This is a genomic window from Pseudoxanthobacter sp. M-2 (genome assembly GCF_046156265.1).
Lineage (GTDB): Bacteria > Pseudomonadota > Alphaproteobacteria > Rhizobiales > Segnochrobactraceae > CAMDHY01.
Genome location: NZ_JAWDIR010000008.1, coordinates 1 through 57,002, shown reverse-complemented (window position 1 = coordinate 57,002; position 57,002 = coordinate 1). Strand labels below are relative to the sequence as shown.

50 protein-coding genes (1 of these 50 running past the window's edge) are annotated in these 57,002 nt (G+C 69.6%); 20 read left to right on the top strand and 30 right to left on the bottom strand.

Annotated elements, in window-relative coordinates; translation table 11 throughout:
• Positions 1-750: the 3' portion of an ABC transporter permease gene (locus tag RUR49_RS04650; protein WP_409145135.1), read on the top strand. 48 nt of this gene lie to the left of the window's left edge; the window shows 750 of its 798 coding nt (coding positions 49-798); its start codon lies off the left edge, out of view; it ends in the stop codon at positions 748-750.
• Positions 751-783: 33 nt separating this feature from the next.
• Here the strand turns inward: RUR49_RS04650 and RUR49_RS04645 are convergent, their stop codons facing one another.
• Genes RUR49_RS04645 through RUR49_RS04630 form a run of 4 tightly spaced genes read right to left on the bottom strand, consistent with a single transcriptional unit; the run spans position 784 to position 4,288 of the window.
• On the bottom strand, positions 784-1,758 hold the full coding sequence (locus tag RUR49_RS04645; RefSeq protein ID WP_409145134.1) for a biotin-dependent carboxyltransferase family protein: 975 nt from the start codon (positions 1,756-1,758) through the stop codon (positions 784-786).
• Positions 1,758-2,624, bottom strand: coding sequence for a 5-oxoprolinase subunit B family protein (locus RUR49_RS04640; RefSeq protein ID WP_409145132.1), 867 nt, complete (start codon positions 2,622-2,624; stop codon positions 1,758-1,760). The genes RUR49_RS04645 and RUR49_RS04640 overlap by 1 nt, the downstream gene beginning before the upstream one ends.
• A gap of 15 nt (positions 2,625-2,639) precedes the next feature.
• The gene (locus RUR49_RS04635; RefSeq protein WP_409145130.1) at positions 2,640-4,025 is read right to left on the bottom strand and encodes an acetyl-CoA carboxylase biotin carboxylase subunit; all 1,386 of its coding nucleotides are present in this window, start codon (positions 4,023-4,025) and stop codon (positions 2,640-2,642) included.
• 20 nt (positions 4,026-4,045) lie between these two features.
• Positions 4,046-4,288 (bottom strand): acetyl-CoA carboxylase, encoded by a 243-nt coding sequence (locus RUR49_RS04630; protein ID WP_409145128.1) that lies wholly within the window; start codon positions 4,286-4,288, stop codon positions 4,046-4,048.
• 375 nt (positions 4,289-4,663) lie between these two features.
• On the opposite strand from RUR49_RS04630, the gene RUR49_RS04625 reads away from it, so the two are divergent.
• Positions 4,664-5,398, top strand: a complete 735-nt coding sequence (locus RUR49_RS04625) for a LamB/YcsF family protein (protein ID WP_409145127.1) — start codon at positions 4,664-4,666, stop codon at positions 5,396-5,398.
• Between the two features lie 92 nt (positions 5,399-5,490).
• On the opposite strand, the gene RUR49_RS04620 is transcribed toward RUR49_RS04625, so the two are convergent.
• The 7 genes from RUR49_RS04620 to RUR49_RS04590 all read right to left on the bottom strand — a co-directional run bounded on the left by RUR49_RS04620 (position 5,491) and on the right by RUR49_RS04590 (position 13,661).
• Positions 5,491-6,603, bottom strand: a complete 1,113-nt coding sequence (locus tag RUR49_RS04620) for an acetoin dehydrogenase dihydrolipoyllysine-residue acetyltransferase subunit (RefSeq protein WP_409145126.1) — start codon at positions 6,601-6,603, stop codon at positions 5,491-5,493.
• 233 nt (positions 6,604-6,836) lie between these two features.
• Entirely contained in the window at positions 6,837-7,865 is a 1,029-nt protein-coding gene (locus tag RUR49_RS04615) for an alpha-ketoacid dehydrogenase subunit beta (RefSeq protein WP_409145125.1), read from the bottom strand.
• Between the two features lie 12 nt (positions 7,866-7,877).
• On the bottom strand, positions 7,878-8,855 hold the full coding sequence (locus RUR49_RS04610) for a thiamine pyrophosphate-dependent dehydrogenase E1 component subunit alpha (RefSeq protein ID WP_409145123.1): 978 nt from the start codon (positions 8,853-8,855) through the stop codon (positions 7,878-7,880).
• Between the two features lie 191 nt (positions 8,856-9,046).
• Positions 9,047-10,141 carry an ABC transporter ATP-binding protein gene (locus RUR49_RS04605; protein WP_409145121.1) on the bottom strand — a complete coding sequence of 365 codons (1,095 nt, stop codon included), beginning with the start codon at positions 10,139-10,141 and terminating at the stop codon, positions 9,047-9,049.
• A gap of 51 nt (positions 10,142-10,192) precedes the next feature.
• Positions 10,193-11,071, bottom strand: coding sequence for a carbohydrate ABC transporter permease (locus RUR49_RS04600; protein ID WP_409145120.1), 879 nt, complete (start codon positions 11,069-11,071; stop codon positions 10,193-10,195).
• 9 nt (positions 11,072-11,080) lie between these two features.
• The gene (locus tag RUR49_RS04595; protein WP_409145119.1) at positions 11,081-12,019 is read right to left on the bottom strand and encodes a carbohydrate ABC transporter permease; all 939 of its coding nucleotides are present in this window, start codon (positions 12,017-12,019) and stop codon (positions 11,081-11,083) included.
• A 112-nt stretch (positions 12,020-12,131) separates the two neighbouring features.
• Positions 12,132-13,661 carry an extracellular solute-binding protein gene (locus RUR49_RS04590; protein ID WP_409145117.1) on the bottom strand — a complete coding sequence of 510 codons (1,530 nt, stop codon included), beginning with the start codon at positions 13,659-13,661 and terminating at the stop codon, positions 12,132-12,134.
• Between the two features lie 500 nt (positions 13,662-14,161).
• Between RUR49_RS04590 and RUR49_RS04585 the strand changes: the two genes are divergently transcribed.
• Positions 14,162-16,216 carry a sigma-54-dependent Fis family transcriptional regulator gene (locus RUR49_RS04585; protein ID WP_409145116.1) on the top strand — a complete coding sequence of 685 codons (2,055 nt, stop codon included), beginning with the start codon at positions 14,162-14,164 and terminating at the stop codon, positions 16,214-16,216.
• A gap of 13 nt (positions 16,217-16,229) precedes the next feature.
• On the opposite strand, the gene RUR49_RS04580 is transcribed toward RUR49_RS04585, so the two are convergent.
• Positions 16,230-16,754: a hypothetical protein gene (locus tag RUR49_RS04580; protein WP_409145114.1), complete on the bottom strand. Its 525-nt coding sequence runs from the start codon at positions 16,752-16,754 to the stop codon at positions 16,230-16,232.
• Positions 16,755-16,911: 157 nt separating this feature from the next.
• Here RUR49_RS04580 and RUR49_RS04575 point away from each other — a divergent pair, with 157 nt between their 5' ends.
• Positions 16,912-17,655 (top strand): SDR family oxidoreductase, encoded by a 744-nt coding sequence (locus RUR49_RS04575; RefSeq protein ID WP_409145112.1) that lies wholly within the window; start codon positions 16,912-16,914, stop codon positions 17,653-17,655.
• 9 nt (positions 17,656-17,664) lie between these two features.
• On the opposite strand, the gene RUR49_RS04570 is transcribed toward RUR49_RS04575, so the two are convergent.
• The 9 genes from RUR49_RS04570 to RUR49_RS04530 form a co-directional block, all read right to left on the bottom strand.
• On the bottom strand, positions 17,665-18,123 hold the full coding sequence (locus RUR49_RS04570; RefSeq protein WP_409145111.1) for a YbaK/EbsC family protein: 459 nt from the start codon (positions 18,121-18,123) through the stop codon (positions 17,665-17,667).
• Between the two features lie 98 nt (positions 18,124-18,221).
• Entirely contained in the window at positions 18,222-19,310 is a 1,089-nt protein-coding gene (locus RUR49_RS04565; protein ID WP_409145110.1) for an HPP family protein, read from the bottom strand.
• A 167-nt stretch (positions 19,311-19,477) separates the two neighbouring features.
• Positions 19,478-20,443 (bottom strand): TRAP transporter substrate-binding protein DctP, encoded by a 966-nt coding sequence (dctP, locus tag RUR49_RS04560; RefSeq protein ID WP_409145109.1) that lies wholly within the window; start codon positions 20,441-20,443, stop codon positions 19,478-19,480.
• 134 nt (positions 20,444-20,577) lie between these two features.
• On the bottom strand, positions 20,578-21,684 hold the full coding sequence (dctP, locus tag RUR49_RS04555; RefSeq protein WP_409145108.1) for a TRAP transporter substrate-binding protein DctP: 1,107 nt from the start codon (positions 21,682-21,684) through the stop codon (positions 20,578-20,580).
• Positions 21,685-22,063: 379 nt separating this feature from the next.
• A complete protein-coding gene (locus RUR49_RS04550; protein ID WP_409145107.1) occupies positions 22,064-22,846 on the bottom strand; it encodes an SDR family oxidoreductase in 783 nt (260 codons plus the stop codon).
• The gene (locus RUR49_RS04545; RefSeq protein ID WP_409145106.1) at positions 22,843-23,829 is read right to left on the bottom strand and encodes a sugar-binding transcriptional regulator; all 987 of its coding nucleotides are present in this window, start codon (positions 23,827-23,829) and stop codon (positions 22,843-22,845) included. Before RUR49_RS04545 ends, RUR49_RS04550 begins: the two co-directional genes overlap by 4 nt.
• Before the next feature lie 47 nt (positions 23,830-23,876).
• Complete coding sequence (locus RUR49_RS04540) at positions 23,877-25,343, bottom strand: FGGY family carbohydrate kinase (protein ID WP_409145141.1); 1,467 nt, start codon at positions 25,341-25,343, stop codon at positions 23,877-23,879.
• Between the two features lie 9 nt (positions 25,344-25,352).
• Complete coding sequence (locus tag RUR49_RS04535) at positions 25,353-26,342, bottom strand: transketolase family protein (protein ID WP_409145105.1); 990 nt, start codon at positions 26,340-26,342, stop codon at positions 25,353-25,355.
• The gene (locus RUR49_RS04530; RefSeq protein ID WP_409145104.1) at positions 26,339-27,169 is read right to left on the bottom strand and encodes a transketolase; all 831 of its coding nucleotides are present in this window, start codon (positions 27,167-27,169) and stop codon (positions 26,339-26,341) included. The genes RUR49_RS04535 and RUR49_RS04530 overlap by 4 nt, the downstream gene beginning before the upstream one ends.
• 226 nt (positions 27,170-27,395) lie before the next feature.
• Here RUR49_RS04530 and RUR49_RS04525 point away from each other — a divergent pair, with 226 nt between their 5' ends.
• From RUR49_RS04525 to RUR49_RS04510, 4 genes are all read left to right on the top strand, one after another.
• The gene (locus tag RUR49_RS04525) at positions 27,396-28,370 is read left to right on the top strand and encodes an ABC transporter permease (RefSeq protein WP_409145103.1); all 975 of its coding nucleotides are present in this window, start codon (positions 27,396-27,398) and stop codon (positions 28,368-28,370) included.
• Positions 28,371-28,489: 119 nt separating this feature from the next.
• Complete coding sequence (locus RUR49_RS04520) at positions 28,490-29,425, top strand: sugar ABC transporter substrate-binding protein (RefSeq protein WP_409145102.1); 936 nt, start codon at positions 28,490-28,492, stop codon at positions 29,423-29,425.
• Positions 29,426-29,442: 17 nt separating this feature from the next.
• Positions 29,443-30,936 carry a sugar ABC transporter ATP-binding protein gene (locus tag RUR49_RS04515; RefSeq protein ID WP_409145101.1) on the top strand — a complete coding sequence of 498 codons (1,494 nt, stop codon included), beginning with the start codon at positions 29,443-29,445 and terminating at the stop codon, positions 30,934-30,936.
• Positions 30,937-30,980: 44 nt separating this feature from the next.
• A complete protein-coding gene (locus RUR49_RS04510; protein WP_409145100.1) occupies positions 30,981-31,769 on the top strand; it encodes an SDR family oxidoreductase in 789 nt (262 codons plus the stop codon).
• A 153-nt stretch (positions 31,770-31,922) separates the two neighbouring features.
• Here the strand turns inward: RUR49_RS04510 and guaD are convergent, their stop codons facing one another.
• A complete protein-coding gene (gene guaD, locus RUR49_RS04505; protein ID WP_409145099.1) occupies positions 31,923-33,284 on the bottom strand; it encodes a guanine deaminase in 1,362 nt (453 codons plus the stop codon).
• Between the two features lie 206 nt (positions 33,285-33,490).
• Between guaD and RUR49_RS04500 the strand changes: the two genes are divergently transcribed.
• From RUR49_RS04500 to RUR49_RS04475, 6 genes are all read left to right on the top strand, one after another.
• Entirely contained in the window at positions 33,491-35,041 is a 1,551-nt protein-coding gene (locus tag RUR49_RS04500) for an ABC transporter ATP-binding protein (RefSeq protein WP_409145098.1), read from the top strand.
• A complete protein-coding gene (locus RUR49_RS04495) occupies positions 35,025-36,119 on the top strand; it encodes an ABC transporter permease (RefSeq protein ID WP_409145097.1) in 1,095 nt (364 codons plus the stop codon). The genes RUR49_RS04500 and RUR49_RS04495 overlap by 17 nt, the downstream gene beginning before the upstream one ends.
• On the top strand, positions 36,112-37,035 hold the full coding sequence (locus RUR49_RS04490; protein ID WP_409145096.1) for an ABC transporter permease: 924 nt from the start codon (positions 36,112-36,114) through the stop codon (positions 37,033-37,035). Before RUR49_RS04495 ends, RUR49_RS04490 begins: the two co-directional genes overlap by 8 nt.
• A 129-nt stretch (positions 37,036-37,164) precedes the next feature.
• Entirely contained in the window at positions 37,165-38,211 is a 1,047-nt protein-coding gene (locus RUR49_RS04485) for a helix-turn-helix domain-containing protein (RefSeq protein WP_409145095.1), read from the top strand.
• Positions 38,212-38,316: 105 nt separating this feature from the next.
• A complete protein-coding gene (locus RUR49_RS04480) occupies positions 38,317-39,408 on the top strand; it encodes a BMP family ABC transporter substrate-binding protein (protein WP_409145094.1) in 1,092 nt (363 codons plus the stop codon).
• An 88-nt stretch (positions 39,409-39,496) separates the two neighbouring features.
• Positions 39,497-40,513 carry a Rieske 2Fe-2S domain-containing protein gene (locus RUR49_RS04475; RefSeq protein ID WP_409145093.1) on the top strand — a complete coding sequence of 339 codons (1,017 nt, stop codon included), beginning with the start codon at positions 39,497-39,499 and terminating at the stop codon, positions 40,511-40,513.
• Between the two features lie 138 nt (positions 40,514-40,651).
• Here RUR49_RS04475 and RUR49_RS04470 read toward each other — a convergent pair whose 3' ends face one another.
• The 5 genes from RUR49_RS04470 to RUR49_RS04450 all read right to left on the bottom strand — a co-directional run bounded on the left by RUR49_RS04470 (position 40,652) and on the right by RUR49_RS04450 (position 45,943).
• A complete protein-coding gene (locus RUR49_RS04470) occupies positions 40,652-41,590 on the bottom strand; it encodes a D-ribose ABC transporter substrate-binding protein (RefSeq protein WP_409145092.1) in 939 nt (312 codons plus the stop codon).
• Between the two features lie 234 nt (positions 41,591-41,824).
• On the bottom strand, positions 41,825-42,676 hold the full coding sequence (locus RUR49_RS04465) for a DeoR/GlpR family DNA-binding transcription regulator (RefSeq protein WP_409145091.1): 852 nt from the start codon (positions 42,674-42,676) through the stop codon (positions 41,825-41,827).
• 26 nt (positions 42,677-42,702) lie between these two features.
• Positions 42,703-43,746, bottom strand: coding sequence for an ABC transporter permease (locus tag RUR49_RS04460; RefSeq protein ID WP_409145090.1), 1,044 nt, complete (start codon positions 43,744-43,746; stop codon positions 42,703-42,705).
• Positions 43,747-43,757: 11 nt separating this feature from the next.
• Positions 43,758-45,299 carry a sugar ABC transporter ATP-binding protein gene (locus tag RUR49_RS04455; protein ID WP_409145089.1) on the bottom strand — a complete coding sequence of 514 codons (1,542 nt, stop codon included), beginning with the start codon at positions 45,297-45,299 and terminating at the stop codon, positions 43,758-43,760.
• Between the two features lie 8 nt (positions 45,300-45,307).
• Complete coding sequence (locus RUR49_RS04450; RefSeq protein WP_409145088.1) at positions 45,308-45,943, bottom strand: DUF2291 family protein; 636 nt, start codon at positions 45,941-45,943, stop codon at positions 45,308-45,310.
• A gap of 262 nt (positions 45,944-46,205) precedes the next feature.
• On the opposite strand from RUR49_RS04450, the gene RUR49_RS04445 reads away from it, so the two are divergent.
• Complete coding sequence (locus tag RUR49_RS04445; RefSeq protein ID WP_409145087.1) at positions 46,206-47,669, top strand: L-fucose/L-arabinose isomerase family protein; 1,464 nt, start codon at positions 46,206-46,208, stop codon at positions 47,667-47,669.
• Between the two features lie 76 nt (positions 47,670-47,745).
• On the opposite strand, the gene cysD is transcribed toward RUR49_RS04445, so the two are convergent.
• The 3 genes from cysD to RUR49_RS04430 are packed head-to-tail and all read right to left on the bottom strand — an operon-like array spanning position 47,746 to position 52,761.
• The gene (gene cysD / locus RUR49_RS04440; RefSeq protein WP_409145086.1) at positions 47,746-48,639 is read right to left on the bottom strand and encodes a sulfate adenylyltransferase subunit CysD; all 894 of its coding nucleotides are present in this window, start codon (positions 48,637-48,639) and stop codon (positions 47,746-47,748) included.
• Positions 48,636-51,194: a YbcC family protein gene (locus RUR49_RS04435; RefSeq protein WP_409145085.1), complete on the bottom strand. Its 2,559-nt coding sequence runs from the start codon at positions 51,192-51,194 to the stop codon at positions 48,636-48,638. The genes cysD and RUR49_RS04435 overlap by 4 nt, the downstream gene beginning before the upstream one ends.
• Before the next feature lie 10 nt (positions 51,195-51,204).
• A complete protein-coding gene (locus RUR49_RS04430; protein WP_409145084.1) occupies positions 51,205-52,761 on the bottom strand; it encodes an NADH-quinone oxidoreductase subunit L in 1,557 nt (518 codons plus the stop codon).
• A gap of 106 nt (positions 52,762-52,867) precedes the next feature.
• On the opposite strand from RUR49_RS04430, the gene RUR49_RS04425 reads away from it, so the two are divergent.
• The 5 genes from RUR49_RS04425 to RUR49_RS04405 form a co-directional block, all read left to right on the top strand.
• Positions 52,868-53,746: a LysR family transcriptional regulator gene (locus RUR49_RS04425; protein WP_409145083.1), complete on the top strand. Its 879-nt coding sequence runs from the start codon at positions 52,868-52,870 to the stop codon at positions 53,744-53,746.
• 204 nt (positions 53,747-53,950) lie between these two features.
• A complete protein-coding gene (locus RUR49_RS04420; RefSeq protein WP_409145082.1) occupies positions 53,951-54,814 on the top strand; it encodes a hypothetical protein in 864 nt (287 codons plus the stop codon).
• On the top strand, positions 54,811-55,203 hold the full coding sequence (locus RUR49_RS04415; RefSeq protein ID WP_409145081.1) for a phage holin family protein: 393 nt from the start codon (positions 54,811-54,813) through the stop codon (positions 55,201-55,203). The genes RUR49_RS04420 and RUR49_RS04415 overlap by 4 nt, the downstream gene beginning before the upstream one ends.
• Positions 55,200-56,222, top strand: a complete 1,023-nt coding sequence (locus tag RUR49_RS04410) for a hypothetical protein (protein WP_409145080.1) — start codon at positions 55,200-55,202, stop codon at positions 56,220-56,222. The genes RUR49_RS04415 and RUR49_RS04410 overlap by 4 nt, the downstream gene beginning before the upstream one ends.
• Before the next feature lie 42 nt (positions 56,223-56,264).
• Positions 56,265-57,002: alcohol dehydrogenase catalytic domain-containing protein (locus tag RUR49_RS04405; RefSeq protein ID WP_409145079.1), on the top strand; the 738-nt coding region annotated here is incomplete at its 3' end.

Genomic DNA, 57,002 nt, shown 5'->3' with positions numbered 1-57,002 from the left:
CTGCTGGCGCCGCTGGTGGTGATCCTGCCGCTCGCCTTCACCGACAGCATCTTCCTCAACTACCCGATCCAGACCTACTCGCTGCGCTGGTTCGAGGAGCTTTCGACGGCGGAAGCCTGGCGGCGGGCGATCGTCAACAGCCTGATCATCGGCGGCGGCACGACGGTGCTGGCGACCGTCCTCGGCACGCTCGCGGCGCTGGGCCTGCGCGGCTCACGGTTGCCCTTCGCCGGGGTCTTCCGCACCGCCTTCCTGCTGCCGATGGTGGTGCCGGCGGTGGTGCTCGGCGTCGGCATGCAGATCTTGTTCGCGCGCCTCGGCCTCGCGTCGAGCTATGCCGGCGTCATCATCGCCCACACGGTGGTGGCGGTGCCGTTCGTCGTCGTCAATGTCGCGGCCTCGCTCGAGGGCATCGACCGGCGGGTGGAGCGGGCGGCGCTGTCGCTCGGCGCTTCGCCGACGGTGGTGTTCCGCCGCGTGACGCTGCCGCTCGCCATGCCGGGCGTCGTCTCGGGCGCCGTCTTCGCCTTCGCCACATCCCTCGACGAGGTGGTGCTGACGCTGTTCGTCGCCGGCCCGAACCAGCGGACGCTCGCCCGCCAGATGTTCTCCTCGATCCGCGAGAACATCAGCCCGGCGATCGCCGCCGCGGCCTTCCTGTTCATCGTCGGCACGATCCTGGTCGGCCTGCTCGCCTTGTGGGCCCGCTCGCGCGGCCGCCAGCGCGCCGTCGCCGGCGCGCCGGAGTAGCAGCGGCGGCGTCAGCGACGCCGCCAGCTTGCTTCAGGCGAGGCTTTCCGTCAGGCGGGCGAGCATGGCGGCGCGGTCGTGGCGGGCGGCGAGTGCGCCGGCCATGTCGACGGCTTCGAAACGCACCGGCAGGTTCGGCTGCATCTGGCCGATCAGGTCCATGTCGGCGGAGATCACCGTGCCGACCATGAAGTAGCCGCCGCCGGAGACGGCATCCCGGTGCAGCACGATCGGCTCGGTGCCGCCCGGTACCTGGATCGACCCGTACGGATACGGGCAGTCGACGACGTTCGACGGGTCCGAGCCCGCCCCGAAGGGCTGCTCGCGCTCGACGAACTGCAGCGGCCGGCCGCCCCGGAAGCGGTAGCCGATGCGGTCGGCCTCGGGCGCCACCTTCCAGGTGTCCTCGAAGAAGCCCTTCCCCGCCGCCTCGGTGAGGCGGTGCCAGTAGAGCCCCGGCAGCGCCCGGAGCACCACCGGGTTGCCGAGCCCGCGACGGAGATCGGCGGGAACGGAGCGGCCGGCGGCGACGGCCCGCTTCGCGGGTCCGATGGGAAGGCTGTCGCCCACCTTCAGCGGCCGGCCCTCGTGGCCGCCGAGCGCGCCCAGCGCATAGGTCGAGCGGCTGCCGAGCACCACCGGCACGTCGATGCCGCCGGCGATCGCGATGTAGCCGCGCGCCCCCGCCTTGAGGAAATCGAACGACAGCGTCTGGCCGGCCTTCACCGTAAAGGCCGTCCACGTCGGCTGCACCACGCCATCAACCTTCGGCGGCAGCTCGGCGCCGGTGACGGCGACGAGGGCGTCGGCGTCAAACTTGAGCTCCGGTCCCATGAACACGGCTTCCAGCACCGCGTCGCCGGCGTCGTTGCCGACGAGGAGGTTCGCGGCCGTCAGCGCATAGGTGTCCATGCCGCCGGAGACCGGGATGCCGAGATGGTAGTAGCCGGGACGCCCGAGATCCTGGACGGTGGTGGCCAGGCCGGGCTTCAGCACCTCGATCGCCATCAGGCACCTCCCAGAAGCGCGGCGTTGTAGGCGGTGGGATCCTGCTGGAACGCGTCGAGCGAGAACGTTACCTTGCGGATCCCCGGATAGAAGCGGCCGGCGGCCACCTCCTCCAGGTCGCGGTCGTATTCCTCGCGCGTCACCGGGTTGAACTTCACGATGTCGCCCGGCTTGAAGAAGATCATGAACTCCTTCAAGTAGCTGATCTCCTGCTTCGGGTCGTAGATCGGCATCGGCGTGATCCCGAACATCTGGTAGCCGCCGGCGCCGCGCACCGAATAGATGCAGCTGAAGCAGCCGCCGTGGCCGACGGTGAGCTTCGGCGTGTCGGTGCGCGGGCGCAGGTACTTCGGCACCTCGAGCTGCCGCTGGCGCTCGACCATCTGGTACATGAACGGCAGGCCGGCGACGAAGCCGACCATCGAGACGAACCACGGCGAGCCGGAGTGCGCCGCGATGAAGGCGTCGGCGCTCGGCAGGTCGTTGACGCGGGCGGCGAACTCGAGGTCGGTCGCCTTCGGGTCCTGGTGGCGCTCGCGGAAGCGCATCAGCGTCTCGTGGGTCCACGGGTCGTCGTAGAAGACCGGGATGTCGATGACGCGGGTGTCGATCACCGGCTCGGACTTGGCGGCCGCCGCCTCCAGCGACTTCAGCTCCTTCAGGAGGTCGTCGGGGGCGATCCTGTCGGGATCGAACTTGACGAGCGCCGAGGCGTTCGCCGGGCAGATCTCGGTGACGCCGGCGATGCGGCTGTCGCGGATGGCGTTGGTGAGCGACAGCCCCTTGAAGAAGGCCTCCAGAGACATCGCCTCGTCGAGCTCGATATAGACGTGCTCGTCACCGCCGAATGAGTATCGCGTCTGCATGTGGGGCGGATCTCCTCAGGCTTTCGCAGCATCGAGCGGGTTGGCTTCGAGCGGATTCTTCTCAAGCCATGGCTCCAGCCAGCGGGTGTGGACACGGCCACTCGCGACTTCCCCGTCGCGGGCGAGCGCCTTGTGCAGCGGGATCGTCGTGGCAATCCCCTCGACCGTGAGCCCGTCGAGGGCGCGCGCCATCGCGTCGATCGCGGCCTCGCGCGTCGCGCCGTGGACGATCAGTTTGCCAACAAGGGAATCGTAGAAGGGCGGCACCGCGTAGCCCTCGTAGAGCATGGTGTCGAAGCGGATGCCGTCGCCGTCGGGAACGACCAGCCGAGACACCACGCCCGGCGAGGGCATGAAGCTCTTCGCCGCGTCCTCGGCGTTGATCCGGCATTCCAGCGCGTGGCCGGTGATCGCGACGTCCTGCTGGCGGATCGACAGCGGGGCGCCGGCGGCGATGCGGATCATCTCGGCGACGAGGTCGACGCCGGTGATCATCTCCGTAACCGGATGCTCGACCTGGATGCGGGTGTTCATCTCGATGAAGAAGAACTCGCCGGTCTCGTCATCATAGAGATATTCGAGCGTGCCGGCGCCGCGGTAGCCGACCGACTTCGCCAGCGCCACGGCCGAGGCGCAGAGTTTTTCGCGCGTAGCCGCATCGAGGACGGCGGCGGGCGCCTCCTCCCAGACCTTCTGGCGGCGGCGCTGCAGCGAGCATTCCCGCTCGTAGAGGTGCACGGCGTTCGTGCCGTCGCCCATGATCTGCACCTCGACGTGGCGGGCGCGGCCGATGAAGCGCTCGAGATAGAGCCCGCCGTCGCCGAAGGCCGACTGCGCTTCCGCGCTCGCCTGCGGGATCAGGGTGGCGAGTTCGTCGGGCGTGTGGGCGACGCGGATGCCGCGGCCACCGCCGCCGGCCGACGCCTTGATCATCACGGGATAACCGACCTCCTCGGCGGCATCCCGCGCCGCCTGGAGGCCTTCTACGCGGCCGGGACTGCCCGGCACCGTCGGCACGCCCGCCTTCATCGCCATCTCGCGCGCCGTCGCCTTGTCGCCCATCAGCCGGATCGTCTCGGCCTTCGGGCCGATGAAGACTAGGCCACGCTCCTCGACCGCCTGGGCGAAGCCGGCGTTCTCGGAGAGGAAGCCGTAGCCCGGGTGGACGGCGTCGGCGCCGGTGTCGGCGGCGGCTTTCAAGAGCGCCTCGACGCTGAGATAGGACTTCGAGGCGTGCGCCGGGCCGATCTCCACCACCTCGTCGGCGAGGCGGGCGGCGAGCATGCCGTGGTCGGCCTTGCTCACCGCCTGGACGGTGGCGATCCCGAGCGACTGTGCCGCGCGGATGATCCGCACGGCGATCTCGCCACGGTTGGCGATGAGGATCTTGGTGACGGGCATGGGCCGTGCCGTCCCGGCGCTCAGTCTTCGAGCTCGCAGACCGGCTGGCCGGCCATTACCGCGTCCTCGTTGTCGAGCACGAACTTGACGTTCGAGCCGCCGACTTCGGCGACGACCGGGTTGAAGGTCTTCATCACCTCGATGAGGCCGATGGTCTCGCCCGCGGCCACCGAGTCGCCGTCCTGCTTGAAGGGCGGCTCACCCGGCGACGGGCTGCGGTAGAAGATGCCGGGGATGGGAGCCAGAACCGTCTTCACCGCCATGAGAAACCTCCGCCGCAACTGGAGCCGAGCATAGGGAAAGTTCGCGCCGGGAAACACCGGCCTCGTGCGAAATTATGGCGCATGGCGGGGGTGCCCGGCACCCCTTCGGAGAAGGGTCATTCCCGGCCTTGTGCCGGGAACCCATCTCACAGCGGGCGCGGTAGCCAACGATCCCGCAAGCGTTGCAGCAAGACCTGGATCCTCGGCACAAGGCCGAGGATGACTTGGTTGAGGGGAGTGGCGAGGAGTGGGATCGGCGGGGAGCGCGCGGCAGCGCAGATGTTCCGGCTCCAGCGACGCGCCGGGGCAATTTCCCATTTGACGGCCGCCTCCCCTCTCCCGACACTTGCGGGAGGCGACAGGCGAGGACTTCCGATGACGGTCTTGATCAACTGCGACATGGGCGAGAGCTTCGGGCTCTATCGCTGCGGCGACGACGAGGGGATCATGCCCCACATCGACATGGCGAACGTCGCCTGCGGCTTCCACGCCTCCGACCCGGTGGTGATGCAGAAGACCGTGCGGCTCGCCAAGGCGCATGGCGTGCGCGTCGGCGCCCACCCCTCCTATCCCGACCTGCAGGGCTTCGGCCGGCGCGAGATGAAGATGGGTCGCGAGGAGCTCACCGCTTGCCTGATCTACCAGATCGGCGCGCTGAAGGGCTTCCTCGACATCGAGGGAATGCCGCTCAACCACATCAAGCCGCACGGCGCGCTCTATGGCGTCGCCTCGCGCGATCCGGAGGTGGCGAACGCCATCGCCGACGCCGCCGTCTCGTTCGGCGTGCCGGTGCTCGGCATGGCCGGCACCCAGCACGAGAAAGTCTACCCCGCCCGCGGCCTGACCTTCATGGCAGAGTATTACGCCGACCTCGACTACAACGACGAGGGCATGGTGATCATCACCCGCGAGCACGACGCCCGCGACCCCGCCGAGGTGGAGCGGGCGATGACGCGGGTGCTCACCGAGGGCAAGGGCACCTCGATCAACGGGCGCGAGCTGCCGATGAAGGCGGACTGCGTCTGCGTCCACTCCGACACGCCCGGCGCCGACGAGCTCGCCCGCGCGGTGAAGCGCGCCGTCACCGAGTTCGAGAAGCGCGCCGCCTGAGACGCGGCTCTCGGTTCAGGGCTTTCCAAGGCACAAAGAGAAAGGGGCGAGCCGATGGCCCGCCCCTTCCTGTCGAAGCTAGTAGTCGTCGATTAGTCGCGCAGGATCGCCGCAACGAGGCGGTTGACCTCGGCCGACTTCTCCATGTGCGGCAGGTGGCCGACGGCGGCGAGCCGGTGCACGGTCACCGAGGCCGGCAGTCCGTCGGCGCCTGAGGCCGGCAGGATCTGGTCGCTCTCGCCGACGATCACCTGAACCGGCACCTTCGCACCCGCGAGCGCATCGCGCAGGCTGGCGTTCTGCTTGCCGCCCGAGAAGTTCGCCGCCGCGATCGCCGTCAGCGCCTCGGAGGCGCCGTCGAGGCGCTTGAACTTCAGCACGTCCTCGACCATGTCCGCCGTCACCATCGACGGGTCGGCGACGAGGAGCTCGATCACCGGCCGGAGCTTGCGCGCGCGGGACTCGCCCAGGAAGCCGTCGATGAAGCCCTGGTTGATGGTGCCGGCGATGCCTGCCGGCGCGACCAGCGACAGCGAGGCGACGCGGTCGGGATGGGTCGCGGCGATGTGGGCCGCGATGGCACCCCCGAGCGAGTGGCCGGCGAGATGGGCCTTCTTGATGTCGACGGCGTCGAGGAAGGCGACCACCGCCGTGGCGAGGCCGGCGACGGAACCGTCCTTCACCGCCTTCTCGGAGCCGCCGTGACCCGGCAGGTCGAGGGCGTAGACGGTGCGGCCCTCCGCGAGCGCCTCATGGTTGAAGAGCCAGGCGGCGTGGTCGGAGCCGAAGCCGTGGATGAGGACGACCGGCGTGCCGTCGCCCTCGCCGAGCTTCAGGTAGCGGATGCGGCCCGCGGCGGTCTCGACCACCTGCGGCTCCGGGGCGGCGACGGTGTTGTCGGCGGCCGCCGCCATGCTCTCCTGGAACTTCGTCACATAGGCGTCGATCTCCTCGTCGCCGACGCCCTTGTCGGCGACGACGGCGAGCAGAGCTCCGACCGGCACGACATCGCCCTCATTGATGACGCGGCGGCGAACGACGCCCTCCACCGGGCTCTCGAAGGCGTTGGCGATCTTCGTCGTCTCGATGTCGGCGATTTCCTGGCCGCGGGCGATCTTGTCACCCTCCGCGATGTTCCATTTCGACAGGGTGCCCTCCTGCATGGCGAGGCCCCACTTCGGCATGACGATCGGTTCGATGGACATCGGCGGTCTCCGGGAAATTGGAAGTTGGCGCGGGGCGCGGCCGCGTATTCGGCGCATCGTCCTCCCCCCTGGCAGGGGGGAGGACAGCCGGCGCAGCCGGCAGGTGGGGGCCCGTCGATCGGGGATGCGACGTCGATCGTGGCAGCCGCGATCTTCGGGCCCCACCCTGACCGCTTCGCGGTCTGTCCCTCCCCCTGGCAGGGGAGGGACGAGTCGTGCTTCTGTCTGCCGCCCTACTCCGCGGCGACCCGCTCCGGCATGCCGACGAGCTCGCGCACAGCGGCCTCGATCTTGGCCGGGCTCGGCACGTAGAGGTCCTCCAGCGCCGGCGAGAACGGCACCGGCGCATGCGGCGCCGTCACCATCCGCGGAGCCGCCTTCAGCTTGCCGAACGACCGCTCGGTGACGAGCGAGGCGATGTCGCTCGCCATCGAGCAGCGCGGGTGCGACTCGTCGACGACGACGAGGCGGCCGGTCTCCTCGGTGGTCTCGATGATGGTGTCGAGGTCGAGCGGCGAGGTGGTGCGCGGGTCGACCACCGTGCAGGTGATGCCCTGCTTGGCGAGGTTATCGGCCGCCTGGTTGGCGAAGCCGACCATCCGCCCGATCGCCACGATCGTGCAGTCGTCGCCCTCGCGGGTGACGTTCGCCTCGCCGAAGGGGATGGTGTAGGGCTCGTCGGGAACCTCCATCTCCTCGTCGTACATCACCTTGTGCTCGAAGAAGATCACAGGGTCGTCGTCGCGGATCGCCTGGATGAGCAGCCCCTTCGCCTCGTAGGCGTTCGACGGCACCACCACCTTCAGCCCGGGAATGTGGGTGAAGAGCGAGTAGAGGCACTGCGAATGCTGCGAGGCGGCGCGGAAGCCGCCGCCGTACATGGTGCGCACGACGAGCGGGGTGACCGCCTTGCCGCCGAACATGTAGCGGAACTTCGCCGCCTGGTTGAAGATCTGGTCGAAGCAGACCCCCATGAAGTCGACGAACATCAGCTCGGCGATCGGACGGAGCCCGGTCGCCGCGGCGCCGGCGGCGGCGCCGACGAACGAGATCTCGGCGAGGTGGGTGTCCATCACCCGGTCCGGGCCGAACTGGGTGTAGAGGCCCTTGGTGACGCCGAGCGGGCCGCCCCAGGCGTCCTGCTGGCCGGGCGCCCCGGTGCCGCCGGAGACGTCCTCACCCATCAGGATGACGCGCGGATCGCGCTCCATTTCCTGACGCATCGCCTCGTTGATGGCCTGGCGATAGCTCTTCTTGGGCATTGTCCACTCCCCTCAGTAGCGCACGTAGACGTCGGTCATCAGATCGGCCTCGGTCGGCATCGGAGCCGCCTTGGCGTCGACCAGCGACTGCGCGATCTGGTCCGCGACCTGCTTGTCCACCGCGTCGAATTCCTCCGGCGCGATCAGCGACGCCTCGACGACGCGCTGCCGGAAGATCTTCAGGGGATCGTGGTTCGCCCTGAGGTTGGCGACCTCGTCGGGGGCGCGATAGGTCATCGCGTCGCCCTCGAAGTGGCCGTAGTGGCGGCCGAGGCGGACGTGCAGCAGCGACGGACCGCCGCCGTTGCGGGCCCGGTCGATCATCTCGCCGGCGGCCTCGTACATGGCGAAGAAGTCGAAGCCGTCGACCTCCTTCGAGGGCAGGCCGAAGCCGGTGGCACGACCCGTCTGGCTGCCGCCGACCGACCACGAGGAGGCGGTCGATTCCGCATAGCCGTTGTCCTCGGCGACGAAGACGATCGGCAGGTTCCAGATCTTCGCGAGGTTGTAGCTCTCCAGGATGGCGCCCTGGTTGGAGGCGCCGTCGCCGTAGAAGCACACCGCGACGCCGCCGGTCTTCAAGACCTTGGCCGTCAGCGCCGCGCCGCAGGCGAGCGGGCCGCCGGCGCCGACGATGCCGTTCGCACCGAGCATGCCCTTCGACAGGTCGGCGATGTGCATCGAGCCGCCCTTGCCGCCGCACAGCCCGTCCTTGCGGCCGAAGATCTCCTTCATCATGCCGTCGACATCGCAGCCCTTGGCGATGCAGTGGCCGTGGCCACGGTGCGTCGAGGCGATGGCGTCGCGATCGGTGAGGTGCAGGCAGACGCCGACGCCCGACGCCTCCTCGCCGGCGTAGAGGTGCACGAAGCCGGGAATATTGCCGGCCGAGAACTCGTCGTGCACGCGATCCTCGAATTCGCGGATGGTCCGCATCCGCGTATAGGCGGCGAGAAGCGTCTCGCGCGGAAGCTGCAGTGCGCTTGACATGGTTTCCTCCAACTAGGCCCCGTGAACCGCCGTGCTTCGGCACCCGCCCGGGTGGGCGCCGTCACGGTCTTCAGACTGGTTGCCGCCAGGGTGGGCGGCCGTCGTCCGTTCGTCGCAAAAGCTGATCCGGCGACCCGACATCGTCAAGGCACCGCGCCTTCGCCACACCTGTTGCGACCGGACAGAGCCGCTCACGTCAGCGCCTTGCCGTTGCTCGCATCGAACAGGTGCAACTTGGTATTGTCGACAGTGACGAAGATCGGCGCGTCCATCTCGCCGCGGAAATCCGCCCCGGTCTTGGCCAGAACCCGGCCGCCCTGGAAGGCGACCTCGACGAGCGTGTCGCCGCCGAGCGGCTCCACGGCATAGATAGTGCCCGCCATGCAGTCGCCCGCGGGCGCCGAACCGGCGACCTGCAGCGCCTCGGGACGAATGCCGAGCCGCATGCCGCCGCGCGTGCCGTTGAGGCGGTGGCGGTGGGCGTCGGACAGGCGCACGCGGAACGCGCCGCAGCGCACCTCGAGGTCCGTCTCAGAGCCCGCCGTGACGACTTCGGCATCGAGGAAGTTCATCGGCGGCTCGCCGACGAAGCTCGCCACCCACTCGTTCGCCGGATGGTTGTAGATCTCCTGCGGCGTGCCGATCTGCTGCAGCACGCCCTCGTTCATCACGGCGATGCGGTCGGCCATCGACAGCGCCTCGAGCTGGTCGTGGGTGACGTAGATCGTCGTCGTCGCGAGCTCACGCTGCAGGCGCTTCAGCTCGCCGCGCATGTGGCCGCGCAGCTTGGCGTCGAGATGGCCGATCGGCTCGTCGAACAGGAACACCTTCGGCGAGCGGACGATCGCCCGGCCGATCGCCACACGCTGCTTCTGGCCGCCCGAGAGCTCCATCGGCCGCCGGTCGAGGAGGTGGCCGATCTGCAGCATCGCCGCCGCCCGCTCGACGCGGGTCTTGATCTCGGCAGCCGGCATGCCGCGCAGCTTCAGCGCGTTCGCCATGTTGTCGCCCACCGTCTTGTGCGGATAGAGGGCGTAGTTCTCGAACACCATCGCGATGTCGCGGTCCTTCGGCGGCAGCTCGTTGATGCGCTTGCCGTCGAAGGTGATCTCGCCAGCCGAGATGTGCTCGAGGCCCGCCAGCATCCTCAGCGTCGAAGACTTGCCGCAGCCCGACGGGCCGAGGACGCAGAGGAACTCTCCGCTCTCGCAGGAGAACGACAGGTCGCGGACGGCGGGCACCTTGCCGTACATCTTCCAAACTTCGGCGACTACCACCTTCGTCATCGTTCCGTCGAGCTCCCTGTCCTGTCGCCCCGCGGGACGTCTTGTTCTGGCTCAGCCGCGCACGGCGCCCATGGTGAGGCCGGTGACGAGGTACCGGCGGATGACGAGCCCGAGCAGCATCATCGGCAGCGTCGTGACGACGCCGGCGGCCATGATCTTTCCCCACTGGATGTTCTGCGGCTGCACGAGGCCGCTCGTCGCCACCGGCAGCGTCTTCGCGCCGCCCGACCCGATGATCGAGGCGAACAGGAAGTCGTTCCAGGCGAACAGCACGCACAGCACCAGGAACGCCCCGATCCCCGGCGAGACCAGCGGAATGATCGCCTTGAAGGCCTGCAGCCGCGTGCTGCCGTCGACCATCGAGGCCTCCTCGATCTCGTAGGGCACGTTGTCGAAGAAGCCCTTCAGGATCCAGATGGCGAACGGCAGGTTGAAGGTGGTGTAGGCGATGATCAGGCCGGGCGTGGAGCCGACCAGGCCGCCGTAGCGGAAGATCGCGAACAGCGGCACCATCACGGCCACCACCGGCGCCATGCGGGTCGAGATGATCCAGAAGAACAGATCCTTCTTGCCGCGGAACTCCGCCCGCGACAGCGCGTACGCCGCCATCGAGCCCAGCACCACCGAGATCGCCGCCGAACCGAGCGCGCTCGCCACGCTGTTGAAGAAGTAGGTGCCGAATTTCTCCTGGGTGAAGAGATCGACATAGTGCTTGAAGGTCGGCGTGAATTCGAAGAACACGCCGACGCCGGACCAGTCCCCCACGGCCGGAAGCTTGAAGGCTTCGAGCAGATCCTTGATGGAGGAGACGAACATGATGAAGATCGGCAGCACCGTCCAGATCAGGAAGAGGACGACGAAGACGGCCGAGGCGACGCCGGCGAGAACCGAGGCCGGCGTGCGGTAGGTGACGATGTCCCGCGAAGCCATGGTCGTTCCTCAGTGCTTCTGCTGCAGGCTGGGCTGCGTGAAGGCGCTGACCAGCACCATGCCGATGACGATGGTGACGACGAGCAGCGTGAAGGCGATGGCGGCGCCGTAGCCGAGGTTGAAGTTCGTGAACGACACCTCGAACAGGTAGACAGGCAGGACCTTGGTCGAATTCGCCGGTCCGCCACCGGTCAACCGCAGGATCGCGTCGATGAAGCGGAAGTTGTCCATGAAGCGCAGCAGCACGGCGATCAGCAGGAACGGGTAGAGGTTCGGCAGCACGATCGCGAAGAAGTTGCGCACCGCGCCGGCGCCGTCGACCATGTGCGCCTCGAGTTGGTCCTGGGGAACGCGTTTCAGGCCGGCGAGCGCGATCAGCGTGATGAGCGGCGTCCACTGCCAGGTATCGACGACGACGATGCCGATCATCGCCGTGGACGTGCTGCCGAGGATAGATGTGCCGGAGAGGATGCCGAGGCTCTGCAGCACCCAGTTGTACCAGCCGAAGGTGCCGTTATAGAGGTAGAACCAGACGAGGCCGGCGATCACCGGGGCCATCATCATCGGCATCAGGAAGACGGTGACGAGCGGCTTTTCCCAGCGCGAGTTGTTGAGCACCAGCGCGAGCAGCAGACCGAGGCCGACCTGCAGGATCATGCACGAGGCGCTGTAGACGACGAGAAGCTTCCAGCCCTCGAGATAGCGCTTGTCGGACAGGAGCTTGGCGTAGTTGGCGAGACCCACCCAGACGTCCGGCTGGTTCGGCGACATCGAGACCTGGTGCAGGCTCATGTAGATGAGCCAGAAGAACGGATAGAGCGAGATCGCCGCGAGCAGCAGGATCGCCGGCGCCAGCAAGTAGAGGTAGTAGCGCTGCGACGGCGCGACGTTGAGGCGCGCGGGCGCGGCGGCGGGCGGGCGGAAGTCTGTCGTGAGCGTCTGCAGCATGGCGGCGTCCGGTTCCGGAACGGTGAGGCGCCTGGGCCGCCTTGCGACGGCCCAGGTTCACGGTGTCCTGGGCCGCCTCGCAGCGGCCCCGGTTCACGGTCGGCTTGGGAGCTCAGGCCTCGTTCAGCTCGTCGAGCTGGGTCCGGATCGCCTGGCAGGCCTCTTCCGGAGAAGTCTGCCCGGACAGGCAGCGCTGCAGCTCGGACGCCAGGATCTGGTGATACTCGTTCGCCTTCGGGATCTTCGGGCCGAGCACGAAGTTCGGGTCGAGAATGCCGTAGTCGTAGACGGCGTCGAAGGTGAGGGCGTTCGGCATCGCCGTCGGCCGCTCGCGCGCCGCACCGACCTCCGGGATCTCCAGCACCGTCTTGCGGGTCGGCGTACCGCCGAGACCCTTCAGCACCGAGAACTGGTTGTTGGTCGACACCGCCCAGCTGGCGAAGATCCACGCCGCCTTCTGCAGGTCTTCGGAAGCGTTGGCGTTGATGCCGATGCCGCCGATGCCGCAGTTGGTACCGTTCACCGCCTCGCCGCCATTGACGATCCAAGAGGGCTCGCCGCGCGGGCACGGCGCATAGGCCGTCTTGCCGTCGGCCGCCGCCGACGTCTTCGGGTCCTCCACCGACGCCGCGAACTCGTGATACTGCACCTGCATGGCGATCTGGCCCGCCTGGTAGACGGTGTTCAGCTGCAGCGTGCCGTTCGCCAGGTTGTCCGGGTGCGAGTTGTCGGCCTGTTCCTTGAACTTCTCCATGATCAGCACCGACTGTGCATCACCCCAGTTGGTCTTGCCAGGGGTGCGGCTGCCGAGCTTGTCGTCGACGTTGAAGTCCGTCCAGCGGCCGTGTGCGAACAGCATGCGCTGGATGTCGAGCTGCGTCGTCCACGCGAACGAGCCCTGATGCTGGGCATAGCCGTACGGGATCGAGTTGTCCTTCTCGTGCATCATCTTGAAGAACTTGGCGATGTCGTTGACCTGCTTCCAGGTCGTCTCCTTGGTGAACTCCAGCCGGTAGCCGTAGTCCGCCTCGAAGTCCTTCGTCATTTTCTCGAAGAGATCCTGCCGGTAGAACGTGCACGCCACCGCGGCGTCATAAGGCAGCGCCACCAGCCTGTCGCGGGTGTAGTAGTAGCCGCAGGCATCGAGGAAGTTGTCGAACCACGCCTCGGCGCCGTAGCCGTCCTTGTCCTGCGGCAGCGAGTCGTCGCCGATGAACTTCGACATGTCGGCATAGAACTCGGCGAACGGGGCGCCGATCGGCTTGTCCTGCACGTAGTTCAGCTGGAAGTCGGCGCTGCCGCCGCGCAGGTCGATACCGACCTTCTGCTGCACGACCGGCAGGTCGTCCGTCAGGATCTCCACCTCGATGCCGGTGAGATCGTAGAAGGCCTTGAGGTTGTCGCGGATGGCGAAGGACGGCGGCGTGTTCTCCGACATGAAGACGAGCTTGGAGCCGGAGAACTGCTTCCACTTCGCGTCGTCGGACGACTGGGCCTGCACGCGCGTCGAGACGATGGTCGAGCCCCCGCCGACGATGAGGCCGCCGGCGCCGAGGCCCGCGACCAGAGCACCACCACGCTGCAGGAATTCACGACGGCTGACGCGGCGCCGCCGGACGGCACCGTTGATCGGACGAAACATCGCTTCTCTCCCCAGTATTGCTTGTTATGCCGGCGTATTCACCGGCGTCCGGTCCGGGTTTTCCCGGCCGGTCCGCTTGGGACTTCTCGAGTGGGCCGAAGAGCGGCCCCTTGGGCACTTTCCCTTCCTGGACGACCTCGGTGGCCCCTCGCCTCCACCGTGTTGGACGAGCAGGCGACCGGCATGGACCGTAGAGCCGGCGAAAACCTCCCTCCGAGGCACGCCTTCTTATCCCGCCTCGACAGTTCCCGCGAAGCAACCATGCGTCTTGCACTGCAGCAAGACAGCGAGAGAGCGGCGAGACAGTCCCTCAATTCAGTCCACGATCATCCAAGCCCCGGGGTCGGTCAATTGTCGCAGCGCGCCACACCTGTTGCAGGAGATGCAACGACGGTGGCTGTCAGGGCCGGCGGTTTGAGCTATGGTCGGCTGACGCAGAGTTCCGGCCGCAGAGCCGGGGGACCGCCCGAAGAGGCGGCCACTGCGCGGGAGGACGAGAGATGGTGCATGCGACGCCAGCCACGGCGCACGCGAGGCACGTGGAGACGTGCCTCGACGGCGGCCGCAAGCCAGCGCTTCCGCCACGAGCCCTGATCATCGATTCCTGGAAGCGATGTGCCTCGCAGTACCGGCTCGATCCGTCGAAATCGGAGCGCACGCGCATCCTGACCTCGTCCGAGCTCAAGGATTTCCGCGAGCCGATGTCGCCCCTGATGCGGATCGCGCGGCCGATCCTCGAGGACCTCTACCGGCACCTCGAGCCGATCGGCTACTGCGTGCTGTTCACCGACCTCAACGGCGTCGCCTTCGACTTCCTCAACCACCCCTCCCTCGATGCCGAGCACCGCACCGCCGGGCTCTATCTCGGCTCGGTGTGGACGGAGGAAACCGAGGGGACGAACGGCGTCGGCACCTGCATCGTCACCGGCCGGCCTCTGACCGTGCACCGCACCGACCACTTCCGCTCGAAGAATGCCGACCTGTCCTGCACCGTGGCGCCGGTGTTCGATCCCGACGGCGCCTTCGCGGCGGTCCTCGACGTCTCCACCGCCCGTCCCGACAAGGGCGGGGCGACGCGCTATGCCGAGCACCTCGTCGACGTGACGACGCGCCGGCTCACCAACGCCTGGTTCCGCGAGCGCCACCGCGACCGCTGGGTGCTGCGGCTCTTCCCCGATTCGGAAAACCTCGACCCTGCCCGCGAGAGCCTGCTGGCGCTCGACCACGACGGTGCCGTCGTCGGCATCTCCGACACCGCCCGCCGCCTGCTCGCCGACCAGCGGCCGGCGATGGCACCGCCCGGGCGGCGGGCGCTGGCGGCCGCGAGCCGGCGCAAGGGCGAGGCACGGGGACCAGCGTCCGGCGGCGCGGCCACGACCGACGCGGCGCTGTCGACGTGGCTCAGCGCCCTCGGCACCCTGCATGACGGCCCGCGCCACCTCGCCCCGCCGTCCGGCACCGGGCGGCCCCTCTATCTGATCCCGATGGCGCCGGCCCGCGGTGGCCGGCGCACCGTCGTCGTCGGATCTGCGGAACTGGATGATTCGCTGGACGCCCATGCCGGGTCGGCGACGAGCGCCGGACTGACGGCAAAGAGCGACCCAGCCGCAATGGCTGTTCCGGCCACCCGCCGGGCCGCCACCGACGGCATGGCGGCGGATGGCGGTGTCGCGTCCCTCCTCGCCGCCTTCTGTGGCACCGACCCGCAACTGATCGACGCCGCCCGGCTGGCGCGGCGGGCCCGCGACGGTGGCGTGCCGCTGCTCGTCACCGGCGAGACCGGCACCGGCAAGACGAGCTTCGCGCGTGCCCTGCACGCCGACGGACGCGGCGGAATCCTGGTCGAGGTCGCCCTTGCCGGCCGCGATGCCGCCGAGACGGAGCGGCTCATCGCCGAGGCGCTGGGTTCGGCGGCGACGATCGTCCTCGACGACATCGGCGAGCTGCCGGACGCCACCCAGCAGGCGCTGCTGCGTCAGCTGAAGCGGCGGGAAGCCGACGGCCCGGCGCGCCGACCGATGCTCGTCAGCACGGCGCAGCAACCGGTCGCGGCCCTGCAGTCTGTCGTGCGGCCGGACCTGTTCTTCCGCCTCGCCGGCGCCCACGTCGCCCTGCCGCCGCTCAGAACGCGCCGTGATCGCGCCGCGCTGATCGAGGCGGTGCTGGGCGAGCTCGCCGGCGACCGGCCGATCGCCGATCGGACAAGGGCCGTCGCCACGCTCGCGGCGGCGCCCTGGCCCGGCAACCTGCACGAGTTGCGCTCCATCATCAGCCTCGTGCTGGCAACGGGGGACGACGAGGCGCTCGAGCCGGTCTTTCGCGAGTTCGTCGCCGCCGAAGAGGACGCGGTGCGGCCGCTTGCGGGCGATTTTGGCCGCCACCCCTCGTCCGGATCGGGGCCGATCGTCGAGCAGGCGATCGACGACCTCGAGCAGTTGCTGGTTTCCAACCACTGGTGCGTCTCGCGCGTCGCCCGCCTTCTCGGCGTCGACCGCTCGACCATCCACCGGCGCATGAACCGCTTCAACCTCGTGCCGCCGCAGCGCCGCGCCTGACGCGGCGGCACGCTCACCCGCCGTCGCGAGCGCGGCGGCCCCAGTCGGGGTCGCCCACCCGCCGCAGCAGCCCCTCCAACTCGGCGACCACCCCGTCATAGGGCCGGCGGTCGCCGGGCCGGTGGAACCTCAGGGCGTCGAGATAGGCCTCGGCGCGGAGGATGTCGCCGCGCAGTTCCACCACGGCGGCATCGAGCCGTTGCGGCGGCCCCGCCGCATCGTCGTCGAGACGTAGCCCCTGCACGCCTCGCCAACGGTCGAGGAGGTGGTCGAACACCGCGTCGACCTCGTCGCGGGCGACCCGCGTTGGCGTACCCCTGTCGTCCAGTGCCGTTGCGAAGGCCGGATCGTCGAGGGCGTCAGCGGCCGCGGCCACCGTCGCGCCGGACGGCCCCGCCTGGCGCAGCACGAGCAGTCCGGTGACGGCGGTCGTCACCGCGATCACGAGGGCCGTCCAGCCGCCATCGGCCAGGAGCACCACGGCTGCTCCGCCGAGCCCGGCCGCGAGGATCGCCGCGCCGATCGTCCGCTGTCCCATCAGGTCCTCCGGAGGCGAGCTTCGCGCGATCGGCGCCGGCCGGCAATGGCCCGAAAGCGAGGCCGCCCGCCGCCACCGCGGCGGAGAGCGGCTCAAGACGCGGCGACGAGCCAGTGATACCCTCCGCGGCCCCGAAATCGGTGGCGGTGGAGGCGTGATGGCGCGCGAAGTGTTGATCGTGACCGGCGGCAGCCGCGGTATCGGCGCCGCCGTCTGCCGCGCCGCGGCGCGCGATGGCTATGACGTCTGCCTGAGCTTCGTCGAGAACGCCGCCGCGGCGGACGCCGTCTGCGCCGACGTCGCCGCCGCCGGCGGCCGGGCGACGGCCGTGCAGGGCGACGTCGCCGATCCGACGTTCGCCGTGCGTCTGTTCGATGCCTGCGCCGAGCGGCTCGGGCCGGCGAGCGCCCTCGTCAACAATGCCGGCGTCACCGGCGGCATCGGGCCCTTCCGCGCCACGACGGTGGAGACCATGCGCCGGGTCCTCGCCGTCAACCTGCTCGGCACGATGATGTGCGCCCAGGAGGCGGTGCGGCGCTGGCTGGCGGACGGCACCCGCGGCCGCATCGTCAACCTCTCCTCGATCGCCGCCACGGTCGGCGCTCCGAACGAATACGTCCCCTATGCGGCCACCAAGGCGGGCGTCGAAACCTTCACCGTCGGCCTCGCCAAGGAGGTCGCCACCGCCGGCATCCGCGTCGTCGCCGTCGCCCCGGGCGTCATCTACACGGACATCCACGCAAGCTCCGGCGAACCCGACCGCCCTGCCCGCGTCGTCTCCCGCGTCCCCATGGCCCGCGTCGGCGAGCCGGAGGAAATCGCCGAGGCGATCGTCTGGCTGCTGTCGGAGAAGGCCGACTACGTGACGGGCACCGTGCTCCGCGTGAGCGGCGGCGTCTGAGGCAAGCCCTCAGACGCAGACATCCACCCACGTCGCGCCGGTGATCTCGGCCATGCGGCCCGGGGCCACGCGCACGGCGGCGTTCACCGCGCCCGCGGCCGGCACGACGACGTCGAAGGCCTTGAGCGACACATCGCAATAGACCGGCAGCGGCGTCGCCAGGCCGAACGGGCAGACGCCTCCGACGGGATGGCCGGTCGCGGCCAGCACCTCGTCCGGCCCGAGCATGCGGGGCTTGCCGCCGAAGGTGGCCCTCGCCTTCTTGTTGTCGAGGCGCGCCAGCCCGCCTGTGACCACGACGAGCGTGCGGTCGCCGACGCGAAGCGCCAGCGTCTTGGCGATCTCCGCCGGCGTGACGCCGAGGCCGGCGGCGGCGAGCGCAACCGTGGCGGTGCTCGCCTCGAGCTCGATCACCTGAAGGTCGGGCGCTGCTTCGGCAAGGTGGGCGCGGACGGACGCGAGGGACATCGGCGGCTGGTCTCCGAGGCGAATTTCCGGGGAGCGCACGATACACGCGGACCGGCGACGCGAAAGGGCGTCGGGCATCTGGCCGGGCCGACGGCGGATCAGGTCGCAGGCGCCTGCGGCCGCCTCGCCAGGGCGGCGAGGAGATCGGTCTGGGTGACGAGGCCGAGCAGGCGCTCCTGCGGCCCGGTGACGACGACGGCATGGGTGCGGCCGTCCGTCATCGCCTCGATCAGCGACAGCGCCGGTGTCGTCGCCGCCGCCGTCGCCGGTGGCCGCATGACGTCGCCGACGCACGTGCTTGCCCCGGCAAGGTCGCGCAGGCCGACGATGCCGAGGATGCGCCCGTCTCCGTCCACCACCGGCAGCACCCGGACGCCATGGCGCAGCAGCAGCGCCGTCGCCGCCGCCGCATCGGCCCCGGGCGCCACCGTGACGACGTCGCGCGACATCAGGTCGGCGCAGGTGAGATCGGCGTGGGTGCGCAGCAGCGCCTGCCGTTCGACCTCGCGCAGGACCTGTTCGAGATCGCTGCGGTCGATATCGAAGGTCTCGCCGAGGCGCGCCAGCGCGGCATCGACGTCCTCGGCCCGGAAGCCGGTGCGCTGCGAGGGCGGCGGGTCGGCGGTGCCGACGGTGTTCGTCACCGGCGCGGGCGCCCGGTGCGGATAGCTGCGCCCGAGCAGGCGATGGAAGACAAGGCCGATCGCCACCAGCACGACGGAATCGAGCGCAACCGGCGTCAGCGCGAAGCCGTAGCCCGCAGCGGCCACCGCCGGTCCGCCGATCACCGCCGTGACGGCGACGGCGCCGCCGGGAGGGTGGAGACAGCGAGCCAGCGTCATGGCGATTATCGCCAGCGCGCAGGCGAGCCCGGCAGCCAGCGCCACATCGGGAACCAGCGACGCGACCAGGATGCCGACGAGGGCGGAGATCGTGTTGCCGCCGACGATCGACCACGGCTGTGCCATCGGGCTCGCAGGGATGGCGAAGAGCAGCACGGCGGAAGCGCCCGCCGGCGCCATCAGCACCGGCAGCGACGGGTCGAGGCCGAGGCCGGCCGCTCCGATCGCTGCCGCCGCGGCGACGCCGAGAAGCGCCCCGACACACGCGACGGCGCGCTCGCGCAGCGTCGCGCCGGCGAGGATCGGCACGAAGAAGCGCAACGAAGCGTGAGGCTTGTTGGTCATTGGACGGTCCAGCAGGCGGGGGCCGTTCCCACATGCCGCTGTTCGGCCGGCGGCGCCAGCAAACCTGTTGCCCGCTGCACGCTCAGCCGGGGAACGTCATTCCAGCACAGTCGCGGCGATCCGCGGCGCGAGCGCCGTCGGGCCCGGCGTCGCAGACCCGGCACGCCCTACTCGAGGTCGCGGACGAGATCAATGAGTTCCCGACCCTCGTCGCCCGCCTCCTTCAGAAACAGCTCGAGAAAGACCGGCTGCAGGGCAGCGCGCAGCGCTTCGATCTCTTCGTCCGTCGCCACGTGGACATTCACGCCGCGCTCTCGCAGAAGGACCTGCGCGGCGGATGACGCTGCCTCGGATTGCGTCACCGCCAACCGCGACAGGTTCTCGCCGGCTTGCTGGAACGCATTCTTCAGGTCGTCGTCCAGATGGTCATACCATTTCTGATTGACGTAAGCGTTGGCGTAGACCGAGATCAATGGCAAGACGACCATGTGGTCATGCTGCTCGTAGAGGCGCGCCGTCGCCGCGACGGCGACGTCGGTCATCGCAGAATCGATGATGCCGACCCGCATCGCCTCGTAGAGCTGGCTCGAGTCCATGGGAAGGGTTCGCGCCCCCAGCGACTGCAGTGTTCGATCGAGCACCGGAATGCGGCCGCGCATGCGCAGGCCGGCGAAATCCTCGGGCCGCAGGATGTGGCGCCCCTTCGACGTGATGACCGACCGGTTGGTCAGGAACAGCCAAGCGACCGACTTTACGCCCTTTTCGCGCATCTCCTCTTCGAGGACTTCAACCGCCTGCGAACGTGCCCACCGGCGCGGGATGTTCGGCGACGCCGTCATGAAGGGCGCGAGCGTCACGGTCATCAGCGGCAGCGTGCGCGACCACTGGAAGTTCAATGAGAACGCACATTCGATGTCACCCCTGGCGACCGCGACGATGTTCTCGTCCGGCTCGAAGAGGTTTGCGCCGCCGACCACGTCGATCTCGATACGCCCCTTGGAGAACCGCTCGACGTCCGCCGCCCAGCGGTCGATCAGGGTCGTGGCGTAGTGCTGCGGCGGAAACTCATGGCTGCACCGAACCGTCTCGGCCGCCGCGATGACCGGCATGCACACGAATGCGGCGACCAGCACCGCACTAAGTCTGACCCCCACTCCCCCCACTTCGAAGTCTCCAATACTGACTTCCACTGCCCCCCGGCGCAAGTGTCGACGGATGTGCGAGATGACCGATTTTCGACCTGTTGTTCGGAAAATCCCCGGACGACCTACTTGAGCTTGGCGATGAGATCGAGAAGTTCAGGCCCGTCCTCACCGGCCTCTTCCAGGAACAACTCAAGGAAGTGAGGCTGCAGGGCCGCCCGCAGAACTTCGATCTCTTCAGCCGACGCGACGTGGAGATCGACGCCACGGTCGCGCAGCACCGCTGGCGCCGCCGTCGCAGCCGCCGTCGAGACCTCCACGGACCACTGCATGGCGTTCTCGCCGGCCTGGCGGAACGCGTCCTTCAGCTCGTCGTCCAGGAGGTCGTACCACTGCGGCGTGACATAGCCGTTGACGTAGACCGACAGCATCGGCAGCAGCACCATGTGGTCGTGCTGCTCATAGAGGCGTCGCGCCACGGCGACGGCCACGTCGGTGATCGCCACATCCACGGTGCCGGTCCGCATCGCCTCGTACAGCTTGCTCGCGTCCATGGGCACCGTCTTCGCCCCCAGCTGCTGCAGGGTCTGGTCGAGGGCAGGGATGAGGCCACGGATGCGCAGGCCCGCGAAATCGTCCGGATGCAGGACATGGCGGCCATCGGCGGTGATGACGGTCTGGTTGGTCTGGAACAGCCAGGCGACCGACTGCACCCCCTTTTCGTCCATCTTCTCTTCGAGGAGCTCCACGGCCTCGGAGCCCATCCACCGACGCGGAATCTCGGGCGACTGCATGGCGAACGGCGCCAGCGTCGCGGTCATCAGCGGCAGTTTGCGGGACCACTGGAAGTTCAGGGAAAAAGCGCATTCGACATCGCCCCGGGCGACGGCGAGGATGTTCTCGTCCGGCTTGAAGAGCTTCGCCTCACCGATCAACTCGATCGTGATGCGCCCCTTGGAGAGCCGCCCGAGTTCAGTCGCCCAGCGCTCGATCAGCCCCGTGATGTGATGTTGCGGCGGGAACTGATGGCTGCATCGGATGGTCTCGGCCGCGACACTCGCCGGCAGCAGAGCCAGGACGACGACGATCGCCGCCGGTAGTCTCGCCAACACCCCACGTCTCCTTCTGCACCGCCGGTCACAGCGCTCGCCGCGGCCGCCACCGCACACGGAACGTGCGGTGAGGCCTGTCGATGTGCACGCAACGCCCCCCTCGACCGTCTCGGCCTTCACTCCCTCAGCCTCGCTCCTCCCGATCCCACTCTCCGCCCCCGCGGAAGATAAGTTCTGATCGGGAACCATCCTGATGCGCAAACGAGGGATAGTCTACATTAATTCTAAGTTAGTATGACGGGCGGCGGCAGCAAAGATGTCGCGTCAGTTGTTCCAGTGGCACACTGCTGCTCGCGGGAGAACCGCGTCGAGCGTACCAGACGGCACGGAGCTGTCACGACAACGTGAAAGTCGCTGTGCGCCGCGACGCGTCAGCCGCCGGATTGCGACGCGTCCCGCGAGATGAAGCTGACGCCCCGGTGCGGCGACGGGCTGGGCGACCGAGGCGGGCGCCAGCTAAATCGGGCAGGGCCGCGGCGCTGCCGGACCATCGCGAGGGTCACGACATGATCAGCCCACCGTCGACGTTGATGGTCTGGCCGGTGATGTAGGCGGCGTCCTCGCTCGCCAGGAACGCCACGAGGCCGGCGACGTCCTTGCCCTGCCCCGCCCGCTTCATCGGGATGTTCTGCACCCATTCCGCCATCAGTTCGCCCGGCGCATAGGTGCCGAGCATCTTGCCCCAGACGCGGTCGTTGTAGTCCCACATCTCAGTCTCGATGATGCCCGGGCAAATGGCGTTGACGGTGATGCCGTCGAGCGCCACCTCCTTGGCGAGGCTCTGGGTGATGCCGACGACCCCCATCTTCGAGGCGGCGTAGTGCGGCGTGTAGATGAAGCCGTCGCGCGCCTGGCCGGAGGCGGTGTTGATCAGCCGGCCACCCCGGCCCGCCTTGCGCATCCGCCGGATCGCCTCCTGGCAGCACAGGAAGACGCCCTTGGTGTTGACGTCCATCACCTTGTCCCACTCGGCCTCGGTGAGGTCCTCGACCTTGGCGATGGTGATGACGCCGGCGTTCTGGATCGACACGTCGAGGCTGCCGAAGCGGCCCACCGCCTCGTCGTAGACGGCCCGGACGGCGGCGATGTCGGTGACGTCGCAGACGACGCCGACGGCCTGCGCGCCGGTCGCCCGCAACGCCTCGGCTGCTGCCATCACCTGCGCCTCGACCGAGGCGAGCACGAGGTTCGCGCCTTCCGCGGCGAAGCGTTCCGCCATGGCGAAGCCGATCCCCTTGTTGCCGCCGGTGATGACGACGGTGCGGCCTTCGAAACGCCTCATGTGAACTCCTCCAGCGCCGGCGCGAGGCCGGCCATCGCCAGCAACCGCTGGGCGGTGAACTTCTCGGTGATCAGCACGTCGAGCACGCCGGTCTTCAGCGCCCCGAAGATCGCGTTCGTCTTCGACTGGCCACCGGCGAGGCCGATCACGCGGTCGATGCGGGCGATCTCCTCCAGCGTCAGGCCGATGACGCGCTCGTCGAGCGGCGTCTTCACCGGCCGGCCGGCGATGTCGAAGAAGCGCAGGCTCATGTCGCCGACCGCCCCGGCGTCGCGGACGTCGGCGAGCTCCTTCGACGAGAAGACGTTGCCGCTGCGCGCCAGCATCCGCGATGGCTCGATCGAGCCGATGCCCATGAAGGCGACGGTGATCTTGCCGAACAGGTCGACCGTCTCGCGCACGTACTGGTCGGCGAGCATGATCAGCTTGGCCTCGCGCGACTGCGAGACGCCCGGGGCGGTGAGCAGGCGCGGCTCGGCGCCGGTGAGCTTGGCGAGCCGTGTTGTGAGCTGGGTGGCGTGCGTCTGCACCGCCGGATCGCCCATGCCGCCGAGCGTCTGCACGACGTAGCGCGCCTTCCCGGCCTTCATCGGGTGGATGTTGTCGACCATCTTCAGGATGGTCTCGCTCCAGCTCGAGACGCCGATGATCTCGCCCGGCTGCATCGTCGTCTCGAGGAAGTGCGCCGCCGCCTCGCCGATGCGCGCCATGATGGCGCCGTCACGGTCCTCGGCGCACTCGACGACGATCACCTCTGCGAGCCCGAAGTGCTGTCGCAGCGCCCCCTCGAGCGCGCCGTAGGTGCCGGGCGGCGAGACGACGGTGGTGCGGACGATCTCCTCGTCCTGCGCCTTCTTCAGCATCCGCGAGACCGTCGCCTGGGAGATGCGCAGGTGTTCCGCGATGTCGGCCTGGCGTAGCCCCTCGACGTGGTACATCTGCGCGACGCGGGTGATCATCCTCAGTTCGTTCAATCGCGACACGGGCGGTCTCCGTCCCCACCGATCCGGGGCCTGAATATAAATTCAGGTCAGGTGCCGAAGGTCGAGCGCCCGATCGCCTCGTCCCAGCCTTTCAGGGTGGTCTGCCGCACGTCGTCGGCCATCGCGGGCGCGATCGTCCCGCCGTGCTTCTCGAGTGCCGCGACCGCGCCGAGATCGGGCCAGATGCCGACCGCCAGTCCGGCGAGATAAGCGGCGCCGCGGGCCGACGCTTCGGCGCTCTCGCAGGTCGTCACCGGATGGTCGAGACAATCGGCGACCATCTGCATCAGGAAGGCGTTGCGGCTCGGGCCGCCGTCGACATAGAGGCGACCCATCGACTGGCCGGCGTTGTCGCGCACGATGGCGAAGACGTCTTCCACCTGCAGCGCCATGCTCATCGCCGCCGCCCGCGCCACATGCGCCCGCCCAGCGGCAAACGAGAGCCCGGAGACGAGGCCGCGGGCGGCCGGGTTCCAGTGCGGCGCGCCGAGGCCGACATGGGCCGGGACGAGATAGACGCCCTTGGTGTCCTCGACGGAGGCGGCGAGCGCCAGGAGCGCCTCGACGCCGTCGAGGCCGAGCAGGTCCGCCGTCCACGGCAGGATCGAGGCGCTGACGAGGATGTTGCCCTCGAAGGCGAAGGTGGGCACGCCGGCGAGCGACCAGGCGATGGTGGTGGTAAGGCCCTTCGGCGGGACGATGAAGCCGGGGATCGTCGTCATCACCGAGGAGCCGGTGCCGAACGTCACCTTGCCGTCGCCGGTGCGCGTCGCGCCGTGGCCGAACAGGGCAGCGTGCGAGTCGCCGATGGCGGCCGCCACCGGCAGGCCGTCCGGCAGGCCGGGCACGCCGCGGGTGGTCGCGAAGACGTGGGCGGAATCGTGGACCTCGGGCAGCACCGCGAGCGGCACGCCGAACAGCGCGCCGAGTTCCTCGCTCCAGCGGCCGGCGGCGATGTCGTAGAGCTGGGTGCGGGCGGCGTTGGAGGCATCGGTGGCGTGCACCGCTCCGCCCGAGAGCGTCCAGATCAGCCAGCTGTCGACGGTGCCGAGGCAGATGTCGGCGGCGGCGCGGCCGGCGGCGTGGGTGTCGAGCAGCCAGCGCGCCTTCGTCGCCGGGAACATCGGGTCGAGCGGCAGGCCGGTTCGGGCGATCACCGCCGGCTCGTGGCCGGCCGCCTTCAGCGCTTCGCAGGCGGCGGTGGTGCGCCGGCACTGCCAGGTGACGACGGGTCCGAGCGGCGCACCGCTGCGGCGGTCCCAGGCGAGCATCGATTCGCGCTGGCTCGAGATGCCGATGGCCACGATATCGGCATCGGGTGCACCGGCGAGGCAGGCGCCAATGGCGGCGACGACGCTCGCGACGATCTGCCCGGCGTCCTGCTCGACCCAGCCCGGCTGCGGGTGGCGGATGTCGACGGGGGCGGCGCCGGTCGAAAGGATCGCGCCGGTCTCGGAAACGAGCACGGCCTTGCTGTTGGTCGTGCCCTGGTCGACGGCCAGAACCGCGCGCACCGGCATCGGTCACACCTTCCGTTTGACGAGGCCCTCGGCGCTCGCCGCGATGCCTTCGGGCGACATGCCATAGTGGTCGAGCAGCCACTCGGCCGAGCCGGTCGGGGCGAACTCGCCGGGCACGCCGAGCAGCGCCATCGGCACCGGCGCCGTCTGCACGACGACCTCCGCCACCGCGCTGCCGAGGCCTCCGAACACCGTGTGCTCCTCGCAGGTGAGGATGGCACCGGTCTCGCGCGCCGCCGCCGCGACGGCCGCATCATCGATCGGCCGCACGGTCGCCATGTTGACCACCCGCGCCGACACGCCGCGCTCGGCGAGCATCGCCGCGGCCGTCATGGCGCGGTGGGTCAGGGTCCCGTTGGCGATGATGGTGAGGTCGGTGCCATCGCGCAGCACGTTGGCGCGGCCGAGCTCGAAGACGTGGCCTTCCGGCAAGAGGTCCGGCACGCCGACGCGGCTCAGACGCAGGAACACCGGGCCGTCGTGGGCGGCCGCCCAGGCGGTCGCCGCCGCCGTCTCGATGCGGTCGGCGGGCGCGATGATCGGCACATTCGGCAGCGCCCGGATCCAGGCGAAGTCCTCGATCGAGTGGTGCGTCGGTCCGAGCTCGCCATAGGCCATGCCGGAACTGATGCCGCAGAGCTTCACATTGGTCTTCGAGTAGGCGACGTCGGCCTTGATCTGCTCGAGCGAGCGGCCGGTGAGGAAGCACGCGGCGCCGCAGACGAACGGGATCTTGCCGCCGTTGGCGAGCCCGGCGCCGGTGCCGACGAGGTTCTGCTCGGCGATGCCGACGTTGATCAGGCGCTCCGGGAAGCGATCGCGGAAACCGTTCAGCTTCGAGGAGCCGACCGAGTCGTTGCAGACCGCGACGATGTTGCGGTCGGCCTCGGCCAGTGCCACCAGCGTCGCCGTGAAGGCGTCCCGGCAGTCGTGCAGCTTCGGCGCCGGCGTGCCTGGAGACGACGAGCTCTTCGAAATCGTCGCGCCGCTCAAGAGACCACCTCCGCGAGCTCGGCAAGGGCCAGCTCGTACTGTTCCGCGCTCGGCACCTTGTGATGCCACTCCACCCGGTCCGCCATGAACGAGATGCCCTGCCCCTTGTTGGTGTGGGCGACGATGCACGTCGGCCGGTCGGCGACGATGCGCTCCCGCGAAAGGGCGCCGAGGATGGCGTCCATGTCGTGCCCGTCGATCTCGATTACCGTCCAGCCGAAGGCGGCGAGCTTCGGCGCGAAGGGCGCCAGCGCGTTGGTGTCGGCGAGGCGGGCGCCCTGCTGCAGGCGGTTGTGGTCGATGATCAGGGTCAGGTTGTCGAGGCGGAACTGGGCGGCGGCCATGATCGCCTCCCAGTTGCTGCCCTCCTGCATCTCGCCGTCGCCGGTGATGACGAAGGTGCGCCAGGAAGCCTGGTCGAGCTTCGCCGCCGTCGCCATGCCGACGGCGACCGGCAGGCCGTGGCCGAGCGGCCCGGTATTGGTCTCGACGCCCGGCACCTTGTTGCGGTCCGGGTGGCCGTTGAGGCGCGACATCGGCTTCAGGAAGGTGGCGATCTCGTCCTGCGGGATGAAGCCGCGCTCGGCGAGCGTCACGTACAGCGCGCAGGCGGTGTGGCCCTTGCTCAAGACGAGCCGGTCGCGGCCGGGGTCACGCGGCTCTCGGGGATTGACGTTCAGGACGTTGAAATAGAGCGCCGTCAGGAGGTCGATGACCGACATCTCGCCGCCGATGTGACCGGCGCCGGCCTCGAACACGGCCTGCAGGTCCCGGCGTCGGATCCGCCTCGCCGTCGCCCGCAGTTCCTGTGGGGTCTGAGGTACCACTGCTCAACCTTTGCATATTTATTCTAGTACGATTATTCTTTCCAAACCCCCTTCATGTCAAGGCCGATGTTCGGTTACGACCTTTCCGAACAAAAGCCACTGCTGCATTGCAGCATGGACGCTGTCAGCGCAGATACCGCAGCCGAAGCTGCGGCTTGACACTTTCGGCATCGGCCCGTATGAATTTTACGTCATAAGTGAATAAATATCCATACCGGGAGGCGAGATGGCGACGACGAACAAGGCGGCGAACGCCGGAGTCGGTCTCGGCCGGCTTTTCTCGCTGCGCGGTGCCACCGGCCCGCTCGTCGGCCTCGTTCTCCTGTGCGTCTTCCTGAGCTTCGCCACCGAGAGCTTCCTGTCGGTGCGCAACCTCCTCAACATCCTCGACCAGATCACCGTGCTCGGGATCATGGCCGTCGGCATGACCTTCGTGATCCTGATCGGCGGCATCGATCTCGCCGTCGGCTCCGTGCTCGCGCTCGCGATGATGGTGATGGGCTATCTGTCGAACGACATGGGCTTGCCCCTGCAGCTCGCGATCGTCGTCGCCCTGATCGTCGCCGCCGGCACCGGCGCCGTCTCCGGCCTCCTCGTGACCGCCTTCGGCGTGCCGGCGTTCATCGCCACGCTCGCGATGATGTCGGTCGCCCGCGGCCTCGCCAACATGATCACCGACGGCCAGCAGATCGTCGGCTTTCCCGGCTGGTTCAACCTCATGGCGATCATCCGCTACGGCGGGTTCCTGACGCTGACGGTGGGGCTGATGCTCGTCGTCTTCGCCCTCGGCTGGGCGTTCCTGCGCTACACCTCGGCCGGCCGCAGTCTCTATGCGATCGGCGGCAACGCCGAGGTGGCACGTCTCGCCGGCATCAACGTCAAGCTCGCGACGATCGGCGTCTACGTCGTCTCCGGGCTGCTCGCCGGCCTCGCCGGCGTCGTGCTGGCCGCCCGCCTCGATTCCGTGCAGCCGAGTTCCGGCTTCACCTACGAGCTCGACACCATCGCCGCCGTCGTCATCGGCGGCACCAGCCTGTCGGGTGGCACCGGGGGCATCCCGGGCACCATCATCGGCGTCCTCATCATCGGCGTGCTGCGCAACGGCCTCAACCTGCTGGGCGTCTCGCCTTTCACCCAGCAGGTGGTGATCGGCCTCGTCATCGCGCTCGCCGTGGCGGCGGAGGCCCTGAAGAAGAAGTGAACTTTGGCGCGAGCCAGAGCACGGCGGCCTCGCCGTCGCCCCACCGCCCGACGCGACGACGGCACCCGCTGTGCCGAGCCGCGACGCCGCGAACAGAAGACACAACGGAGGAGACTGACATGACGTTCAAGCGCACCCTGCTCGCCGCCGCCGCCCTCGCGACGGTCGCGATGATGCCCTTCGGCGCCTCGGCCGAGGAAGTGAAGAAGATCGGGCTGGCCGTCGCCAACCTGCAGGCGAATTTCTTCAACCAGATCAAGCAGTCGGTCGAGGCCTACGCCGGCGGCAAGGGCATCGAGGTGATCACCGTCGACGCCAAGGGCGACAGCGCCACCCAGGTCAGCCAGGTCCAGGACCTCCTGACCCAGAACATCGACGCCTTCATCTACATCCCCGCCGGCGCCGCCGCCGCGACCGTCCCGGCGCGTCTCGCCAAGGCCGCCGGCGTGCCGGTGATCAACGTCGACCGCAATGCCGATGGCGAGCCGGGCGACACCTTCATCGCCTCCGACAGCGTCGCCTCCGCCTACAACGTCTGCAAGTACATCTTCGAGAAGGCTGGCGGCGCCGGCAAGATGATCATCGTGCACGGGCAGAAGGGCACCACCCCCGAGGTCGACCGCTCCGCCGGCTGTGCCAAGGCGCGCGAGGAGTTCCCGAACATCGAGGTGGTCGCCGAGCAGTGGAGCCAGATCTGGTCGCAGGACGAGGGCTTCCAGCTCACCCAGAACATGCTGCAGGCCCACCCGGACGTGACGATCGTCTGGGGCCAGGCCGATGCGCTGGCGCTCGGCGCCGCCCAGGCGGTGAAGGTGGCAAACCTGCCGCAGCGCATCTGGGTCGCCGGCTTCGACGGTGACACGGCCGCCCTCGAGGCGCTGCGCGACGGCGTCTTCGACGTGACGGCGACGCAGCAGACCCAGCACATGGGCCGGCTCGCCGTCGACAGCGCGATCAAGCTGAAGGCCGGAGAGGCGGTGCCTCCGCAGCAGCTCCTCGAGGCGACGCTGACGACGAAGGACAACGTCGAGCAGTTCATCGCCGAGCACCCCTGAGCGAGCACGGGCGCGCCATGACCCCGACGGAAAGGCCTCCCGTGCTGACGCTCCGCGGCATCCGCAAGAGCTACGGCCCGACGGAGGTTCTGCACGGCATCGACCTCGATGTCCGCGCCGGTGAGGTCGTGGCGCTGCTCGGCGAGAATGGTGCCGGCAAGTCGACGCTGTCGCACATCATCGCCGGCACCATCCGGCCGAGCGCCGGCACCATGACATGGCAGGGCGCGCCCTACGCGCCCGCCACCCCCCGCCAGGCGATCGACCTCGGCGTCGGCATGATCCACCAGGAGCTGCGGCTGCTGGAGGACCTGTCGATCGCCGAGAATGTCTTCGTCGGCCGCACGCCGACCAGAGGCGGCATCGTCGACCGTCGCGAGATGGAGGAGCGCGCCCGCAAGCAGTTGCAGCGCCTCGGGCTCGACGTCTCGCCGGCCCGGCTCGTGCGCGGGCTCTCCACCGCCAATCAGCAGCTCGTCGAGATCGCCAAGGCGCTGGCGCTGAATGCACGCCTGCTCATCCTCGACGAGCCGACGGCAGCGCTCGGCGGCCAGGAGACCGAGCTGCTGTTCCGCCAGATCGAGCGACTGAAGGCCGACGGCGTCGCGATCGTCTACATCTCCCACCGTCTCGAGGAGATCAGGCGCATCGCCGACCGCATCGTCGTCATGCGCGACGGCGACAAGGTGAAGGAGTTCGACAGCGCCGACGTGGCGGTGCGCACCATCGTCGAGGCGATGGTCGGCCGCAGCCTCGAGCGGATGTTCCCGCCGATCCCGACGCCGTCAGAGGAGGTGGTGCTGTCGGTGCGCGGTCTCGGCGGCGTCAACGGCGCCTTCCGCGACGTCGGCTTCGACGTCCGCAAGGGCGAGATCTTCGGCATCGCCGGCCTGATCGGCGCCGGCCGCACCGAGCTCGTGCGGGCGATCACCGGCGCCGACCCGATCGCCACGGGAGAGGTGCTCCTGCACGGCCGCGACGTCACCCCGCGCAGCCCCCGCCAGTCGATCCGCAACGGCATCGTTCTGGTGCCGGAGGACCGCAAGCTGCAAGGGCTCGTGCTGCAGCATTCGATCGCCGAGAACATCGGCTACGCCAACCGCGGCGCCGTCTCCCGCAACGGCTTCGTCACCGACGGCGCCGTCGTTCGCTTCGCCGACGAGCAGATCCGCCGCTTCGGCGTCAAGGGCCGCGCCCATCAGCGCGCCGACGAGATGTCCGGCGGCAACCAGCAGAAGGTCGTGCTGGCGAAGTGGCTCGCCCGCGACCCGCAGGTGGTCGTGCTCGACGAGCCGACGCGCGGCATCGACGTCGGCGCCCGCTCGGCGATCTACGAGGTGATCGTCGCGCTCGCTCTGAGCGGCGTCGCCGTGATCGTCGTCAGCTCCGACCTCGAGGAGGTCCTCGGCGTCTCCAACCGCATCCTCGTCATGGCGGCCGGCCGCCAGACGGGTATCCTCGACCGCGCCGAGGCCAACGACGTCACCGTCATGGAGCTCGCCACGCGCTGACCGCGGCGCGGGACGGCCCGATACACCACCAACCGGGAACACCGATGCTCGTGACGACCCTGAACGCCCCGCGCCTCTTCGACCTTTCCGGCCGGGTGGCCTTCGTCACCGGCGCCGGCAGCGGCATCGGCCAGCGCATCGCGCTCGGCCTCGCCCAGTGCGGCGCCGACGTCGCCTGCCTCGACCGCCGCGAGGACGGCGGCACCGCCGAGACCGTCGAGGCGATCCGCGCCGCCGGCCGCAAGGCGATCGCCATCGCCGCCGACGTCACCCGGCGCGCCGCCCTCGACGCGGCCGTGGCCCGCACCGAGCAGGAGCTCGGCCCGCTCTCCATCGCCCTCAACGCCGCCGGCATCGCCAACGCCAATCCGGCCGAGACGATGGACGAGGATCAGTACCAGACGCTCATGGACATCAACATGAAGGGCGTCTTCTTCTCCTGCCAGGCGGAGGCCGCCGCGATGCTGCGGCACGGCCGCGGCTCGATCATCAACATCGCCTCGATGTCCGGCGTCATCGTCAACCGGGGCCTCAGCCAGGTGCACTACAACGCCTCCAAGGCGGGCGTCATCCACATGTCGAAGTCGATGGCGATGGAGTGGGTCGGTCGCGGCGTGCGGGTGAACTCCATCAGCCCCGGCTACACCGCGACACCGATGAACACGCGCCCCGAGATGGTCCATCAGACCAAGGCGTTCGAGGAACAGACGCCGATGGGGCGGATGGCGAGCGTCGACGAGATGGTCGGCCCGGCGATCTTCCTGGCGAGCGACGCCGCCTCGTACTGCACCGGTGTCGACCTCCTCGTCGACGGCGGCTTCTGCTGCTGGTAGCGATCCTCGACGGAGCCCCTTTGCATGAGCAGCGGGGCGAACCCCTTGAGTTTTCGCCGGTCGACCCGTTCGTCGCGGATGGCGAGGCAGTGCGGATGCTCGAGAATTCGATCGTCTCCCACGCGAAAACGACGGAGGTCGAAGACCGTCCGGTCAAAGCCGGCGGCCGTCGACCCAGACAGCCTTGATGTTCGCGGTCGTGGCGCCGTAGACGATCTTCTGGAAGACGTCCTCGAGGTCGTCGACGTCGTCGAAGACGTGGACCCCGCCGCCGGCCGCCATCGTGTCGACGGCGATGGCGTCGAACCGGTAGCCTGGCGCGAACTTGCCTATCTTCAGGTCGAGCACCTCGCCGCCGCCGACGGTGGCGAGATGGAAGGCGTCGCGGAAGTCGATCCGCGACCCCGGCCGCCCGCGCGAGGCCGCCACCTTCGCCGGATCGGAGCCCTCGTCGAGGACGATCGACGCGGCGACGGCCGTGCGACAGGCATCGAAGATCGAGGCGCTCGGCCCGCCGGAGATGTCGGTGCCGACGCCGACATGCACCCCGCCCTCCACCAGCCGCCGCACCGGCAGCACCGCGTTGGCGAAGTAGACGTTCGACAGCGGGCAGTGGGCGATGCCGGAGCCGGCCGCGCGCAGCGTCGCCGCATCCTCGTCGCCGATGAAGTTTCCGTGCGCCAGCACCGTGTGGCGCGTCATCAGGCCGAAGTCGGCGAGCGCCCGCGTGTCCGTCTTGCCGAGCCGATCGATGACCGCGCGGTGCGCCCAGTCGCTCTCCGAACAGTGCGTCTGCACGTGGCAGCCGCAGCGGCGGGCGAGGTCGCCGAGGCCTTCGAGCAGCGCGTCGGTGCAGGCGGGGATGAAGCGCGGCGTCACGATCGGCCGGACGAGGCCGGCGGCATTGCCCGCGAGGCCGCGGATGTGGTGGATCAGGTCCTCGGTCTCGGCGATCGCGGCGTGGGCGGAGGCGTCGCGATAGTCCGGCGGGCAGAGGGCCGGGTCGTCCATCGCCACCTTGCCGACGAAGGCGCGCTGGCCCTTCTCGAGACAGATCTCGGCCAGCACCCGGTTCGCGTCGCGGTGGATGGTGCCGAAATAGACGGCGGTGGTGGTGCCGCCGGCGACGAGCGTATCGACCATCGACCCGTAGATGCGCCTGGCGAATTCGGCGTCGCGGTAGCGCGCCTCCAGCGGAAAGGTGCGCTCGGTCAGCCAGCGGTCGAGCGGCAGGTGCAGCGCCTTACCGAGCTGCGGCCACTGCGGCGCATGGATGTGCAGGTCGACGAGGCCGGGCAGCAGGTACTGGTGCGGACCGAGCCGCTCCAGCGTGCCCGCTACCTGGGCTGCGGCCATCCGCCCGGCGTAGTCCGCCGCCGCCGGTGCGGTCACCGCGACGATCGTGCCGCCGGCGTCGACCTCGACCAGCGCGTCCTCGACGATGTCCACCGCGCCGCGCCGCGGCGTGTGCATGATGGTGGCGCGCCACGCGCGCGCCGTCGCTCCGTCCGGCATGCCGCCCTCTCCGATTGCGCCGGAGCATGCGAGCGGCGATGCGGCGGCGGCAAGCCGCATCCGGCGTGCGAAGGGGCTGGATCGGCGGCGACTTCACCGGGATGATGGATTTATTGCGTCCCGCCACGGGCGCGCCGGCGGCCGCCCGCGGCCCTGCCGTGGGATAGTCCGGCCGATCGATCGAAGAGGTCTGGCGAAGAGGTTTCATGGCGCCGCGCCCCATCCCCCGGCTCGAGCTTACCGACGTCACCAAGGCCTACGGCTCGCTCCTCGCCGTCGACGGGGTGTCGCTCGCCGTCGCGCCGGGCGAGGTGCACGCGGTGCTCGGCGAGAACGGTGCCGGCAAGTCGACGCTGATGAAGATCCTCTACGGCGTCGTCCACGCCGACGCTGGCCGTGTTCTGTGGAACGGCGAGCCGGTCACGATCGCAACGCCGACGGCCGCACGGCGCCTCGGCATCGGCATGGTGTTCCAGCACTTCTCGCTGTTCCCGTCGCTGACGGTGCTGGAGAACCTCGTCGTCTCGCTGCCCCGCGGCCGCTCGGCCGCGGCGATCGCCGCGGCGGCAACGGCCCTTGCGGGACAGCACGGCCTCGCCGTCGACCTTCGCCGCACCGTCGACACGCTGTCGGTCGGCGAGCGCCAGCGCGTCGAGATCGTCCGCTGCCTGCTGCAGGACCCGCGGCTCATCATCCTCGACGAGCCGACCTCGGTGCTGACGCCGCAGGCGGTGGAGGAGCTGTTCGCCCTTTTGCGCGCCCTCGCCGCCTCGGGCTGCAGCATCCTCTATGTCAGCCACAAGCTGCACGAGGTGCGGGCGCTCTGCGACAGCGCGACCATCCTGCGCCGCGGCCGCGTCGTCGACCGCGTCGACCCACGCGGCGAGACGGATGCGAGCCTCGCCGAGCGGATGCTCGGCAGCGTCGTCCCGCCGCCGTCCCGCCGGACGGGCACCGCCACCGCGCGCGACCGGCTCGCCGTCCGCCGCCTCGACCGCCCGGCGGAGACGGCTCACGGCGTGGCGCTGCGGGGCGTCGAACTGACCGTGCGGGCGGGCGAGATCCTCGGCGTCGCCGGCATCGCCGGCAACGGCCAGGCGGAACTGCTCGAGGCGATCTCGGGCGAGTGGCGCGGCCCGGCGGAGGCCGTGGCAATCGATGGTGCGTCCGCCGGTTCGCTCGGCCCGGTCGAGCGGCGCCGGCTCGGTCTCGTCGCCATCCCCGAGGAGCGGCTCGGCCACGGCGCCGTGCCGGCGATGTCGCTCGCCGACAACGCGCTGCTGACGACCGCCCACCGCGGCCTCGTGCGCCACGGGCTGATCGACCGCCGCGCCGCCGCCGCCGAGGCCGCCCGCTGCATCCGTGACTTCGACGTGCGCTCCGGCACGCCGCGGACGGCGGCGCAGGCGCTGTCGGGCGGCAACCTGCAGAAGTTCATCGTCGGCCGCGAGCTGTCGCAGGCGCCTGGCGTCGTCGTCGCCCACCAGCCGACCTGGGGCATCGACGTCGGCGCCGCTGCCGCCATCTACGCAGCCCTCGCCGCCATGCGCGACGCCGGCGCGGCGATCCTGCTCGTCTGCGAGGACCTCGACGAACTGTTCGCCGTCTGCGACCGCATCGCCGTGCTGTCCGCCGGCCGGCTGTCGCCGCCGGTGGCGATCGGCGAGGCGACCGTCGAGGCGATCGGCCGCCTGATGGCGGACGGCGGCCACCACCCCTCGCCTGTCTCCGGCGCTTCCCATGCCGTTCACGCTTGAGCGCCGCCCGGCGCCGTCGCCGGCCGCCCGTGTCGCCGCGCCTCTGCTTGCGGTGGCGCTGACGCTCGTCGGCGGCAGCGCGCTGTTCGCCGCCCTCGGCCACGCGCCGGTGGCGGCGCTCCATGCCTTCCTGATCGCGCCGCTGGGTGACCTCTACGGCCTCGGCGAGCTCTGCTCGAAGGCGGCGCCGATCATGCTGTGCGCCACCGGCGTGGCAATCGGCTTCCGCGCCGGCGTGTGGAACATCGGCGCCGAGGGACAGCTGATCCTCGGCGCGATCGCGAGCGGCGTGGTGGCACTGAACTTTGGCGCGAGCGGCAGTCCGCTGGTGCTGCCGGCGATGCTGCTGGCCGGCGCGCTCGGCGGCATGGCGTGGGCGGCGATCCCGGCCTTCCTGAAGGTGCGCTTCAACGCCAGCGAGATCCTCGTCACGCTGATGCTGACCTATGTCGCCGGCCTGCTGCTGAGCGCCCTCGTCTACGGACCGCTGCGCTCGCCGACGGGCTTCAACTGGCCGGAATCCTCGGCTTTCGCCGCGGCCGCCCGCCTGCCGCGGCTGGTGCCGGGCACCCGCCTCAACATCGGCTTTCCGATCGCGCTCGTGGTCGCGCTCGCCGCCTGGTTCTTCGTCGCGCGCACCCACCTCGCTTTCCGCATGCAGGTCGGCGCGCTGGCGCCGCGGGCGGCGCGCTATGCCGGCTTCTCGCGCTCGCGGGCGATCTGGGCGGCGATGCTGATCGGCGGCGCGACGGCGGGGCTCGCGGGGACCATCGAGGTCGCCGGCACGATCGGCAAGCTGCGCGAGGTGGTGTCGCCGGGCTACGGCTATGCGGCGATCATCGTGGCCTTCATCGGCCGGCTGCACCCCGTCGGCATCGTGCTCGGCAGCCTCCTGATGGCGCTCCTCTATCTCGGCGGCGAGAACGCCAAGGTGGCGCTCGGCATACCGGCGGCGGCGACCGGCATCTTCCAGGGCCTGCTGCTGTTCAGCCTGCTCGTCAGCGACAGCCTCGTCAGCTGGCGCGTGCGCTGGCGATCACCAACTCCGTCCGCACGCGAGGTTGCCGACCGTGGCTGACCTCGCTGTCGCCATCCTTCTTGCGACGCTCGCCGCCGGCACGCCGCTGGTGCTGGCCGCCCTCGGCGAGCTCGTCACCGAGCGCACCGGCGTGCTCAACCTCGGCGTCGAGGGGATGATGCTGGTCGGCGCCGCCACCGGCTTCGCCGCCGCGGCAGAGACCCACTCGATGCTCGCCGCCGCCGTCGCCGGCTCTCTGGCCGGCGCCGCGCTCGCGGCGCTCTTCGCCTTCGTCACTCTGGTCTGCCGGGCGAGTCAGGTGGCGAGCGGGCTGGCGCTGACGATCCTCGGCATCGGCCTCAGCGCGCTGATCGGGGCCGGCTATACCGGCGTGGCGCTGCCGGCCGACATCGGCGCCCTGCCCGCCTGGCTCACCACGGTGCCCGGCCTCGGCCCGGTGCTCGCGGCGATCGAGCCGTTCACGGCGCTGTCGGTCGCGCTCGCCGTCGGCGTCTGGTGGTTCCTCGCCCGCACCCGCTCCGGGCTGATCCTGCGCGCCGTCGGCGACGCGCCGCAGTCCGCCGTCGCCGCGGGCTACCGGGTGGGTGCGATCCGCTGCGCTGCCGTGCTGTTCGGCGGCGCGATGGCCGGGCTCGCCGGCGTTTATCTCTCGGTTGTCTACACGCCCGTCTGGGTCGAGAACATGACGGCGGGGCGGGGCTGGATCGCCATCGCGCTGGTGGTGTTCGCCTCGTGGAGCCCGTTGCGCGTGCTCGCGGGCGCCTACCTGTTCGGCGGCATCACCATCCTGCAGTTCCACCTGCAGGGCGCCGGCCTCGGTCTGCCGACGCAGGTGTTCTCGATGCTGCCCTACCTCGCCACCATCGTGGTGCTGGTGGTCGTCTCCTCGACAGCGGTGCGCACGCGGCTCCGGGCCCCCGCCTCGCTCGGCGGCCCGCTCGGCGGCGAGGGCTGAGCCGGGAGCCCTCCGGGCACGTGGGGTCGACACCCGCCGGTCGTGCCGCGCCGGGCGGCGCGACCACGCACGCGACGGGGCGCTCTTTGGCACTTGCCCCCGGCACCGTTCTTGCTTCCAATTCGGGCGATGGAAGCCGCCTCCACCCACCTGCCGCTGCGCCTCGATACCGCCGACGTGGCGCCGATGCGCCGCGTCGAGACGTGGCGGGACGTCATGTACAGCCTGTGCTGCCCGATGACGTGCGAGGCGCCGGGCCGCGATGATTTTCGCGCCCGCCTGATCGCAACCGACATCGGCCCGGTCGGCGTGCGGCACATGTGGTCGGACCCCTACCGCTGCCGGCAGACGCAGGGGACGCTCGCCCGCGCCCGCCGCCGCCTCTACGTGCTGACGGCGGCGACCGGCGGGGCCTTCCGCATGACGCAGTACGGCCGCGAGGTGGTGATCGACGCGGACACGATCTCGCTGCACTCGACCATGGACCTGCTCGAGTTCGTGCACGAGATGCCCTCGAGCGCGCTGATCGTGACGATCCCGGCCGAGCAGCTGAAGCAGCGCCTGCCGACCCCGGAGGACTATTGCGCCCGCCCCATCCGCCGCGACGGGGTGCTGGCGAGCATCTTCTTCGACACGCTCGATTCCGCCGTGCGGCACCGTGCAGGGCGCGATCCGGGCGTCGCCGGCGCGGTGTCCGAGCGGCTTCTCGATCTGCTGGCGAGCACCTTGGAGCACGAGGCGCCGGCGCGCGCCTCCTCCGTCAGTGCCGTCGGCGCGACACATCTTCGCCACGCCAAGGCGTTCGCCGCCGAGAACCTGCACCGCCCCGACCTCGGCCCGCAGACAATCGCCGCGGCGCTCGGCTTCTCGGTGCGCTACCTGCACCACCTCTTCCAGGACGAGCCGGAGACGATCGGCGTCTTCCTGCGAAACCGCCGGCTTGCCAAGGCGCAGGCGCTGCTGTCGGATGCCGGTTTCGCTGCCCTGTCGGTGTCGGAGATCGCCTTCCGCGTCGGCTTCCGCTCCGACAGCCACTTCGTCACCGCCTTCAAGGGCGCCTTCGGCCTGACGCCGAAGGCCTTCCGCCAGCAGGCGGCGAAGACTGCCGCGGGCGAGCCGCCCGCCTTGCCGCCGGCCGCGTTGCCTCACGGCGCACAAAGCGCTTCGCGCGGCTGAAGCCCCCGCATTCGAGCTTGCCGACCCAGCGCGGGTGGGGCGCAATCGGCGAGGGCCGTCCCGTGGCGGTGCGCAGGCGTGGCTCGAACATGGCGAGGTGGTGAGATGCTCGGTCGTCCGGCACGGATTGTCAGTGCGCTGGCAGCGGCGCTGCTGTTGTTGGGGCAGGTGGTGGCCGCGCCGGCCATGGCGGCCGAGGCGCTCAAGGTCGCCTTCGTCTACTTCAGCCCGGTCGGCGACACCGGCTGGACCGCCGAGCACGACAAGGGCCGCAAGGCGATGGAGGCCAACCTCGGCGACAAGGTCGAGGCGAAGATCGTCGAGAACGTCGCCTTCGGGCCGGATTCTCTGCAGGTGATCCGGCAGCTCGCCGCCGACGGCTATGGGCTGATCTTCACCACCTCGTTCGGCTTCATGGACCAGACGCTCGAGGTGGCCGAGCTCTATCCCGACACGAAGTTCATGCATCTCGACGGCTACAAGACCGCCGAGAACATGGGCACCTACTCGCTGCGCTACTACGAGTCGTCCTATCTCGCCGGCATGGCGGCCGGCGCCGTCACGAAGGGCGACACCATCGGCTACGTCTCGTCGTTCCCGCTGCCGGCGGTGATCCAGATCATCGACGCCTTCACCCTCGGCGCGCAGGCCATGAAGCCCGGCGTCAAGGTGAAGGTCGTCGAGGTGAACTCCTGGTACGACCCGGGCCGCGAGAAGGAGGCGACCGAGGCGCTGTTCTCGCAAGGCATCGACGTCGTCGGCCACGTCACCGACTCGACCGCCCCGACGCTCGCCGCGGAAGCCGCCGGCAAGTACGTCGTCGGCTTCCACTCCGACCGCACCAGCTACGGGCCGAAGTCGCAGCTCACCGCCGTCATCCCGGTGTGGGGCGACTTCTACACCAAGGTCGCGACGAGCGTCATCGACGGCACCTGGACGAACAAGCCGGAGTGGCTGTCGATGCAGGACGGCGCGCTCGCCATCGCGCCGCTCGGCGCGGCCGTGCCGAAGGAGGCGGCCGAGAAGATCGCCGCCGTCGAGGCCGAGATCCGCGCCGGCACGTTCAGCCCCTTCCAGGGTCCGATCAAGGACCAGGCGGGCACGGAGCGGGTGAAGGACGGCGAGACGCTGCCGGACGAGCAGCTCTACGGCATCAACTGGTATGTCGAGGGCGTCGAGGGCACGCTGCCGCAGTGAGCGGCGCCGCCCTCGTCCTGACCGACCACCGCACCGCCGATCAACGACGCGGGCCACCCCGGAGGCCCGCGGACAGCGGAGCCTCGCCGTGTCGACCACCGAGCCACCGATGACGGACGACGCCGTGCTGGCCGCCGAGTGGCACCCGGTGGCGCGCTCGGCGGACATCACCGACCGCCCGCACGCGGTCCGGCTGCTCGGCGTCGACGTCGTGCTCTGGCGCTCGCCGGACGGCCTGCGCGCCTTCGAGGACCGCTGCGCCCACCGCGGCGTCAGGCTGTCGCTCGGCAAGGTCACGGACGGGCGCCTCGCCTGCCCCTATCACGGCTGGGAGTATCAGGCCGACGGCGTCTGCGTGCGCTATCCGGCGCACGAGCGCCAGAAGCCGTCGCCGCGGGCGCGCGCCACCACCTTCCGGGCGCAGGAGCGTTACGGCCTCGTCTGGGCCTGCCTCGGCGAACCGGCGCACGACATCCCGCCGTTCCCCGAGATCGACGTCGGCACGCACCATCTCTTCTTCGGCGGCGCCTTCGCCTACGAGACGAGCGGGCCGCGGGCGATCGAGAACTTCATCGACGTCTCGCACTTCCCGTTCGTGCACGCCGGCGTGCTCGGCTCGGAGGAGCACACCGAGATCGAGGACTATGACGTCGACGTCGGCGAGGACGGCCTCTCGGTCCGCAATGTCCGCGTCTGGCAGCCGCAGCCGACCAACACGATGGCCGCCGGCGGCGCCCATGTCGGCTACGAGTACTCCGTGCCGCGGCCGCTGACGGCCCGCCTCGTCAAGGACGTCGGTCTTACCAACCGCCACGGCGCGCCGGCGACCGAGGCAATCATGCTGACGGTGACACCGGTCGAGCCGGAGCGCGGCATCGGCTGGGTGCTGCTCGCCTCCAACTACGACGTGCTCTACGGCGAGGAGGAGGTGCAGGCCTTCACGGCGCTGATCATCGGCCAGGACGTGCCGATCGTCGAATCGCAGCGCCCGAAGCGGCTGCCGTTGACGGTCGGTCGCGAGTTGCACGTGCACTCCGACAAGACCGCCGTCGCCTACCGCCGCTGGCTCTCCGCCCTCGGCCTCCGCTACGGCACCATCGTCTGAAGCACCCGACCGCCGGGCGGGTGGCGATTCACCTCGACGGGGTCCGGCCGGGAGCGGCGCGGGCGGCACCGCAGTGGCAGCCGCCGCCGGCGCAGCGAGCGTCGGCGGCGTGTCCTCCCCGATCGAAGACTTGATGTCTCAGTTCTTCATCTGGAAGGTTTCGAGGCTGGCGGCGTTTGCAGCATCGACCAGCACGCAGTCCATCGAGATCTTCTCATCGACACCCGTCGAACCCGTCTTGATGTACTTGTCGGCGAGCTCGACTGCATACTGCGCCTGGCGATAGGCCGGCTGGAGAACCGTAGCCACGATCTTGCCGGCGAGAATGGCATCGCGGACATCGTTGGATCCGTCGAAACCGACGACCTTCACATCCTTGCGGCCGGCGGCCTCCAGGGCTGCCAGTGCCCCCATGGCCATGGTGTCGTTGCCCGCGATGACGCCCTGGATGTCCGGATTGGCCTGCAGGATGGATTCCATCTTGCTGTAGGCCTCCGTCTGGCTCCAGTTAGCGCTCTGTTGAGCAACCATCTTCATGTCCGGATACTGGTCGATGACGTCATGGTAACCCTTGGAGCGGATGCCGGCGTTGGTGTCGGATTCCTTGCCGAGCAACTCGACGTAGTTCCCTTTTTCACCCAGCGCCGCAACGAAGGCTTCTGCGCCGAGCGTCGCCCCCTGATAGTTGTTGGAGACGATCTGGACGGCGGCGACGCCCTTGGCGTTGATCTCGCGATCGATGAGGAACGAGGGGATCCCCGCGTCCTTGGCCTTCTGCACCGCGGCCACGGAGGCGTCCGCTCCGGCGTTGTCGAGCACGATCGCTGCGGCCTTGGAGGCAATGGCGACGTCGATCAACTCGTTCTGCTTGTTGGCGTCATCGTCGTGAGAATAGACCTTGGTCGCGTACCCGAGTTCTGTCGCCCTCGCCTCGGCACCTTTGGCTTCGGCAGCGAAGAACGGATTGTCGTGGCTCGGTGTGATGATGACGATCAGTGGCTCGGCGGCGCGCACGCCCATGCTCGAGATCGTCAGGGCTCCGAGCGCGACGGCTGCGAATAGTGTCGAGAGCTTCATGAACGTCCCTCCCTGGGGGATCGCCGAGGGGCGACCCCGGTTGCCAACCAGCTCTTTCGTCTGGTGTGGATTTTTTTCGTTATATGAGGATTATATCGCAGTCCTGCAGTCGTCAATGCGGCTCTGCTTCCGACATGCCAAGAATCCGGCGGCACTGTTTCGCTCTGGGTGGCGCGTGTTCACGGCGCGCCGCGCGGAGATCTCCTCCGCAGGCCGGCTCGATCCCAAAGGATTTCAGCGCGCGACAATCACCTCGATGCCGCGGCGCTCGAACTCGCTACGGTCATCCGATCGGATGCCATCGTCGGTAATCAGGCAATGCACGACAGAAATAGGCCCGAGCGCTGAAAAGGACGTGCGTCCGATCTTCGTCGAATCGGCCAGGAGGTAGACCTTCGACGCTGCCTTGATCATCGCCCGCTTGACATGCAGGTCGGCGAGCGAGGGATAGGTGAGACCCGCATCGAACGAGATCGATGCGGTCGCCAGAAACAGCTTCTCGGCAAAAATGCCGTCGAAGAAGTCGACCGACTTCTCTCCGGTCAACGACAGCGTCGGCGCCTTGAACTGTCCACCCGGCATGTGGACCGTCATCGACGGCAATGCTCCGAGCAACAACGCGATATTGATGGCATTCGTTATAATGTTAAGATGTTCGTGACCCGTCAAGCAATTCGCAAATTCAGTGGTCGTCGAACCGGAGTCGATAATGATCGTTGCGCCATTCTCGACTTCCGCAGCAGCGGCGCGGCCGATCTTTTTCTTCTTCTCCATGTTGGAGATGTGCTGGAGCGACAGCGACTGAACTTGCTGTGGCACGGACTTCAGGTAGGCGCCACCGTGCTCACGGACAATGAAACCATCGGCGTCGAGCCGCTCGAGGTCCTGGCGCACCGTCGCCTCGGAGACACCGAAGGCGACGGAGAGGTCCCGCACGCGCGCGCTGCCCTCTTCCTGCAGCCACTCGAGAATGCGCATGCGCCGCGGCTCGGCCAGCAGGTTGGCCCGCGCGGGATCGGTCGCGGTGCGGCGTGCGCGAGTGCGTGCTGCGCCGCGCGCCGGATTGCCTGGGTGCTGGTCGGTCATTCCCGCTCTGCCGCGCCTCACGACGGTCAGCCTTGCCGGTCGCGTGCGGCGAGTCTGCGCTGGAGCTGATCAAGAACCACGGCCGCGATGATGACAAGTCCCTTGATCACCATCTGCCAGAATTCGCTAACACCCATCATCACCAGGCCGTCGCTGAGGACGCCGATGACGAAGGCGCCGACGATGGTTCCACCGATCCGTCCGTAGCCGCCGGACAGGGATGTGCCGCCGAGCACCGCCGCCGCGATGGCGTTGAGCTCGAACGTCTCGCCACTCGCCGGGTGCGAGGCGACGAGCTGGGAGGAGACGATGAGCCCGACCACGGCGGCACAGAAGCCGGAGATCATGTAGACGGCGAGCTTCACCCGGTCGACCCGGACACCGGACAGTGCGGCCGCCCGTTCGTTGCCACCGACGGCATAGACGCGCCGACCGAAGGGCGTGCGCTGGGCAATGTAGGCGGCGATGACGGCGAGCACGACGAGAATGAGGACGGAAAAGGGAATGCCGAACAGCGTGCCCGAGCCGATGACCGGGAAGCCCTGGTTGCCGAGCTCCGGCTTGCCGACCAGGTTCGGGAACGTGGCGCCTCCCGAGAGCAGCAGCGCGGCTCCCCGCGCCACGTACAGCGTGCCGAGGGTCGCGATGAAGGGCGCCACACCGAGCTTCGTGATCAGCAACCCGTTGATGGCGCCGATCGCCGTTCCAACCGCGAGCGCGATCAGCACGACCTCGAAGACGTTGAAATAGATGATGACGCCGACCGGCTCGATCCAGAGGCCGTGGGCGATGAGCCCGCCGGCCACCATCCCCGTCAGCCCGACGATCGAGCCGACCGACAGGTCGATGCCCCCCGTCAGGATGACGTAGGTCATGCCGATCGCCAGGATCGCATTGATGGCCACATGCTTGGAAATGATGACGGCATTCGCCACCGACACGAAATTCGGAGCCATGACCGCGAAGAAGACCGTCACGGCGATCAGGGCGATGAAGGTCCGCAACTTGAGGATCAGCAGCAGCGCCGAAACGTTGCTGGCAGCGGGGGGCTTCGCGACGGTATCGGACATCTTGGGCTCCCTCACGCTGCGGTGACGACGGCGGACGGCGGAACGCGCTTGTCGGTCGATGCGCGGACCAGCGCCTCGTCCGTCGCCGCCTCCGCCCGGAAATCCGCGGTGATGCGCCCGTAGGCCATCACCAGGATGCGGTCGGCGACGCTGTGGGTTTCCTTGAGGTCCGACGTGGTGAAGACGACCGTCATGCCGGCGTCTGCCAGTTCACGCATCGTCCGGAAGACTTCGGCCTTGGCGCCGATGTCGATGCCGCGGCTCGGTTCGTCGAGGAGAAAGACCCGCGGTTGCGTCAGGAGTGACCGGCCGATGACGACCTTCTGCTGATTGCCGCCGGACAATGAGGTGATCGGGGCGGCGATGCCGGCCGTCTTGATGTGGAGCCGGCGGGCGACGTCGCCGAGCAGCCGCGCCTCCACCGACCGCACGATGGTGAAGAGCCGCGTGAAACGTCCGAGGCTGGACAGCCCCAGATTCCCCCCGACGGACAGGTTCTGCACCAGGCCGTCGCGCTGTCGATCCTCCGGCACAAGAACGATCCCGCGCTTCAGGCGCTCCGCGACCGGCAACTCACCGATCTCGGTTCCGTCGAGACGGACACGGCCGCCGGCATGACCGCGCAGCCCGTAGAGGCTTTCGAAGAGCTCCGTGCGGCCGGCACCAAGCAGTCCGTAGATGGCCGTGATCTCGCCAGCCCGGAACTCGACCGACACGTCGTCGACGGCAAGGGAGCCTCCTCGGCGGGTAACGCTGAGCCCATCGACGGCGAGTGTCACCTCCCCCGCCGGTCGTTCCGCCGGCCGCCGCTCCGCCACATGGTCGGAGCCGAGCATCTCGCGGATGATCCAGCCGATCGACACCTGCGCCTTGGTGGTCGTCGCCTGCAGACGCCCGTCACGCAGCACCGTGAAGTGGTCGCCGATGCGCACCAGTTCCTCCAGCCGGTGCGAGATATAGATGACTGCGACCCCGGTTCGCTTCAGTTCGCCGATCACCCGGAACAAGACCTCGACTTCGGAAGCGGAGAGTGCGGAGGTCGGCTCGTCCATGATCAGGACGCGGGCATCGTCTGCGAGTGCCTTGGCGATCTCGACGATCTGCTGCTGGCCGATCATCAGGTTCGCGACCGGGGTGTCCGGATCGATGTCCGCTTCCAGGCGCGCCAGCAGTTCTCCCGCCCGGCGGCGCTGGGCGCCTCGATCGACATGGAAGCCGGCGACGGTGATATCCCGTCCGAGAAAGATGTTCTCTGTCACAGACAGGTTCGGACAGAGATTGAGCTCCTGGAAGACGATGCCGATCCCTTGTCGCGCCGCATCCCGAACCGACGTGAAGACAACAGGCCGACCTCCCATCGTGATGGTGCCCGAGCTCGGTTGCTCGACGCCCGCCAGGATCTTCATGAGGGTCGACTTGCCGGCACCATTCTCGCCGATCAGAACGTTGACCGATCCCGCATGGACGACGAAATCGACGTCCTGCAGTGCCACGGTTCCCGGGAAGCGCTTGGTGATGCCGTCTGCCCGCAGGACGACATCGGGATCGCTCACGCTCGGCCTCATGACGGCCCGACCTCGAGAACGACCGGCGTCACGAGGATCTTGTCGGAGGGCGAGGTGAGACTGACGACGCCGATGAAGTTCGCCGTTCCGCCGGCGACGGCCGTCGCGGCCGGGTCTGCGATGGCGGCCAGCACCAGGGCGTTCAGGGCCTTGCCCATCTCCGCGTAGTCGAGCTGGTTCTCGAAGTCCTCGAACGAGACGAACGGCAGGCTGTCCCGCACGGAGTTGCCACGAATGACCGGTCCGATCTGCAGGACGATGTCGCGGGGCGGCGATGTGCCGTCGAGCGTGAGGGTGATCGTGCCCGCTCGCGACGCCGTGTTCTTCTCCACGATCTGTCCGCCGCCGCTGACAACGAAGGTCCAGGGCGCACCCTCGGCATTCTGCCGCCGACCGTAGAGCGGGCCCGCCGTCGACAACCCGCCGTCGATGGCCGCGAGAACCTCGGGAAGCGGCCGAGCCGCCTCGGAGAAGAAGGCGCGCCCCTGCCCCTCCCAGAGGACTGCCGCTTGCGCCCCCATGTCGGGCTTCTGGTTGCCCGCGACATGGTCGGCAATGGGAACGATCTTGCAGCCGGCGAGTAGCGCCAGGGCTGCCACGAGCAGCGCCGGCGCCCAGGGTCGCACACGCATTCCTTCGGCCCTCCCGATCGCGACATTCTTGGATCATCGCGATTTTTATTGTTTTTGAGTCGTGCCCGAAGACGATTGCGTTGTCAACGCACGCATGATTCAGTCAATTTCGGACTTAACTCATTGAAAAATAGTCTATTCATGGATTCATGACAAGATGCAGAATTCCTGATTTTCCGCTATTGCCGCTCTTCGACACGGTCGGTTAGATTGCCTCAAAACAAGGAGGCGCTTGCCTCCCAAGGATGTTCGGGAGGACACCATGAAGCCGATGAGCCGGACCGTCACACTCGGGCTGATCGTCACCAGCCGGGCGTTCTTCAATGCCGCCTACGCGCCGGCCGCGCGCGCCGATCTGATCGCCCAGTGCGAGCGCCTCGGGATCGGCTATCGAATCCTGCCGGCCGACGCGACACCGAACGGGGCCGTGGAGACGCGGGCGGACGCCCACAAGTACGCGCAGTTCTTCAGAGCGCATCGCGACGAGATCGACGGCTTCGTGGTCTCATTGCCAAACTTCGGCGACGAGATCGCCGTGGTCGAGACGATCGCCCTCGCCGATCTCAAGGTGCCGATCCTGCTGCAAGCCTGCAACGACACTATCGATGCGGTCGACCTCAAGGGTCGCCGCGACGCGTTCTGCGGAAAGATCTCGGTCACTAGCAACTTCTACCAGTACGGCATCCCTTTCACCGACACGACGTCGCACACGAGCGATCTCGACAGTGCGGAGTTCGCCGACGATCTCGACCGTTTCGTCCGCGTCTGCAGGACCGTTCGCGGGCTCCGGCGCGCCCGTATCGGGGCGATCGGCGCGCGCACGGCCCCGTTCCAGACGATGCGCTTCTCCGAGAAGCTCCTGCAGGCGAGCGGCATCTCCGTCGTCACCGTCGATCTCTCGGAAATCATCGCCGATGCAACGCGGCTCGGCGACGAAGACCCGCAGGTGAAGGAACGGCTCGACGAGATCTTCGCCTACGGCCGCATTCCACCGACGATCATGCGCGAAAACATCGTCCGTCAGGCCTGTTTCGGCGTCGCCGTCGATCGCTGGATGGCCGCCAACGAGTGTGACGCCTCCTCGATCCAGTGCTGGACCTCGATGCAGGAGAATTTCGGCTGCGCCACCTGCCTGTCGATGTCGATGATGGGAGAGAAGCTGCAGCCGAGCGCCTGCGAGGTCGACGTCGCCGGCGCCCTGTCGATGTACGCGCTGGCGCTCGCCGCCGGCACGCCGCCGGCGCTCCTCGACTGGAACAACAATTACGGCGACGCCGTCGACAAGTGCGTGTGCACCCACTGCGGCAACTTTCCGAAGAGCTTCATCGGCGAGGAACCCGAGATCTCCAACCTCGGCGTCATCGGCACGGTCGTCGGCCCGGAGAAATGCTTCGGGGCCGTGAAGGGCAAAGTGCAACCGGGCCCCCTCACCTACTTCCGCCTGTCGACCGACGACCGCCGCGGCCAGCTCAAGACCTATGTGGGCGAGGGAGCCTTCACCGACGACCCCTTCGGGATGGACGGAGGGATCGCCGTGACGGAGGTGCCACGCCTTCGCGAGCTGCTCGGCTTCATCTCGCGCAACGGCTTCGAGCACCACGTCGCCATGGTGCGCGGCTCCTGGGCCACCGTCGTGGAGGAAGCCGTCGGGCGCTATCTCGGGTGGGAGATCTACCGCCACGAGGCTGTCCCGACCATCGTCCCGCCCCCGCCATCCCTGCGTTGACGACAGGGCATCGGTCGCCTCGCCCCGTCACGGGCCCGCTCGCCGCGCGCGGGTCAGTCTGCCGGCAGGGGGTCGGTCAGAAATATCCCTCCCGCTTCTGGCGCTCGAGCGAGCCGGCGTCGCTGATGCGGCCGCGGCGCTCCGACGTCGAGGCGAAGAATGTCTCCTCGGCGACGGCTGAGACATCGTCCGCCTCGGACGCGACGGCGGCGGTCACGGGCCAGCAGCCGAGGGTGCGGAAGCGGACCTTGCGCGTCACGACCGGCCCCTCGAACCAGGCGGCGACCCGCTCCGCGTCCTCGACAGGAATGAAGCGTCCGTCGGACTCGATGACGCGGCGCTCGGCGGCGAAATAGAGGGGCACGAGCTCGATGCCGCGGGCGAGGATGTAGGCCCACAGGTCCTGCTCGGTCCAGTTGGAGATCGGGTAGGCGCGGATCGACTGGCCGGGACCGAGGCGCCAGTTGTAGGCGCTCCAGAGCTCGGGGCGCTGGTTGCGCGGGTCCCAGCCGTGGCCGGCGCTGCGCACCGAGACGATGCGCTCCTTGGCCCTCGAGGCCTCCTCGTCGCGGCGCGCACCGCCGAAGATGACGTCGTATCCCCCGGCATCGAGCGCCTGCTTGAGGGCGTCGGTGCGCATCGTCGTCGTATAGACGTCGCCGTGATCGACTGGATTGAGGCCGGCTCGCCTCCCCTCCTCGTTGGCGTGGACGCGGAGCTCGAAGCCGTGGCGGCCGGCGAAGGCGTCGCGGAACGCCAGCACCTCGGCGAACTCCCAGGTGGAATCGACGTGGAGCAGCGGCAGCGGCGGCCGCGAGGGATGGAAGGCGCGCAGGGCGAGGTGCGCCAGCACCGTCGAGTCCTTGCCGCCGGAGAACAGTAGCACCGGGTTGCGCGCCTCGGCGACGCCATCACGAAGGATGGCGATCGCCTCGCTTTCGAGCCGGCTCAGCGAGGGCCCGAGGCTCATGCCGCCACCCCGATCGGGGTGGCGGTCGCCGCAGCGGCGGGCGGAACGTCCTGCCACGCGAGGCCGCCGACATAGCGGTGCGCGACCATGCCGTTCGCGCCGATCGCGAGCAGGTGGACCCAGCCGTTGTCGACGAGCTGGCGCAAACCCTCGTGGCTCTCGATTACCGCATTGATCGCGGCCACCGGCGCCTCCACCAGCACCGACAGCCGCAGCGGCTCGTGGACGAGGCCGCTGCCGTCGTGCACCGACTGCCACGGCAGGCCCGTGCGCAGGTCGCCGCCCGTGCCCTCCAGCACCCCGAGGGTGCCGACGACGTTGTGCAGCACCTTGTTGCCGCTGCCGAAGACGCGGTTGTCGACCGAGGAGGCGTAGTACTGCAGGTTGATCCACGAGGCGACGATCACGGGCGCCGTCAGGATCAGCTTCAGGGTGGCGAAGTCACGGTCGGCCCGCCAGTCGTAGGTGTGCAGGAACACCCGGCCGTCGAGGTCGCGGCCGAGGGTGCGCTCGCGCGGCGCGGCGACGAAGGCGGCACAGCGCGCCAGCCCCCACTCCGGCCGCACCTGGCTCCAGTCGGTCGCCCGGGCGGTGACGGCGGCATCGACCGTGCGCCCCGGGGCGACGCCGAGCAGGGCCGCGCGCTCCGCCCGCGCCCGCCGTCCCGCCACGGCCAGCCAGCCGGCAAGGCGCGCGAGGTCGGCGCGGTGGGTGTCGGCTGCCGCGTCCGTCTCGTAGAGCGTGACGGTGTCGGTGGTGGTGTCGTGCAGGCCGGCGACGAAGAGGGTGTCGTCCGGGATGGCGATGCCGCGCGCCCGCAGGCCCTGCCGCACCGCCGGGTCGTTGAACAGCGCCGCGGCGACGCGGGCGCTGACCTCGCCGGACTGGCCGCCGCAGGCACCGCAGTCGAGGCCGTGGGCATAGGGGTTGTTGGCAGTCGTCGCGCCGTGGCCGGCGAGCAGGACGAGGCGTGCGAAGCCGTCGGTCATCGACATCGCCCTCAGCACGCCCTCGGCGAGGTCAACGCGGGCCGTGACGGCGAGCGGCGCAGCCTCCGTCGTCTGCAGCGCGAACGCCGTCTTCAGCGTCGCCCCCGCCTTGCCCCGCTTGGTCTCCGCGCGGGCGCCGGACTTGCCGGCCGCAAGCGTGCGCGCCAGCAGGCGGCCGGCGTAGGTGAGGCCCGTCGTCTCGACGAAGGTGAACGCCGACACGGCGGCCGTGCGGAAGGCCTGCCACGCGGCGCGCCAGATCTTCGCCCCGGCGAGCCGGGCGAGCCGCTGCTGCCGTTCCCCCGGCGCGGCCGGACCGGCCGGCTCCTCGCAGGCCAGCAGCGACGGGCGCAGCAGCACCGGGCAGCGGGCGCTCGCCGCGCTATCCCCGAACGGCACCACCGCGGCGGGCACGCCGAAGAAGCCGGCGAAGCCGCCGGTCTCGATCTCACGCGTGGTGTTCTCGAGGGCCCGCCGGAACACCTCGGAGCGCACGTCGATGCAGAACACCGCCTGCACCGCCGGCCGCGCACGGGGAACAGGGGCGGCAGCGGGGGCGGCGGCGAGTTGCCGGAACAGGTCGCGCTGCCAGGCACGCTCGAGGGCGATTTGCAGCACGGCATCGGTGTCGAGGGTCGCGGCGGTCGCGGGCCGCGCGTCGGCCGCCGGCTCGAAGCCGGACTGCGCGCTCTCCCACGCCGCGACGAAGCCGGGCCGCGAGCGGAAGGCCTCGTAGAGACCGACCTCGAAGGCGGCGCGGACGGCGAGGAACTCGACGAGGGTGCGGTCGCCACCGCCGGCGAGTTCGGCCTGCCACAGCCGCCAGCGGGCGTGACCGGCCCAGCCGCCGACCGTCATCAGGAGCCGGTGGAAATAGTCGGGAAGGGCCCGGTCGGGGACGCCGAGCCGGGCGGCAGCGGCCGCGAGCAGGTCCTCGGCACGGTCCGGCAGGGTGGCGACGAGGGCCCGGAACCCGGCGACGCCGGCGATCTCCGGCGTCCGGTCGATCCGGGCGACGGCGCGCCACGCGGCGAGCAGGCCCCGGGTGCGCCACGGGGCCGGCCACGACGCCTGGCCGGCATCGAAGGCGTCGGCGGCAAAGGCGGAGAGCCGCTCGGTGACGAAGCCCTCCCAGTCGCGGCCGGTGATGGTCGCAGCCACGCCGGCGACGGTCGGCAACGGTGCCGGCGCCGCCGCCTCGGGACCCGGAGCCTTCAGGGCCGCCAGGATCGCCTCCGCATCGGTGGGACCGGCCTCGCCGGTCCCGGAGGACGCCAGGGCCGCGCGGATGTCCTCGACCGTCAGCCGGCCGCTCGCCAGCGCTTCCCGGTAGAAGGCGCGCGGCATCGTCAGGCGCGCGCCGGCGACGCGGGCCATCAGTGTCGCCGCGTCCTCGAGCGGCCGCTCGGCGAGGCCGAGGAAGGGGTTGACGGCAACGAAGCTCTGCAGCGGGAACAGCGGCGCGATGCGCCGGCAGGCACGCTCGGCGGCGACGGTGACGGTCGCGAGAGCGGGATCAGCGACCGGGGCGGCGCCGGCCGGAAGATGGCTGGTGTCGTGCTTCATGGTCGGGCCCTCAGAGCGTGCGGGTGGCGACGGGGAGCGCGCCGATCAGGCGATCGAACAGCGCATTGGCGTAGAGGCCGTTGGCGAGGTGGACGCGGGTGGCGGCGACCAGCGGCAGGTCCGGTCGGGCGGTCGCCAGCAGTTGCAGGCCGCCGACAGCGGCGAAGGACGCGACGGCGAGCGCCATCACCGCGACCGCCACCGCGTCCGGGGCGGGCGGTGCAGGCAGCACCGCCGCCATCGTCGTCGCCGCCAGCGCGTGCAGGGCGAAGTAGGCCGCCACCACCGCGACGGCGGCGACGAGCACCGGCAGGGCGGCCGTCCGCGGTCCGGCGAAGCCGTCCGCCAGCAGCAGCGCCAGGCCGAGCGCCAGGATCGCACCGAAGGTGATGCCGGCGGCGGTGGCGGTCTCGCCGCCGATGAGCCAGCTCACCGCGGCGACGACCGCGAGGGCCGCTGTCAGCCCGGCGAAGACAACCGCCGGCCGGCGGCCGCCGTCGTCAGCACGGCGCGGCGCTGGCGCCTCGGCGGCGCTGCCGGACGACAGGAAGGCGTAGGCCTTGTAGAGGGCATGGGCGAGGATGTGCAGGACGGCGAGCGCGAAGGCGCCGAGGCCGCACTGCAGCAGCATGAAGCCCATCTGCGAGACCGTCGACCAGGCGAGCGAGACCTTCACGCTCGTCTGCGTCAGCATCACCGCGGCCCCGAACAGCGCCGTGAAGCCGCCGACGAGCGCCAGCGTGTGCATCGCCGGTGCCGACAGCAGCAGAACGTCGGCGAAGCGGATGGCGAGGAAGCCGCCGGCATTGATGATGCCGGCATGCAGCAGCGCCGACACCGGCGTCGGCGTCTCCATCACCTCGGTCAGCCAGCCGTGCGTCGGGAACTGGGCGGACTTCAGGAGGGCCGCGCCGACCACGAGGAAGGCGACCGCCGTGGTGACGGCACCGCCCTCCGCCCCGCGCGCGGCGGCGGCGATGGTGGCGATGTCGCCGGTGCCGAAGCGCCAGACCATCAGCGCGGCCGCGCCGATCAGCAGGACGTCGCCGAGGCGGGCGGTGAGGAACTTCTTGTGGGCGGCGATCCGGCCGCGCGGCCGGTCGGGGTAGAACACCAGCAGGCGATGGAGCGCGAGGCTGGTGGCGATCCAGGCCGCGACCAGCAGCACGAGGTTGCCCGCCGTCACCAGCAGCGATACCGCCGCGAGTGTGGCCGCGAGGCCGCCGAAGAAGCGGCCCTGGCCGTCGTCGCCGTCGAGGTAGTTCTCGCTGAAGCGCAGCACCACCGCGCCGACGAACGTCACCAGCAGGAACATCGCCGCCGACAGCGGGTCGAGGCGCAGCGACAGCCCGAGCCCCCCGGCGCCGGCGAGCGGCGACGTGGCCGAACCGTACAACGCCACCAGCACCGCGGTCGCGACCGCCGAGGCCACCGCCAGCGGGCCGACGAGGCGCGCGGCTGCGAGAACCCGGCGCGGCCGTCGCCCGGGCTCGGCGAGCGAGAGCGCGAACAGGCCGAGATAGGCAAGCGGGGCGATGAGCGGCACGAGAGTGGCGAGCGTCGGCATCGGCGGCTCCGGCGTCGGGGAAACGATCCCGGAGAGCTACCGGCCGGCGTCTCTTGCGTAAAATTCATTGTTTGCAATCAAACGATATGCAAAACAGAACGCCGCCATGCGGACGCTGAACTACAACCACCTCTTCTACTTCTGGTCCGTCGCCCGCGACGGCAACCTGACGCGGGCCGCCGAGGCGCTGGCGGTGTCGCAGTCGGCGCTGTCGGTGCAGATCCGCAAGCTGGAGGCGCAGCTCGGCCACGACCTGTTCGAGCGCCGCGGCCGCACCCTCGTCCTCACCGAAGCCGGCCGCATCGCCCTCGACTATGCCGATGCGGTGTTTGCCGCCGGCGAGGAGCTGTCGGCGACGCTGCGCGAGCACGGCGCGGCGCAGCGCCGGCGCGTGCGCGTCGGGGCCATCGCCACCTTGTCGCGCAACTTCCAGATCGACTTCCTGGAGCCGATCGCGAGCGATCCCCACGTCGAGCTCAGGCTCGTCTCGGCCACCCTGCGCGAGCTCCTCGAACAACTCGAGGCGCACCACCTCGATGTCGTGCTGACGAACCAGATCCCCGCCCGCGACGCGGATGCGACGTGGGTCCCTTTCCTCATCGCCGAGCAGCCCGTCAGCCTCGTCGGCAGCGCCGATCTCGTCCCCGCCGGCGCCACGCTGCGCGACCTCCTCGACACCGTGCCGCTGATCCTGCCGACCCACGAGAGCGGCATCCGCGCCGGCTTCGACTCGCTGGCCGTGCGGCTCGGCGCCGAGCCGAAGGTGATGGCGGAGGTCGACGACATGGCGATGCTGCGCCTGCTCGCCCGCAAGCGGACCGGCATCGCCGTGGTGCCGCCGATCGTCGTCAAGGACGAGCTCGCCACCGGGGAACTCGTCGAAGTCGCCAGCCTGCCGGGGCTGCACGAGACCTTCTACGCCATTACGCCGGAACGCCGCTTCCCCAACCCGCTGCTTGCACGCCTGCTCTCCCCCGGCGGTTGAGCCGAGGCCTCCCGCCCGAACTCCGCCGCTGCACTTTTCTGGGGCAGCGCTGCCACGATCGTGGCCAGCGAGCGGAACAAATCGACTCCTCTCGTGTTCGAAAGAAGATCGGAGCCAAGTCGATGGCCAAAAACGGGTCGCGGACCTTACCCGCGCTCCGGCCGTCGTCGGCTGCACTCACAACAACATGGGAGATTGCCCGCGATGACGCAGCAAACTGGGATTGGCGACGCGCGGGGGCCCTCCACCTCGTCCGGCGGCCTGGGCGACCGGATCGAGCACGAGAAGCAGGACGCCCGCACGGCGACCCGCGAATTCACCGACGACGTCAAGGACAAGGCCGGCAAGCTCGCCTCCGACGCCAAGGCGGCGGCGGGCGAAAAGGTCGAGGAGGCCCAGCACGGCATCGGCGCCGGACTGAAGTCGATCGGCGGGGCGTTCCGTGCCGCGAGCGACCATCTCTCGAGCGAGCATCAGGCGACGGCCTCGCGCATGGCGAAGGAGGCCGCGACCGGTATCGATCGCCTCTCCGACACCCTTCAGAACCGCTCCCTCGACGAGGTGATCGGGGAGTTGCGCGGCTTCGGCCGGCGCAATGCCGGCGGACTGTTCGCCGGCTCGGTGCTGGCGGGCCTCGCGCTCGGGCGGCTGATCAAGCTCTCCGCGAAGACCGGCACGTCCGGCGATGGCGCAGGCGAGACGTCGAGAGCCGCATCTTCCGCGACGACGGGGACCGCCGGCGACCGTTCGACCGGCGACCGTTCGACCGGAGGCCCGGCCGGTGCTGGCTCGACGGGCCGTGACTTCGGCAGCAGCGGCATGGCCGGCACCGGTGCCGGCAGCGGCAGCTCGACCCGCGGCGTCGCCGGATCGGGTGGCGGCGTGGCCGGCTCGACCGGTGCCAACACCGCCGGCTCGGCCGGCGGCGGCCCGGTGGGCGCCCCCGTGAGCGACCCGGCCCGCCCCGGCGCCGGCCGTGAACCGGCAGCGGGTGGCCAGTCGGGCACGTCCGGCGGCCCGGTCGGCATCGGCTCCAGCCACAACACCTCGGGGAGCACCGCACGATGACCGGCAACACGGACCAAGGCATCGTTTCCCTGATCGGTGACCTCGCCGATCAGGCCTCGACACTGGTGCGCACGGAAGCCCGGCTGCTGCGCGCCGAGCTCTCGGAGAAGGTGTCCGAGGTCGGCTCCTCCCTCCTGCAGATGATGGCAGGGGCGATGTGCCTGCTCGCAGCCCTTCTGGTGCTGCTGCAGGCCGTCGTCATCGGCCTCGCCGAACTCGGCCTCGGGATGGGCTGGGCGTCACTCATCGTCGGCATCGCGGTGGCCATCGTCGGCGCCGTCACCGCGCGGATGGGGTCGGCCAAGCTGCAGGCGGAAAACCTGACGCCGACCCGCACCAAAGACCAACTCGAAAGCGACGCACGCGTCCTGAAGGAGCAGATCCGATGACCGGCGAATCCATGGCCGAACTCGAGCTCGAAGCCGAAGCCGCGCGTGCCCGCATGGCCGAGACCGCGAGCACCATCCGCAGCAAGCTGACCGCCGGCCAGATGCTGGACGAATTCTCCGGCATGGTCTCGGGCGGCGACCTCTCCCAGGGCCTCGGCAAGCTGAAGGAGCAGGTTCGCGACAACCCGCTGCCGCTGACGCTGATCGGCGCCGGCATCGCCCTCCTCGCCTTCGGGCCCCGCACCGGTGGCTCGTCCGTCGGCAGCGCGATCGGCTCGATGTTCGGCAACGGACGGTCGCGGGACGAACACGAGCACGATCCGCAGTTCGCCGGCCGCGCGTACACCGGCGGCAGTGGCCAGGACAGCGGCCGTCGCCCCGCCGACCCCTTCGCCGCCATGGAGAATGACGGCAGCGCGAGGGACGGCGACGGCCTGGCCGCCAAGGCGTCCAACGCCGCCCATGCCGCCGCCGACGGAGTCCGCTCCGCCGCCGGCACCGTCCGCTCCGCCGCCCACGATGCTGGCGAGCGCGTCAGCGATGGCGCGAGCGACCTGATGGAGACCGCAGACCGCATCGGCCACGAGATGCTGTCCGGCGCCGCAGCCAAGACCAAGGCGGCCAAGTCGGCGGCGGCCGATGCCCTCGACCAGGAGCCCCTTGCTCTCGGCGCCCTCGGCCTGCTCCTCGGCGCCGTCCTCGGCGCGACGCTGCCCGTCAGCGACTTCGAGGAAGAGCAACTCGGCCCGCACGCCCGCAAGCTGCGCGCAGGCGCCGAGGACCTCGCCGAGCGCGGCCTGAAGGGCGCCGGCACCGTCGCCTCCAAGACCTATGAGGCGGTGCGCGACGAGGCCGATCGCCAGGGCCTGCGTCCGGGTGACGGCGAGACCCTCGCCTCGCGCGTCGGCGAGGTGGTCAAGGCGGCCACGGAGACGGTCGACGAGACCCTGCGCGATGAGCTCGCGCCCCGACAGGACGCACCGCCGCGCCAGGACCAGGAGACGCGCGCCCGCACCTGAGCGGCCGTACGCTTCCTGACATTCAAAGACTGAGGAGACCACATGCGCGCGCTGGTTTGGCACGGCAAGGAAGACATTCGGTGTGACGAGGTTTCCGACCCCGAAATCGAAGACCCGCGCGACGCCATCATCAAGGTCACGAGCTGCGCGATCTGCGGCTCGGACCTTCACCTCTACCACAACTTCATCCCCGCGATGCTTCCTGGCGACATCATGGGGCACGAGATGATGGGCGAGGTGGTCGAGGTCGGCTCCGGACTGAACGGCACGTTGAAGAAGGGCGACCGGATCGTCGTGCCGTTCACCATCCACTGCGGCGAGTGCGAGCAGTGCCGGCGCGGCAACTTCTCGGTCTGCCAGCGCAGCAACCGCAAGAAGGCGTTGGCCGACAAGGCGTTCGGCCACGCCACCGCGGGCCTGTTCGGCTACTCGCACCTGACCGGCGGCTATCCCGGCGGTCAGGCCGAGTACCTGCGCGTGCCGTTCGCGGACCAGACCCACATCAAGGTCCCGCAGGGCATCTCCGACGAGAAGCTGCTGTTCCTCGGCGACATCCTGCCGACCGGCTGGCAGGCGGCCGTGCAGTGCGACATCACCCCGACGGACACCGTTGCCGTCTGGGGCTGCGGCCCCGTCGGCCAGATGGCGATCCGCAGCGCCATTCTGCTCGGTGCGAAGCAGGTCGTCGCGATCGACCATCTGCCCGAGCGGCTGTCGATGGCGCGCGCCGGCGGCGCCATTACCATCGACTTCTCCGAGGAGAGCGTCATCGAGCGCCTC

What these genes read in the sequence shown, in the direction of transcription:
- RUR49_RS04645 (WP_409145134.1), bottom strand. Translation starts at nt 1,758, where the DNA reads ATGGCGATCGAGGTGCTGAAGCCCGGCCTGGCCACCACCGTCCAGGAT.
- RUR49_RS04640 (WP_409145132.1), bottom strand. Translation starts at nt 2,624, where the DNA reads ATGCAGACGCGATACTCATTCGGCGGTGACGAGCACGTCTATATCGAG.
- RUR49_RS04635 (WP_409145130.1), bottom strand. Translation starts at nt 4,025, where the DNA reads ATGCCCGTCACCAAGATCCTCATCGCCAACCGTGGCGAGATCGCCGTG.
- RUR49_RS04630 (WP_409145128.1), bottom strand. Translation starts at nt 4,288, where the DNA reads ATGGCGGTGAAGACGGTTCTGGCTCCCATCCCCGGCATCTTCTACCGC.
- RUR49_RS04625 (WP_409145127.1), top strand. Translation starts at nt 4,664, where the DNA reads ATGACGGTCTTGATCAACTGCGACATGGGCGAGAGCTTCGGGCTCTAT.
- RUR49_RS04620 (WP_409145126.1), bottom strand. Translation starts at nt 6,603, where the DNA reads ATGTCCATCGAACCGATCGTCATGCCGAAGTGGGGCCTCGCCATGCAG.
- RUR49_RS04615 (WP_409145125.1), bottom strand. Translation starts at nt 7,865, where the DNA reads ATGCCCAAGAAGAGCTATCGCCAGGCCATCAACGAGGCGATGCGTCAG.
- RUR49_RS04610 (WP_409145123.1), bottom strand. Translation starts at nt 8,855, where the DNA reads ATGTCAAGCGCACTGCAGCTTCCGCGCGAGACGCTTCTCGCCGCCTAT.
- RUR49_RS04605 (WP_409145121.1), bottom strand. Translation starts at nt 10,141, where the DNA reads ATGACGAAGGTGGTAGTCGCCGAAGTTTGGAAGATGTACGGCAAGGTG.
- RUR49_RS04600 (WP_409145120.1), bottom strand. Translation starts at nt 11,071, where the DNA reads ATGGCTTCGCGGGACATCGTCACCTACCGCACGCCGGCCTCGGTTCTC.
- RUR49_RS04595 (WP_409145119.1), bottom strand. Translation starts at nt 12,019, where the DNA reads ATGCTGCAGACGCTCACGACAGACTTCCGCCCGCCCGCCGCCGCGCCC.
- RUR49_RS04590 (WP_409145117.1), bottom strand. Translation starts at nt 13,661, where the DNA reads ATGTTTCGTCCGATCAACGGTGCCGTCCGGCGGCGCCGCGTCAGCCGT.
- RUR49_RS04585 (WP_409145116.1), top strand. Translation starts at nt 14,162, where the DNA reads ATGGTGCATGCGACGCCAGCCACGGCGCACGCGAGGCACGTGGAGACG.
- RUR49_RS04580 (WP_409145114.1), bottom strand. Translation starts at nt 16,754, where the DNA reads ATGGGACAGCGGACGATCGGCGCGGCGATCCTCGCGGCCGGGCTCGGC.
- RUR49_RS04575 (WP_409145112.1), top strand. Translation starts at nt 16,912, where the DNA reads ATGGCGCGCGAAGTGTTGATCGTGACCGGCGGCAGCCGCGGTATCGGC.
- RUR49_RS04570 (WP_409145111.1), bottom strand. Translation starts at nt 18,123, where the DNA reads ATGTCCCTCGCGTCCGTCCGCGCCCACCTTGCCGAAGCAGCGCCCGAC.
- RUR49_RS04565 (WP_409145110.1), bottom strand. Translation starts at nt 19,310, where the DNA reads ATGACCAACAAGCCTCACGCTTCGTTGCGCTTCTTCGTGCCGATCCTC.
- RUR49_RS04550 (WP_409145107.1), bottom strand. Translation starts at nt 22,846, where the DNA reads ATGAGGCGTTTCGAAGGCCGCACCGTCGTCATCACCGGCGGCAACAAG.
- RUR49_RS04525 (WP_409145103.1), top strand. Translation starts at nt 27,396, where the DNA reads ATGGCGACGACGAACAAGGCGGCGAACGCCGGAGTCGGTCTCGGCCGG.
- RUR49_RS04520 (WP_409145102.1), top strand. Translation starts at nt 28,490, where the DNA reads ATGACGTTCAAGCGCACCCTGCTCGCCGCCGCCGCCCTCGCGACGGTC.
- RUR49_RS04515 (WP_409145101.1), top strand. Translation starts at nt 29,443, where the DNA reads ATGACCCCGACGGAAAGGCCTCCCGTGCTGACGCTCCGCGGCATCCGC.
- RUR49_RS04510 (WP_409145100.1), top strand. Translation starts at nt 30,981, where the DNA reads ATGCTCGTGACGACCCTGAACGCCCCGCGCCTCTTCGACCTTTCCGGC.
- guaD (WP_409145099.1), bottom strand. Translation starts at nt 33,284, where the DNA reads ATGCCGGACGGAGCGACGGCGCGCGCGTGGCGCGCCACCATCATGCAC.
- RUR49_RS04500 (WP_409145098.1), top strand. Translation starts at nt 33,491, where the DNA reads ATGGCGCCGCGCCCCATCCCCCGGCTCGAGCTTACCGACGTCACCAAG.
- RUR49_RS04495 (WP_409145097.1), top strand. Translation starts at nt 35,025, where the DNA reads ATGCCGTTCACGCTTGAGCGCCGCCCGGCGCCGTCGCCGGCCGCCCGT.
- RUR49_RS04485 (WP_409145095.1), top strand. Translation starts at nt 37,165, where the DNA reads ATGGAAGCCGCCTCCACCCACCTGCCGCTGCGCCTCGATACCGCCGAC.
- RUR49_RS04480 (WP_409145094.1), top strand. Translation starts at nt 38,317, where the DNA reads ATGCTCGGTCGTCCGGCACGGATTGTCAGTGCGCTGGCAGCGGCGCTG.
- RUR49_RS04470 (WP_409145092.1), bottom strand. Translation starts at nt 41,590, where the DNA reads ATGAAGCTCTCGACACTATTCGCAGCCGTCGCGCTCGGAGCCCTGACG.
- RUR49_RS04465 (WP_409145091.1), bottom strand. Translation starts at nt 42,676, where the DNA reads ATGACCGACCAGCACCCAGGCAATCCGGCGCGCGGCGCAGCACGCACT.
- RUR49_RS04460 (WP_409145090.1), bottom strand. Translation starts at nt 43,746, where the DNA reads ATGTCCGATACCGTCGCGAAGCCCCCCGCTGCCAGCAACGTTTCGGCG.
- RUR49_RS04450 (WP_409145088.1), bottom strand. Translation starts at nt 45,943, where the DNA reads ATGCGTGTGCGACCCTGGGCGCCGGCGCTGCTCGTGGCAGCCCTGGCG.
- RUR49_RS04445 (WP_409145087.1), top strand. Translation starts at nt 46,206, where the DNA reads ATGAAGCCGATGAGCCGGACCGTCACACTCGGGCTGATCGTCACCAGC.
- cysD (WP_409145086.1), bottom strand. Translation starts at nt 48,639, where the DNA reads ATGAGCCTCGGGCCCTCGCTGAGCCGGCTCGAAAGCGAGGCGATCGCC.
- RUR49_RS04435 (WP_409145085.1), bottom strand. Translation starts at nt 51,194, where the DNA reads ATGAAGCACGACACCAGCCATCTTCCGGCCGGCGCCGCCCCGGTCGCT.
- RUR49_RS04430 (WP_409145084.1), bottom strand. Translation starts at nt 52,761, where the DNA reads ATGCCGACGCTCGCCACTCTCGTGCCGCTCATCGCCCCGCTTGCCTAT.
- RUR49_RS04425 (WP_409145083.1), top strand. Translation starts at nt 52,868, where the DNA reads ATGCGGACGCTGAACTACAACCACCTCTTCTACTTCTGGTCCGTCGCC.
- RUR49_RS04420 (WP_409145082.1), top strand. Translation starts at nt 53,951, where the DNA reads ATGACGCAGCAAACTGGGATTGGCGACGCGCGGGGGCCCTCCACCTCG.
- RUR49_RS04415 (WP_409145081.1), top strand. Translation starts at nt 54,811, where the DNA reads ATGACCGGCAACACGGACCAAGGCATCGTTTCCCTGATCGGTGACCTC.
- RUR49_RS04410 (WP_409145080.1), top strand. Translation starts at nt 55,200, where the DNA reads ATGACCGGCGAATCCATGGCCGAACTCGAGCTCGAAGCCGAAGCCGCG.